Origin of the sequence: Thermovenabulum sp. (genome assembly GCF_049723235.1) — a bacterium.
Classification (GTDB): Bacteria; Bacillota; Thermosediminibacteria; order Thermosediminibacterales; family Thermosediminibacteraceae; genus Thermovenabulum.
The window spans coordinates 1-57,671 of the sequence record NZ_JBNARB010000014.1 but is presented as its reverse complement, the minus strand read 5'-3'; the positions used below and the strand labels follow the sequence as shown (position 1 = coordinate 57,671).

Sequence of the window (57,671 nt, the reverse complement as noted above, 5' to 3'; positions counted from 1 at the left end):
GGAGAAACGGTGGTAGAAGATAATCTTTCAAAGTTTGGGGATGCGGAAAAGGATAACAACCTGCCCAAAAAAGATCTGGTTATATTTTATCCCTCTTCAAATATAGATAAATTATTGAAAGACCAGGTAACTGAATCTTTTAAGACGGGAGAAAGCCTGGCGGATAAAATTACAAATATTTTAAAACAGGAGAAATACAGGGTATTGAGCAAAGATGTCAGGCTTTTAGATCTTGAAAGAAAAGATACGGTGCTAAGGCTGAATTTTTCCAGGGATTTAATCAGCGGGATGAATGCGGGATCTTCTTACGAAGCATTGATTTTAGATAGCATTGTAAACACTTACGGAAATAATTTTGGGGTAGTAGGAGTAATCATAAACATTGAAGGGAAAGGATATGAATCAGGGCACTTTGCTTTTGGAAAGGACGAGGTTTTGAAGGTAAAACAACATTAAAATCAAAAACTTAAGATAAACGGGCTATCCAAATCAGGTAGCTCGTTTTTTTATGCAATTTTCCCCCTTTTTTCAAATAAACATAGAAAAAGGGGGGAAATGCATGATTATACCGGATGATAGCGAGTTAAAAAGGATTCACAATATGGCCGAAAATAAGGCTTTAATATTAAAAAATTTGGCGGATTCGATTATAACGGAAATAGAAATGAATCTTATCGGCAGGATAGAAAGCAGGTATTTAAAAAGATATGACAAAAAAATTGATTACCTTATGAAAAACTGGAATATATTAGAAATACCATTTGAAAAAATAAAATGGTATATAGATAATTTTCTTGGCTTTCTGGAGGATGAAAATTTAAGAAAAAGAGCTTTTGAATTTCTGGGTATTGAAAATCTGCAGGGATTTCAACCCCTGGATGTAAATCCTGGCTATAACAGGGCTCTGGCCGCAAAATACGCAGAAGACCATGCGGAAAATCCAAATACTTTTAAATACCCCTTTTTTGCAGGAGCCGATTGCGCTAATTTTATATCCCAGGTTCTGCACGAAGGAGGAATGGCTTTTTTCGGAGGGTCATGGGAGAGCTTCAACTCCTGGTTTTGCTATACAAATAGCGTTAATAATCTTACAAAAATCTCATTGACCTGGAGGGTTGCCAGGTATTTCAGGCGGCACTGGGGAAATGAAAACGGAATAGGAAGAAACAGGGCATATAATTATTCGGAGATGAAGGTAAAGGAGGCTCTGGAAAATTTTGATGGTTTGTATTCTTTTTTAATTGAAGGGGATGTAATACAGTACGGCGACCCTAAAAATTACGATATACCGTATCATACTCAGGTGATTCATTATAAGGGTTATAATCCCGATATTAAAAGAAATGATTTATTTATGGCCCAGCATACGCGAAACAGAAAAAATGTGTCCTTATTCAAATACCTGAAGGCTTTTAAGGATCCGGATGAAAGGCGTATTTATGTATATAAAATGAAGAAAGACTGAATTTTTGATATAATATGCGGTAGTAATTAATTTTTAAAGGAGGAGAATCGGTACAGTGGAAACAATAGATTCTGCTAAAAAACAGCATTTTGAAAGGGAAAAAAGAAGGGTTTATTACGGATTAATGAGCGGATACATAGGAATAGGAGTCAATATACTTTTGTTTATAATAAAATTTTTGATAGGTCAATTTACAAAAAGCGTAGCAATATCGGCGGATGCCTTCAATAACCTGGGAGATATCGGTTCATCGGTAGTTACTATTATAGGTTTTAAATTGGCTTCAAGACCGCCGGACAGGGATCATCCTTACGGATACGGAAGGGTTGAATATATTACGAGCTTTTTAATATCTTTATCCGTAATATTAATTGGCATTGAGCTTTTCAGGGATTCCTTGGGGAGGATATTAAATCCCATAAGGGTAGAGTTTAATATTATCTCTTTTATTATTCTTGTACTATCTGCGGGGGTAAAATTCTGGCTGGGGCGCTTTAATGCGAATCTTGCAAAAAAGATAGACTCCGGGGCTTTGAATGCCAGTGCTTTTGACAGTTTTGGGGATGTAATTTCCACTTTTGCGGTATCTATCTCTTTTTTGATGTCAAATTATACTAATTTGTCCATAGATGGGTTTATAGGAATATTTGTTTCACTTTTTATTATGTATTCTGGGTATAACCTTATAAAAGAGTCGGTGGATGTTTTGATAGGAACAAAGCCGGAAAAAGGCTTGACTGAGGAAATTGAAAATATCGCCCTTTCGAAAGAAGGAATTACCGGTATTCACGATATGATGGTGCATAATTACGGCCCGGGAAGGTGCATAGTTACCTTTCATGCCGAAGTGCCGGAAAACATGCCCATTGATGAAGCCCATGAAATCATTGATGAGCTGGAAAGGGAGTTAATGGAAGAACTTGGAGTATTTGCGGTGGTTCACATGGACCCGGTAAATTTTGACGATGAGGAGCTCAACAAAACCAGGGTTGAATTGGAGGATATTTTAAAAGATTTCCCGGAAATTTTGTCCTTTCACGACTTAAGGGTGGTAGGGAAGGGAGGAAAGAAAAATATTATTTTTGATATCGTGGTATCCCATGATGTAAAAAATGAGGAGGAAAGGGAATTAAAAAAGGAAATCACCAATAAAATTAAAGAAAGATATCCAGGGTATAACCCGGTTATAGTGGTGGACAGGGAATATGTTTAAAAGTAGAAAAAAATATTAAAATGTAATATAATATTAAGAAAATATTCAAAAGGGGGATATTTATGAAAATCCCTGAATTTAAAATAGGAATGAGCGCCACTTTACAAAAAAAGATAACTGAAAAAGAGGCGGCTTTTGATTACGGTATGGGAGTTTTAAAAAGCCTATTGGATACGCCCTCGACCGTAAAGCTGGTGATTCAAGCAGCGTCGAAAATGATTGACCCTCTCCTTCCGGAAGGTTTGGTTTCCATAGGTAAAGGCATAAACGTTATTCATTTAGAGCCGGTACCTGTGGGTATAACGGTAACCGTAGAAGTTACATTAAAAGAAGTTGATAAAAACAGGCTCCTTTTTGAATTTGTTGTATACGATGAGCTAAGCGAGGTTGCAAGAGGACATCACGAAAGGTATATTGTAAGTGAAGATATTATTAAAAATAAAGCAAAAGACCGTTTGGAAAATTTGAGCGGGTTTAATATTTAATCTCATGCCGGTAAAAAGAGGCTTTAAAGGTTTCTTTTTACCGGCTTTCTTAATTAGAAAAAATATTTTAAAACAGTTTAATTTCTTTTTTATAAAGGTTATAATATTGTATTAGTTAGACGTCTAATAAATTTTAAAACAAGGGGAGATTTTATGGAATGTTTTGACGAAAATTCTCTTTACGGATTGTTTATCAGGGTTATAAAGCTTCACTATTTGAAAATCCACCACCTGCTGGAAAGTTTAGATATTTATCCCGGCCAGCCTCCTCTTTTAATTTCTCTTCATAAAAAAGACGGGCAAAGTCAAGCGGAACTGGCAAAAAAGATTAAAGTAAAGCCCGCTACCCTAACCATTATGCTTAAAAGGATTGAAAAGGCAGGGCTTATAGAAAAAAGACAGGATGAGCAGGATCAAAGGGTGCAGAGAGTATATTTAACGGAAAAGGGGAGAAAAACCTGCGAAAAATTAAAGGATATATTAAAGTGTATTGAAAGCGAATGCTTTAAGGATTTTACCCCGGAAGAAAGGGAAAATTTAAATGTTTTGCTGAGAAAAATAGCCGGCAACCTGGAAAGCTCTTTTAAAAAGTAGATGCGACTTACAAAATGGAGGTGAAAAAATGGGTAGACTATTTAAATTTTTAAAGCCTTATAGATGGCAGGTGTTTTTTTCATTAAGCCTGGTATTTCTTTCAGCCCTTTCGGAATTGTACCTGCCTAATTTAATGGCGGACATTGTAGATCAGGGGGTTGTCAAAGGGGATGTAAGCTATATCTTTCAAAGAGGTAAAATTATGATGGTTGTTGCCTTTGGAGGGGCAATTGCCTCCATATTGGCAAGTTTCTTATCTTCCCATGCCGCTATGGGGTTTGGAAAAATTTTGAGAAAAGAAATATTTTCCCGCGTAGAAAATTTTTCCCTTCATGAATTTGACAGGTTTGGAACGGCTTCTTTAATTACCCGTACCACCAATGATGTAAACCAATTACAAATAGCAGTGTTAATGGGTATGCGAATGATGGCAAGGGCTCCTTTAATAGGCATCGGCGGTATTTTCATGGCAGTATTAAAGGATGCAAAACTTTCTTTAATTGTGTTAATTTCCGTACCTTTTATCTTGTTGCTGGTTTATATATTCTTCCACAGAGCCACCCCGCTTTTTAAGGAGATTCAAAGGAAAATAGACCGGGTGAACCTGGTCCTTCGGGAAAACTTGACGGGGATCAGGGTTATAAGGGCTTTTAATAAAATTAATTATGAGAAAAAGAGGTTTAAAGAGGCAAACAGGGATTTAACGGAAGCTTCGATAGTTGTAAATAGAATGATTTCTGGGCTTATGCCGTTGATGATGCTTTTATCAAATTTTTCGCTTATTGCAATTATATGGTTTGGAGGATTACGGATTGATGCGGGGAGAATGCAGGTAGGAGATTTAATGGCCTTTATCCAGTACGTGATGCAGATAATGTTTTCGGTAATAATGCTTTCCATGATTTTTGTAATGCTTCCCAGGGCTTCCGCCTCTGCTTTAAGGATAAATGAAGTGCTGGAGGTTATGCCTGAAATAAAAGACCCGGAAAATCCGGTGAGATTGGAAAATGCAAAAGGAACGGTGGAATTTAAAAATGTCACTTTTTATTATCCCGGTGCTAAAGAACCGGCTCTGCAGGATATATCTTTTAAAGCCGAACCGGGCAAGGTTACGGCGATAATAGGAAGCACCGGTGCAGGGAAAACCACCCTTTTAAACCTTATAATGAGGTTTTACGATGTCAGCCGGGGAAGCATACTGGTGGATGGGGTGGATATAAGAAATCTATGTCAGGAGGAATTGAGAAGCCTTGTGGGGTATGTGCCCCAGAAAGCGCTTTTGTTTTCGGGGACAGTGAAAGAAAACATAAGCTTTGGGAATAAAAATGCTACCGATGAAATTATAAAAAAGGCGGCGGATATTTCCTGCGCTACGGAATTTATACAGAATATGGGTCGAGGTTTTGATTCGGAAATATCCCAGGGAGGAGTAAATCTTTCCGGAGGACAGAAACAAAGGCTCTCTATAGCCAGGGCACTGGCAAAAAAGGCAAGAATATACCTTTTCGATGATTGTTTTTCCGCTCTGGATTTTAAAACGGATTTAAAGGTTCGCACGGCAATTAAGAAAGAAATAAAAGATGCTACCATTATTATTGTGGCTCAAAGGGTAGCCACCATAATGGATGCGGATCAAATTATAGTGATTCACGAAGGCAAAATAGCCGGGATCGGTACGCATAAAGAACTTTTTAAAACCTGCGATGTGTACAAAGACATCGTTTTATCACAAGTTTCGGAGGAGGAGTTGGCATGAGCATAGGACACGGAGGACCCGGTTTTTCCCCGAGAAGGATGGGAGGAAGGGGATTTGCCGGTGGCCCGCCGATGGCAAGGCCTGCTGAAAAACCTAAGGATTTAAAGGGAACGCTTATAAGATTGACGGGATATTTGCAGCCCTTTGCTGTGCAGTTTTATATAGTTTTTTTAATGACGATATTAAGCACGCTTTTTAATATAATTGCTCCCAAAATCATGGGAAAGGCCACGACCAAGCTTTTTGAAGGTCTTATTGCAAAGATGATGCATATCCCCGGGGCTAAAATTGATTTTGCATATATCTTAAAAATATTGATATTATTGGCGGCTATTTACTCTTTTAGCTCACTTTTTTCCTACCTGCAGCAGTACATTATGGTCGGTGTTTCCCAAAGAACCGTGGAAAATATGAGGAGGGATGTTTTTAATAAGTTATCGAAACTGCCGCTGAAATATTTTGACTCCCGCAATCACGGGGAAATATTGAGCCGGGTGACTAACGATATTGATAATATCAGCGCTACTCTTCAGCAAAACATAATCCAGCTGTTATCTTCCTTTGTGACGATAATAGGGATTGTAATAATGATGCTCACCATTAGCCCTCTTATGACTCTTATAACTGCCGTTACCCTTCCTTTGAGCGTAGTAGCCACATTGTCGGTGGCTTCTCGCTCCCAGAAACTATTTTCCAAACAGCAAAGAGTTCTGGGGGAGTTAAACGGGCATATAGAAGAAACTTACGGTGGATTCAATGTGGTTAAAGCATTTAACCGGGAAAAGGATATGATAAAGGTTTTTGATGAAATAAATGAAAATCTATACGGTGCTTCCTGGAAGGCTCAATTTATGTCGGGAATCATTATGCCTATCATGAACTTTATCAGCAACTTGGGGTATATAGCCGTTTGTATCCTCGGCGGGATATTTGTTACAAGAAAAAGTATTACCATAGGCGATGTTCAGGCATTCCTGCAGTACTCCCGGCAGTTCAATCAACCCATAACCCAGACGGCTAACGTGGTAAATATTATTCAGTCCACCATTGCCTCTGCGGAAAGGGTATTTGAAATTTTGGACGAAGAGGAAGAGGTCCCTGATGAGGAAAAGATTGTGCTAAAAGAGGTAAATGGGGATGTAAAGTTTGAAAATGTATGGTTTAGCTACAGGCAAGATACTCCGCTCATAGAGGATTTGAATATAGATGTGAAATCCGGTCAAACCGTGGCGATCGTGGGTCCCACGGGTGCCGGAAAAACCACCCTGGTAAATCTTTTAATGCGTTTTTACGAGATACAGGGCGGAAGGATAACCGTTGATGGCGTGGATATAAGGGACATAAGCCGCGAAAACCTGCGAAAAATTTTCGGTATGGTTCTTCAGGATACCTGGTTATTTAATGGAACAATAAAGGAAAATATTGCTTATGGAAAAGAAGGAGCAACCGATGAAGAGATAATAGCAGCGGCAAAAGCGGCTCATGCCCACCATTTTATTAAAACTCTGCCTCAGGGATATGACACGGTGATTAATGAAGAAGCCTCAAACCTTTCTCAGGGACAAAAACAGCTAATTACAATTGCCCGGGCGGTAATCGCAAACCCCGATATACTGATACTCGATGAAGCTACGAGCAATGTGGATACTCTAACGGAAATATATATTCAAAAAGCCATGAAAAGTTTAATGAAAGGAAGAACAAGTTTCGTGATAGCCCACAGATTATCTACCATCAGGGATGCGGACATTATCCTGGTGGTGAATAAAGGGAAAATTGTGGAGAAAGGGACTCACAGGGAACTTTTGGAAAAGTGCGGTTTTTACGCAGATCTTTATAAGAGCCAGTTCATGGGGGCTGCGGTTTAATTAAAAATCCTCTTCAACCCTCTGTGAGCCCATGATATCATGAAAAACCAGGGATTCTCGCTTTGTTATAAAAAGATTATCTAACTTGCTGACCACAGGGACCACAATTAACGGTAAAAGCATGGCCAGGCTTCCGAACATAGGAATCTTTCCCGAATCGAATTTATATATTATCGATAACCCCAGGGATATAGAAAGGCCCGTAATAGAGCCTGCCCATGCGCCCAGCTTTGTGGTGTCTTTCCTGAAAAGCCCGAAAACATACGGAGCAAGAAAAGTTCCAGCAACGGTTCCCCAGGAAATAGCCATAAGGGTTATTATGATAGAAGGTTTTAAAATGGCTATTATCAGGGAAAGTCCGATAAAGATTAAACAGAATAATCTCATTAAGGTTACCTTAGATTTTCCTGAGATTTTTATACCCAGCCCTTCGATTAAATCCACGCTAACGGCAGAGCTCGAAATCAATACCAGCGAGGAAAGGGTGGACATGGAAGCGGATATGACAAGAGCCAGGATGATTGCGGCTATGGCTTCCGGCATCGCCATTTGTATAATTTTTGGGACCATTAAATCCGGGTTGGGTTTTCCTCCTTCTAAGGGGATGGAATTGAAAAATAACCTTGTCATGGAACCGATAAAGTAGGCCGTAAAGCTTATTACCAGCGAGAAAACCGTTGTAATTACCGTTGCAGGTTTAATGGCTTTTTCATCTTTTATGGAATAGAATTTATGGACCATTTGAGGTAATCCCCATGGACCTAAGCTGGTTAATACCACAAGGAAAAATAGCGGCCAAAAACCAGGAGGTCCTATAGGGGAAACCAATTTGGGATTTATTTGAGAAAGTTTTCTAATCCCTGTCAAGATCCCGCCAACGCTGGGGTGGGAGGTGATGGAATAAATCATTATTAAGCTTCCAGAAAACATGATTATCCCCTGAATAAAATCCGAAAGGCTTACGGCGAAATAACCGCCTAGAATTAAATAAAAAGCTGTCAATCCCGCCATTATTATAAGTGCTAATTGATAATTGATGTTAAATACGCTTTCGAAAAGATAGCTCAGCCCCATGTAAACCGAAGCGGAGTAAGGAACCAGAAATATAAAAATAACAAGAGCAGAAAATATTCTGTAAAAAGGCGAATTATATCTTGCTGCAAGAAGTTCCGGGAGCGTGCGGGCGTTTAACCGCCGGGTAATTTCTTTTGTGGGTTTTGCCAGAACCCTCCACGCTAAGTATCCGCCGATCAAACTATTTCCAATAGCAATCCAAAGCCCGGAAAGCCCAAACCCCCATCCGATTTTCCCCGCATAACCGATAAAAATCACTGCAGAAAAATATGCCGTACCGTAGGCGAAAGCTGACATCCAGGGCCCCATATTTCTCCCTGCAAGTAAAAAGTCGTTGAGATTTTTGGTTTTTTTCATACCTATTATCCCGACAGCAATCTGGGATAAAATGTAAAGAAAAAGAATAAAAAACTTCACTTTAAACTCCCTCCTTATTATTTTTTGATAAAAAAAAAACCCGCCCCGTAAAGGGGCGAGTTTTTTACTCGCGGTACCACCCTGATTGATTTATCACGGAAAAATCCCTGATAAACCCACTCTTCCCCCTAACGCGGGGCAAACGGCTCAGCCTACTCGAAGACCTTTCAGCCTGCGGCATCGGGAATGTACTTCACCGCAAAAACTTACCGGTTCGCACCGTCCACCGGCTCTCTTTGAAGCGTTTGCGGTTACTCTTTCCCTCATCGCCTGTTTATGGTATATTATTAAGAGGCTTGAAAAAATAAATTTTCAACACATTAAATTGTCATAATATTGAAATAGTAAATTGTAAAATATTATCCTATATTATATAGCCTATCTTTTGCTGTGTCAATATGCGCGGGAAAAATTTTTCGGGGGATTTATATGAGGATTTTACAATTATTGAAATTAAAAAAGAAAGAAGAGGCAATTAGTTTTCTTGAAAATGCAGATTATAATGTGGAATTTTTTGAGTACAGCGGACAGAAGATACCGAGAATTTACGGTGAGTTTTGGACTTCAAAGCAGCGACAGAGCTCTTCTATACACGAAATATCTTACAGGGCATGTTTTAAACCGGAACTTCCCCATTTTTTTATTAATCTTTTGACAAAAAGAGGAGATGTGGTATATGATCCCTTCTCAGGGAGAGGGACAACCGTTATCGAAGCAGGACTTAACGGAAGAAGGATTATTTCCAACGATGTAAATCCGTTGAGCGAAATCTTATGTAAACCCCGCTTTTTTATACCTGATTATGAAAATGTAAAGGAAAGGCTTGAGCACATTCCTGTAAAAAAACATATCTTTTGCGATATAGACCTTTCTATGTTTTATCATCCCGAAACATTAAAAGAAATATTGTCACTGAAAGAGTATTTAAACGGTCAAAGACAAAAGGGAGAAGAGGATCCTATAGATTTGTGGATCAGGATGGTGGCTACCAACAGGCTTTCGGGCCATTCTTCCGGATTTTTTTCGGTCTATACCCTGCCTCCCAACCAGGCGATTTCTCCCGAAAGGCAAAGAAAAATAAATGAGAGGCTGAATCAGACACCTCTTTATAAAAATACTAAAAGTATAATTCTAAAAAAGACCGGGAGCCTTTTGAGAAAGATTACCCCGGAACAAAAAAAGAACTTACTTTTAGCAGGGCAAACGGGACTTTTTCTATCAAAGGATGCAAGAGATACAAAAGAAATACCCGACAGCACTGTGAGCCTCACCGTCACCTCTCCGCCCTTTTTGGATGTGGTGCAGTATCATCAGGATAACTGGCTGCGCTGCTGGTTTAACGGGATAGATTCGGAGGAGATTGCAAAGAAAATTACTATGGTGAAAACCGTTAAAGAATGGTGCAATGTGATGCAGGAGGTATTTTTCGAACTTTACCGGGTTACCAAAAGCGGCGGATATGTAGCTTTTGAGGTTGGAGAAGTAAAAAAGGGTAAAGTCCCCCTTGATGAATACGTGATACACCTTGGAATCAGGGCAGGATTTACCTGCGAAGGAATCCTCGTGAATTACCAGAAATTTACCAAAACTTCAAAAATATGGGGAATTGAAAACAACCAATTGGGAACGAATACAAATAGGATTGTGGTTTTTAGTAAGTAAAGCCATTCTTTTGCCATTAGGTATCACTTCCTTCTAATAATAAGAATTTTTCCTTAAAACGGTGAAAAAAAAACTTTACCTTTAACCCGCTGTCAAGTTTTACCGTATCGGGAGAAATTATTTCGGAAACATTGTAGTATTTTTCTTTATCAAAATCTATGAGCTTTGGGTCAACTACTGGGGAAGCATCTTTGATTCTCGGGGTGAACCCATTACATTAGCGCCGCCGCTTGTGTTCATTGTGGTTTTAAAAATTTACGCCGTGGAATTTCTTGAAAGGTAGCACACCTCTTTTAGAGGCAGGATTTTTTCCGCAACAATAGTAGGGGTGCCGTCGTCGTTTATATCGTTAGTTCCCCATATCACCAGCGGGCGGGAGTATTCAAGGAAAAGCTCGCATTTTTTTATAACTTCGGGGAAGACAACCAGTTCCAGACTTCCCGTAAGGTCTTCTATGCTTGCAAAAAGCATCCTTTCTCCCTTTCTTGTTCGTGCCCGCCGCATATCCGTTATTATGCCGGTTACGCATACCTTTGTTTTCTTCTGCATTTCACCTACTTGAGACAGGGTATGGGTTCTTATATTCCCTGCGGCTTCTTCAAAAAATTCCATGGGATGTCTTGTGATGTAATGCCCTAAGGACAAAAGCTCGTGGGAGAGTCTTTCAAAGGGAGAAAAATCCGATAACATTACGTCGTCTATCAGGGGCTCAAAAGAGGGACTGCTTTCGCCAATAGAAAGCTGATTGCCGTCAATAGCTCTGGTTTCCTTTAGGACCTTTTTTAAAGCCAGAAGCAAAACGGGCTTTTTAATCCCGAAGGAATCAAAGCAGCCGGCGAGTATAAGGGATTCAAGGGATCTGGAATTTATTATTTTTTTATTTACCCTTTTTACAAAATTGAAAAATCCTGAAAAAGGTTCTTCTTCTCTTAAAGAATATATTTCCTTGATTCCTTGAGGTCCAAGGTTTTTGATTAAGCCAAGTCCGGTTCGAATAAAAATTTTACCTTCTTCAATTTCCGGAGTAAACCCTATACCGCTTTTGTTTATATCGGGCAATAGAATTTGTATCCCCGAGTTTCTGGCTTCGCAGAGATATCTTTGAAGCCTCGACGGCGTATCCATATAAAGGGTGAGGAGGGAAGAAAAGTACTCCACCGGGTGGTGAACTTTCAGGTAAACCGTGTAATAAGCCAAAAGCGCATAGGAAATGCTGTGAGATTTATTGAAACCGTAGTCTCCGAAAGCTTCTAAGGTACTGAATATTTCCAGGGCGGTTTTTTCTTCAATACCTTTTTTTTTCGCTCTTTCTAAAAATTTCGGTTTTTCCTTTTCAATCTTTTCCTTATCCTTTTTGGCAATAGCTCTCCTTAAAAGGTCTGCTTCGCCGAGACTGTAATCGGCAATGATGTTTGCCGCCTGCATGAGCTGTTCCTGGTATATGAAAACCCCGTAGGTGGAAGAAAGCACCTCCTCTAAAAGGGGGTGGGGGAAGGATACGGGGCTTTTCCCCTTTTTTCTTTTCACGTATTCTTCGGTCATTCCGCTGGTAATGGGACCGGGCCTGTAGAGGGCGAGAACATGGGAGATTTCCTCGATGCTTTCGGGGCCAACCTTTCTTAAAAGAGACCTCATGCCGCTGGATTCCAATTGAAAGGTACAGGTGGTATTTCCCGCTTTTATAGCCTCAAAGGTTTTTGAATCGTTTAGAGGTATATCCTTTAACGAAAGTCTTATCCCTTTTGTCTTTTCGATAAATTTTAAGGTGCTGTCTATCACGCTTAAAAATCTCAAACCCAGAAGGTCTATTTTCACCAGGCCCAGATCTTCTAATGCGTACATATCCGCCTGGGTTATGATTTCTTCCCCCGAGGCCCTTTCTAAGGGGACGTATTCGGTTAGCGGTTTATCCGCTATCACCACGCCTGCTGAATGCTGGGTCATGTGGCGGGGGAGCCCCTGCAGTTTTTTAGCGATATAAAAGGCTTTCTTTGTTTTTTCCGATGAAAGGACTTCATTTTTAAAACCAGGGCTTTGAACGATGAGTTTTCCCAGGTCTACGGCGGAATAAGGTATAAAAGAAGTCAAGCGATCAACGGTTTCGTAGGGAAGTCCTATTGCCCTTCCCGTATCCCTGAGCACCGCCCTGGCCTGCAGGGTGGAAAAGGCTCCCGCATGGGCTATATTTTCTTTCCCGAATCTTTCCCTTATAAAATCCAAAACCTTTCTCCTGCCCGTATGGCAAAGGTCTACGTCTATATCGGGAGGGCTTATCCTCTCGGGGTTTAAGAACCTTTCGAATATCAGGTGGTATTTTACCGGGTCTACGTCGGTAATAAAGAGACAGTAAGCTACGAGGCTTCCGGCCGCCGAACCTCTGCCGGGCCCCACCATTATTCCGCTTTGCCTTGCAAAATCTATAATTTCTTTTACTACAAGAAAATAGCCCGTAAAGCCCGTCTTTGATATCACTGAAAGCTCGTATAAAAGTCTCTCTTCTATTTTATCCGGGAGAGGATATCCATAACGTATAAACGCCCCTTCGTAGGCCATCTTTTTAAGGTATTCTTCTTCGGAAAAGCCTTCCGGCACCTTAGTTTTTGGCAGTTTTGGAGTATTGAGGGCAAGTTTTACATCACATCTTTTTGCAACACATTCGGTATTCAGCAAAGCCTGGGGCACCTCTAAAAAAAGCTTTTTCATCTCCTCTTCGGATTTAAGGTAGTGTTCCGGAGTGGTATAGCGGGGGGACTCTTCCACTGTAGACAAAGTCTGAACCGCCATAAGCACCCTGTGAAGGGTGTAGTCGGTTTTTTCAATAAAATGCACATCATTGGTAGCTACGATATCCAGTTTTAGCTCTTTGGACATATTCAAAAGCCAGAAATTGACTTTTTTCTCTAGGGGGAGACCGTGGTATTGAAGCTCCAAAAAAAAGTTATCTTTTCCGAAAATGTCTATGTAATTTTTCGCTTCGTTTTTTGCACCATCGATATCGCCTTTGAGGATCAATTCCGGTAGTTTTCCCTTTACGCAGCCGCTTAAGGCTATAAGCCCTTTTGAATACCTGCTTAATAAGGTTTTATCCGTCCGGGGCTTAAAGTAAAAACCTTCCAAATGCGAAAGGGATATTATCTTGTAGAGGTTTTTTAAACCTTCCTCGTTTTCTGCCAGCAGGACTAAATGATTTGGAGATTCCTTTCCCTCCTTCTTTTTCATATTGTCCACAACGTAAATTTCGCAGCCTATCAACGGTTTTATTCCGTTTTCCATGCAGGTTTTGTAAAAAGGGACCATTCCGTATAGCCCTCCGTGATCCGTAAGGGCAAGGGAGTCAAAGGACAGGTCCTTTGCTTTTTTTATTAAATCCCTCAGGCGGCAAAGGCCATCCAAGAGGCTGTACTCCGTATGAAGGTGAAGGTGGCAAAAGCCCATATAAAAATCTCCTCCATCCAAACAAATGTTCGATTATATTATACACAAAAAAGGAGAAATTTAAAAGAGAAAATAATTTTAGGAGGAGAAATAATCGGTGTGATAACCGGATTTATTGCAGGTATTTTCGCTGCAATATTTTGCCTTTTTTTTAATAGTTTTCTTTACAAACTGCATAAGGATAAAGCAGTGGTTTACGAAGCGCCGTTTTTGGAAGAGTTTATTAAAACATATACGGCGGTTTTGTTTCGTGGGAATATTTTGTTTTCCCATTTCGGATTCGGAGTAATAGAAGGAATCTTTGATTTCCTGAAGGATGAAAAGGGGAAGATGAACAGGACTGCAGCTTATTTTGCAGTTTTAAGTCATATGCTTTTTGGAATGATCGTATATTATGCGGTGAAATCAGGATATCCTGTTTTTGCAGGATTTTTAATATCAAGCTTTCTTCATCTTCTATGGAATATTTTTATTTACAGGATGAAAAAAGATAATAAAAATAAAAGCCCGGGATGATTTCCCGGGTTCGGGTTAAAGCGGTAATTTTAAAAAAGCGACAATTTGTCATCAATGGCAGCTGCAGAAATATCTTGGATTGGAATTATCTCCTTTATTTCCCCATCAAACATTAGGACAAGACTGGGCTCTCCTTTAATTCCCAGCCTTTGAGCCATGCTTTTTCCTTTATATACATCTATTTTGTTGAATTTTATTTCGGGGTGTTTTTTACAATATTCTTCTACCAGAGTCATTTTTTCTCTGGAAAGGGCATCGGTAGGGTCGTAGCATAAAACAATCTGGGAACCTTTTACTCCTTTGAATTCTTTTTCGAACATTTCCGTTTCAGCAATATACCGTTCGGCCATGAAGCCGGCGATGGCACCGTCCCCCACGGAAGTAGCCACCTGCCTTAAGGTTTTTTCTCTTACATCGCCGCAGGCGAAAACACCCGGGATATTTGTTTCCATGTTTTCGTTGGTTATAATATAGCCTCTTTCGGTCATGTTTAATATTCCTTTAAAAATGTCTGTATTTGGTAAATAACCGATGAAAAGGAAGCATCCGTCTACCTTCACCGGTATTTTTTCTCCCGTTTTCACATTTCTTAAAACAACGGTCTCAAGGGTTTCACCGCCGACAAATTCATCCACTATAGTATTCCAAATAAAATGAAGTTTTTCATTCTTTAATGCCTGTTCCTGAGCAACCTTATTTGCATCCATTATTCCAACGTCATGGATAACGGAAATATAAATTTTATTGGCGAATTTGCTTAAAAATATGGATTCTTCGATTGCTGCATCGCCGCTGCCTACTACCAATACGTCTTTTCCGGTATAGTAAGCGGCATCACAGGTGGAACAAAAGGATATACCCTTGCCGAAAAGAAATTTTTCTTCATTTTTTGCGCCTGTTAAACGTGGTTTGCCGCCGGTTGCTACAATTACAACTTTAGCGTGGTAGTCGGTTCTGAAGGTTTTAACCACCTTTGTTTCCCCTTCCAGCTCTACTCCGGTGACATCTGCGTATTTTATTTTTACACCGAATTTTTTAACCTGCTGTTCAAAAAGTTTCATGAGACCAGTACCGGAATTTCCTTCGGGGAAACCGGGATAATTTTCTATTTCATTCGTGTAAGTTGCAAGACCGCCCATTAAGGACTTTTCAAGAAGGATGGTATTTAATCTTGCCCTTCCGCAGTATATGGCAGCGGTCATACCGGCTGGACCACCACCAATGACCACAACATCGTAGTTTTCAATATTTTTTGGCATATATTTTCCTCCTCGTTAAAATTTTCATTTTTCTCTATTACGCATTTCGGCGGGGGTAATTCCCCGCCGAAATATTAAGTTAAAAAGTATTTTACTAAAAGCTTGGAACCAAAGTACGCACCGATAAACATAGAAAGGAAAAAGAGCCAGCCGTGAAGCGACATCGAAGCCGTGCCGCTAAAAAGTGCACCGATATTTCAGCCGTAGGAAAGCCTTGCCCCGTAACCCATCATCAAGCCGCCTAAAATAGCTGCTACAACCTGCTTTCCACTTTTGATTTTTTTAATTCTGAACTGGGATGCCAGCAGTACGGCAAGAAGAGCTCCGAAAATTATTCCCAGGTTTTGAATGGAACCCCCGTCATTTAAAAAGCCACCGGCTAATGCTTTTGCATTGGCCTCGTTTTGATAGAATGCCCAGGTTTCGGGATGAGCTCCGAAAATTTTTGCTACCCATGCGCCCCAGTGTACAAAGGGTGTAGTTACACCCCATCCATGGCCGGTAAGGATGAAAATTACAATATTGAGTAAACCGAGGAAAATAGCACCGAGCCAGTATGGAAAAGCGTCTTTCAAGAGGGCCTTTTTAAGCTTTTCAGCTTCTTCCTTATATTTACTCACATTAACCCCCCTTACTTATTTTTTTCAATGTAAATGTACCAGTGTCCTTCCTCAATTTCTTCTATTTCTACTGGATAGCCTTCTTTTCTTGCCCATTCAGGTACGTTTTTCATGGCACAGCTGTGGTCAATTTCAACAATTAATATATCTCCTATATTTAACTGGTTTAACTTATTTTGGGTTTTTATTAAAGGAACTGGACAAGCTTCACCGAGACAATCTAAGTGTACTTCAGCCATATAAGATAACTCCTTTCTTTAATGGTATTAGATTGATTATTCGGCTTTTCTATAGTCCCACCAGAGTGCCAGCCAGTACAGTGCAAATAAAAGTAACATTTGACCGAAGAAAGCCAGAGGCCATCCCAATACATTGGGCAGGAAAATGGATGGAGCGTTTTTTATCACATTGGCTTTCCACCATCCAAAATGATAAGCCCCTAAAGCAGACCCTGCGATAAAGAATACAAGTGCAATCATATTCATTATATAAGCTTCTCCAACCCTCATCAGTGTTCCTGATGCGCAGCCGCCCGCTATTACCGCACCAATACCGAATATTATACCGCCTATGATAGTGTGGATACCTACGGGGCTTATATTTCCGGGTACTGGTTTTCCAGCTGAAAATGCATTGTATTGAATAGCTGCAAATCCAACTGTAGCAATCATAATTGCGATTAATACGGCTCTCAAAAGGGATGTGCTTCCTGTTAGGAAAGGATCCCGGGTGGCAGCAGTAAAGCAAAACCTGGAACGCTGAAGGACAAAACCGAGAGCAATGCCCAGCATCCACCTTATTGCAAGGGGGGCTTTAATATTTGAAAGGAATACTCCGAAAAGGATTATTGCTGCAAGAAGAGCAATTCCATAGCCCAATTGGTTCTTCTTTTTAACAGAGGGTTTTGCAGTTACCGTATGAACCCTGGATTTTAATGAAACCTGAGGCTGTTCCAATACCAACACCTCCTATTTGATGTGAAGGCCTTCACTTTCTCATGATATTATTATAAAACGATTTAAAATTAATGTAAAATTATTAAAAATTATACCGCTATAAGAATTATTTATATTAAACAAATATGATATAATAATATCAAATAAAATTACCGCTTTAGCGGAAATATCAGGTGATAAAATGAATGTAAATTTACTTAATACCTTTGTGACTATAGCAGAATCCGGGACCCTTTCTAAAGCGGCTGAAAAGCTTTTTATCTCTCAGCCTGCATTAAGCCAGCAGATTAAACAGTTGGAGAATTATTTTTCCGTTCAGCTTTTTGAGAGAACAAATAAGGGAGTAAGTTTAACCGAAGCGGGAAGAATAGTTTATGAATATTCCTCTAAGATTTTATCTTTATGCAAGGAATTAGACGAAAAGATGAATGACCTCAGGTCATCCATAAGCGGGATTTTAACGGTGGGTGCTACTTCAGCAATTGGAGGATATGCGGTACCCTGCAGTATTTTTATTTTTAAAGAAAAATATCCAGAGGCAAATATAAAGCTCCGGGTAGGCAATAAAAAGCAGGTAGAAGAAGAATTAAGAGATGGACAGGTGGATGTGGCCGTAATTGAAGGAATAAGGCCCAGGGGAGAAATTACCGCTGAAGAAATTGCAACGGAAGAGCTTTTTGTTATTGCACCGAATAATAACCGCTGGAACGGGAAAAATACCATAACCCTGGAAGAGTTTTTAAAAGAACCTTTGATTGTAAGAGAACAGGGGTCAGGGACGAGGGAAATCGTTGAAGAAACCTTTGCAGCTCTTGGTATAAGATGGAACGAATTAAATATAATAATGGAACTAAGCAGTAACGATTCTATAAAGGCGGCGGTAGAAGCGGGGCACGGAATTTCTATAATGCCATCCATAGCATTGAAAAAAGAGTTATATAACAAAACCCTGGTTACATTAAATTTAGAAGGTATTAACCTTCAGCAAAAAATTTATGTGGCCTATAAGGAGGATAAAATTTTAAACAAACTTGCCAAGGCTTTTATACATTTTATGCGTCTCCCCAGTAGAGGATTTTGTTAACTCTTCTTTATATATACCTGCCATATTCCGCTGTCAATTTCCTTTATTTTAACTTTAATCCCTTTTTTGGCCATTTCATTTTTTATATTTATAGCTGCACAGCTATGATCGGTATCAAGCACAATGACATCACCCTTTTGTATATTCTTCAATTTTTCTTCAACCTTAAAAAGAGGCACGGGACATATGTCACCAACAGAGTTGATAAAATGTTTCATAAATTCTCCCTTTCTTAGGATTTTTTACTCTATGCCGTACATTTTAAACCAATCCAAATGAATTTTCAAAAGTCAATTTTTGTTGTATAATTAACTTTTGTTGAGTTATACTTTATATTAGGAATTTTTTTAAAGGAGAAGCTATGTTTGCGCTGAAATTTTGCGAAAAGATAGAAGATTTCAACAGGATTACAAAAGACGTCGAAAACGGAATAAAAGGTTTTTTTTCCTATGGGCTTTCCGACTCACAGAAATCTTTCATAATAGCGGGGCTCAAAGAAAGGTTCGGTAAAAGAAATTTTCTGGTAGTAGTGCCCGATGCTCTTGAGGCTAAAAGGATAGCGGAGGATCTGGAATTCTTCCTGGGGAAGGAACAGGTACTGTATTTTCCTTCCAATTACGTGATTCCCTATGAAACCGAAGCTAAAAGCCTTGAATTTACGGCACAGAGATTATCGGTGCTTGAGAAACTACTTTTTGATAACTCCAAGGTAGTAGTAGCCCCGTTGAATGCCCTTGTGAATAAGCTTGTGCCGCCAAATATAGTGAAAAATTTCACATTTGAGCTTGAATACGGCCGCGAAGAAAATTTGGAAGAAGTAATTTTAAGGCTTATAAAGATGGGCTATGAAAGGGTCGAAGTTATTGAAGGTAGAGGACAGTTTGCTCAAAGAGGCGGTATCCTGGATATTTTTCCCCTTACTGCCGAATATCCTTACCGCATCGAATTTTTCGGCGATGAAATAGATTCCATAAGGCGCTTTAATATTGAAGACCAGCGATCCTTTGACAGACTGGAAAAAATAAGGATATTCCCTGCCAGGGAGGTTATATTTGACGAGGAGACCGGTAAAAAAGCGGCTTTGAAGGTTTCGCGGGATTTGGAGGAAAAGAGAAGTGCTTTATATTCCGCAGGCAAAAAGGAAATTTTCGAGATATTAAAGGAAAAAGTAGGCCTCCATATTGATAAGCTGGAAAGGGGAATCTTTTTCGAATCTGCCGAACTTTATACGGGATATTTGTACGAAGAACTTTGCTCCCTTATGGATTATTTCTCTACTCCTCCTTTTGTGTTTTTTATTGAACCCGGGAGGCTTATGGAAAGTTCGAAGAACATCTCCTTTGAAATAGAAGAGACCTATAAAGGGCTTTTAGAGAAGGGGCATATTCTTCCTTCGGCTTCGGAGATTTATTTTTCTGTGGAACGGGTAATCGATGAGATGAAAAAATATCCCTCTTTTTATATTTCCATGTTTCCGAGGATACCGAAGGAATTCAATGTAGGAGGGGTATATTCCTTCCAGTTCAGGGCAGTTACTGCCTTTAACGGTAAATTTGAACTTTTAGTAGAAGAAATAATGAATTATAAAAAGAGAAGATATGGAGTAATTGTATTATCGGGAAATGAAGAGAGGGGAAAACACTTATCAAAGGCATTAAGGGAAAAGAACATTGAAGCGGTTTTTTATAAAAGCTTAAATGGAGAACTTATGTCCGGGCAGGTTGTGGTGATCCCCGGATCCCTGGGAAAGGGCTTTGAGATTCCTGAAATCAGGGTAGCCGTAATTTCGGATACGGATGTTTACGGAAGGCCAAAAGTGAAGCAGGCAAAGCCTGACATTACGAAGAAAGGCAAAAAAATAACCGCCGTGGACGAGCTGAGCCCGGGAGATTATGTGGTTCACGCCACGCACGGAATAGGCAGGTACCTGGGTGTGGAAACCTTAGAGGTGGAGGGTAATAAGCGCGATTACTTCGCCCTCCAGTATCTGGGAGGGGATAAACTCTACGTTCCAACGGACCAGGTGGAACTTATATATAAATACGTTTCTCCCGAAGATAAGCCGCCGAAGTTAAACAAGCTCGGCGGAAGTGAATGGAGCAAGACAAAAGCAAAGGTCAAGGAATCCATCAAAGAAATGGCAAAGGAGCTTATCGAACTTTACGCCGCCAGGCAAAGTATAAAAGGTTTTGCCTTTTCAAAGGATACGGTATGGCAACAGGAATTCGAAGAGATGTTCCCCTATGAGGAGACCCCGGACCAGTTGATGGCAATAGAAGAAGTAAAAAGGGATATGGAAAGCGATAAATGCATGGACAGGATAATTTGCGGTGATGTGGGATACGGGAAGACGGAGGTAGCTTTAAGAGCGGCTTTCAAAGCGGTCATGGATGGAAAACAGGTAGCGGTGCTTGTCCCCACTACAATACTGGCGGAACAGCATTACAGGACCTTTTCCGAAAGATTTTCCCCCTTTCCATTAAGGGTAGAAGTGATAAGTCGTTTTAAGTCTAAAGCTGAACAAAAAGCGATTTTAAAGGATTTAAAAAACGGAGCGGTGGATGTTATCATAGGAACCCACAGGCTCCTTCAAAAGGATGTAAAATTTAAGGACTTAGGGCTTCTTATAATAGACGAAGAGCAGCGGTTTGGAGTGGCTCATAAAGAAAAAATAAAACAGCTTAAAAAGAATGTGGACGTGCTCACCATGACCGCAACACCCATTCCGAGAACCCTGCATATGGCATTAAGCGGCATAAGGGACATGAGTCTTATAGAGACACCTCCGGAGAACAGATTTCCCGTTCAAACTTATGTAGTGGAGTACAATGACTCCCTCATAAGGGATGCCATATTAAGGGAGCTATCAAGAGACGGTCAGGTATATTATGTTTACAACAGGGTTCAGGACATAAGGGAGGAAGCTATGAGGCTTTCCTTACTGGTGCCCGAGGCGAGGATTGCGGTAGCTCACGGGCAGATGGATGAGGACGAGCTGGAAGAGGTGATGTTAAAATTCTACCACAGGGAATACGACGTGCTGGTATGTACCACAATTATCGAAACCGGGCTTGATATACCCAATGTAAACACCTTGATCGTAATAAATTCGGACAGGTTCGGATTATCCCAGCTGTATCAGCTTAGAGGCAGGGTTGGGCGGTCCAACCGACAGGCCTTTGCGTATTTTACTTACAAAAAAGATAAGGTCCTATCGGAGCAGGCGGAGAAAAGGCTGGCGGCCATAAGAGAATTTACCGAATTCGGTGCCGGGTTTAAATTGGCTATGAGAGACCTGGAAATAAGGGGTGCCGGAAACGTCCTCGGGACCGAGCAGCACGGACACATGATGGCGGTGGGTTATGATTTATACTGCAAGCTTTTAGAGGAGGCGGTAAGGGAATTAAAAGGGGAAATTATCCGGGGAGAAGAAGTACAGCCCGTTATTGACCTTAAGGTAAATGCTTTTATTTCCGAGGATTATATTCAAAATGAATCTTTAAGAATGGAGATTTACAGGCGGATTGCAGCACTGGAGACTCTTAAGGAAGCCGAGGAATTAGAGGAAGAGATTGAAGACCGCTTTGGGGACCTTCCGCAGCCTGTGAGAAATCTTTTAAGTATATCAAAATTAAAATTGCTTGCCAAAAAATTAAAAATTGCAAATATTATAAGAAATGAAGATTACGTGGTTTTTAAATTTAAGAGCAAAGATGCCTTGAATGTGGAGGATTATTTGAAATTAGTCGCTTTCTTTAAAAATAGAATAATTTTTTCCGGAACAACGGTTCCCTCCTTTTCGATAAGGGTTAAAAACATCGATGATCATAAGCTATTTATAAGGATTGAAGAGTTATTAAAAGAAATGGCGGATTTTCTCTTTATTCCCTATAATGAATAAAAAAGGTTTGTTACTCTAATACTAATGATGAAAGCATTTTCCACAGGAAAAGGAGGGGAAAAAGTGAAGGCAACGGGGATAGTTCGTCGCATCGACGACCTGGGGAGGGTTGTTATACCGAAGGAAATAAGAAGGACGTTAAGGATTCGCGAAGGCGATCCTCTTGAAATATTTACCGATAGAGAAGGAGAAGTAATCCTCAAAAAATATTCGCCAATAGGTGAACTCGGTGATTTTGCAAGAGAATACGCCGAAGCCCTCCACGATTCCTTGGGGCATATCGCGTGTATTTCGGACAGGGATACGGTTATTGCCGTTTCCGGTGCTCCAAAAAAGGAATTAATGGAAAAGCCCATTAGCTCCGACTTGGAAGCCATAATGGATGAAAGAAAAACGGTATTAATTAGCAAGACGTCGGAAAAAGAGTATATAAAAATAACGCAGGATGAGGATGGCAAGGTAAGGTACACGAGCCAGGTAGTGGTGCCTATAATTGCCGAAGGGGATCCCATAGGTGCTGTGATATTACTTTCAAAAGAACCCAATGTGGCTATGGGAGAATTAGAAGTAAAGGTTGCGGAAACCGCAGCCGGTTTCTTAGCAAGGCAAATGGAACAGTAAAGAAAATAGCAGCTTTACGCTGCTATTTTAAAATTTCTGCCGGCAGATTGTATTTTGATGCATTGGTAGTAAAGCTATTTTTTAGCTTATGGGCGTACTCATCGTAAGCTTTTTTATCCTTCCAGGAATTTCTTGGATTTAAGATTTCCGCAGGCACACCGGGGCAGTATTTGGGTATCATGAGGTTAAATACAGGGTCCTTTTCGTATTCTACGTCTTTTAGAAGGCCGCTTAAAGCGGCTTTTATTATTGCTCTCGTATAGTTTAAGTTTATTCTTTCTCCCGTTCCATAAGGCCCTTTTATCCAGCCGGTATTTACCAGGTATATGTCGGTATTGAATTTTTCTACCTTTTCCTTTAAAAGCTCGGCGTAAACATAAGGGGGTCTCGGTAAAAAGGGTGCACCGAAGCAAGCGGAGAAAGTAGCTTTTGGCTCGGTAATGCCCCTTTCGGTTCCCGCCAATTTGCTGGTGTAACCTGCTATGAAGTAAAACATAGCCTGTTCCTTTGTGAGCTTTGCAATAGGAGGAAGAACACCGAAGGCGTCAGCAGAAAGGAAAAATATTTGCTTTGGATGTCCTCCCACGCCCTGGATTACCGCATCGGGTATGTAATCTACGGGGTATGCAGCTCTGGTGTTTTCGGTGAAGAAATCGCTGTCGTAGTCGGGCATCCTATCCTCCCGGGAAAATACCACGTTTTCCAGAATGGTGCCGAATTTGATGGCATTGTAAATCTGGGGTTCTTTTTCCAAAGAAAGGTGAATGCATTTTGCGTAGCATCCGCCTTCGAAATTGAAGATACCGCTGTCGGACCAGCCGTGTTCATCATCGCCTATTAGCCTTCTTTCCGGGTCTGCCGATAGAGTTGTTTTACCCGTTCCCGAAAGCCCGAAAAACAGTGCCGTATTGTTTTTATCATCCACGTTTGCCGAACAGTGCATGGGGAATACTCCGGAGCCGGGCATAATATAATTTAAAAGGGAAAATACCGATTTTTTAATCTCACCCGAGTATTTTGTACCGCCGATTATTATTATTTTTTTCTCAAGATCCAATATTATAAAGGCTTCGGAATTGGTTTTATCTATTTTGGGGTCAGCTTTAAAACCGGGAACGCAGATGACGGTGATTTCAGGGGAAAAATCTTCGTCGATTTTGCCGCGTAAAAATAGCTGTCGTGCAAATAAGCTTTGATAGGCGTATTCGGTGATTACCCTCAACGGTTTTTTGAAATTGGGGTCGGCACAGACATAACCGTCAAATACAAATACATCCTTGTTTTGAAGGTAAGCTTGGATTCTGAAAAGTAAATTGTGGAAATTTCTATATGAAAAAGGTTTATTGTTTTCCCACCATATTTCGTCGTGAATGGTTTCGCTGTCTACAATAAATTTATCTTCCGGAGAGCGGCCGGTGTATTTTCCGGTGTTGACGAGGAGTGCGCCGTTTTCCAAAAGGACTCCTTCTCCCCTTTTTACTGCTTCTTCTACAAGCTTTGATACGGGTAGGTTGCGGTAGACATTTTTCACATTTAGCATAAAATCGCTCAATTGGGACATGATTCTAAAATCCTCCCTTTTAAAATATATATACTTTTTAGAAAATAGCGAAAGAAATGTGCTATAATAAATTGGCTAAGACATGAAATATTATATCATAAAAAATGAATAATGCATATATAATTAGCGCGAAAAAAATTATTTTTGATATATTCCTTTTTTGAATACCATCTATAACAAACTTGAGGGAATAAGAAATAAATGGTATTATATATTCGTCTTTAAAATTGATTTTAAAAAAAGGGGCAAAGCTTTAATGGAAAAAAAGACATCATTTTTAAAGGGAGCCTTTATTCTGACCGTGGCGGGATTTATAGTAAAAATACTGGGTGCGGTTTACCGTATACCCTTAGCAATGATGATAAAGGATGAAGGCATGGGGCTTTATCAAATGGCCTACCCTATTTATGTAACCCTTCTTTCCCTGTCTACAGCGGGTTTACCCACCGCTATTTCCAAACTGGTGTCCTCCAATATAGCGTTAAAAAAGTACAAAAATGCCTTCAGAATTTTCAGGGTTTCCCTTGCTTTTCTGGGTATAATAGGTTTTTTATCTACCGCAACGTTAATAATCTATGCGCCCTATTTATCCGCAAGAGTGCTGGGGAATCCAAAAGCCTATTATTCGCTGGTAAGTATTGCCCCCGCCATATTCTTTGTTTCAATTATGTCCAGTTTCAGGGGATTCTTTCAGGGTCTTCAGGATATGACCCCTTCAGCTATTTCTCAGGTGGTAGAGCAAATTGGAAGGGTAGCAACGGTATTTTTTCTTGCATCCCTGCTTTTGCCAAAAGGTGTGGAATACGCGGCAGCTGGTGCGGCTTTTGGTCCGGTAGTAGGTGCGGTTTTGGGTTTACTGGTTCTTGTGGTGGTGTATTATAGAAAACAAAATGAAATAAAAATAAAAATGATGGAGGATCTGGGAAAAAGGCTGGATAGCCCTATCAAAATTTTTAAAGACCTGATGATTTTCGCTGTCCCCATTACCCTGGGGGGATTAATAATTCCCGTAATGAATTTAGCCGATGCTGCTATTGTTCCGATGAGACTGCAGGTAGCTGGTTTTTCCGTGACAAGAGCTACCGAACTTTACGGGCAGCTAACAGGAATGGCGGCACCGCTTATTAATCTTCCGGCAATCGTTACTATATCTTTATCGGCAAGCCTTGTGCCTGCTATATCCGAAGCAGTCGCTACAAACAATTATAAATTGGCTTCGGAAAGAGCTCAGTTAGGAATTCGGATAGCATTGATCTTTGCTATTCCTGCTGCCGTTGGACTTTTTGCTCTGGCCACCCCCGTGTCGGTGCTTCTTTATAAAAACGCCGAAGCGGGGATTCCCCTTTCTATTCTTGCCTGGGGGATAATATTTCTTTCCCTTCAGCAGACCACTACCGGCATACTGCAGGGCGTAGGCAGGGCCGCAGTCCCGGTATATAATCTTCTTCTCGGTGCCGTAAGCAAGATAATAACAAACTATGTTTTAACCGCAATTCCTTCAATAAACATAAGAGGCGCAGCCCTGGGCACTGTTCTCGGTTATGCGGTAGCATCTTTATTAAATTTAACTGCAGCTTCAAGGTATTCGGGAATGCGCGTGGATTTTGTGAAGATGATTCTAAAACCCGGAATTTCCGCCTTATTTATGGGAGCATTTGTGGTCTATGGCTTTAATTTTCTCGTTTTGAAAGGGCTGGGGCATAATTTGAGCACTCTTTTTTGCATAATGATAGGTGTTCTTGTTTACCTTTTTTGTCTGTTAATATTGGGCGGCGTAGAAGAATCCGAACTTGCTATGATGCCTTTCGGGAAAAGATTAAGTAAAATAATAAAAAAGATAAGCCTTTTGAGGAGATGATTAATCTTGGCAAAGGAAGGTTTTGAAAAATTGGTGGATATTATGGCAAAGCTGAGGGGAGAGGGAGGCTGTCCCTGGGATAAAGCTCAAACCCATGAGTCTTTGAAACCCTTTTTAATAGAAGAAGCCTATGAAGTAATAGATGCGGTTGATGCTGAAAACCCGGAAATTTTAAAAGAAGAGCTGGGGGATTTGCTGTTGCAGATAGTATTTCACAGCAGAATTGCGGAGGAAGAGGGCAGATTTAGCATCAATGATGTGATAGAAAAAATTTGCGATAAAATGATAAGGCGCCATCCCCATATTTTTGGAGAGGTAAAAGCCGATACTCCCGAAGAAGTGCTGAAAAATTGGGAGGATATAAAGAAGGAAGAGAAGGATTTTTCTTCCTATGCCGAATCCATGGACAGGCTTCCGGAACAATTGCCGGCTCTTATGAAGGCTTTTAAGGTGCAGGAAAAAGCTGCCCGGGTAGGTTTTGATTGGGATAGTGTTGATGGTGCCTTGAATAAGGTGTATGAAGAACTGCAGGAAATCCAGGAAGTATATAAAAGTGAAAAAAGTGAGAAAATAAAGGAAGAAATAGGAGATTTGCTCTTTGCGGTGGTAAATGTAGCTCGTTTTCTAAAGGTAGATCCCGAACTGGCATTGAGAGACGCTACGAAAAAATTCGTAAAAAGGTTCAAATACGTGGAAGAAGAGGCAAAAAGACAAAACAAAGACCTTTCAAAAATGACCCTGGAAGAAATGGATATATTATGGGAACAGGGGAAAAATAAAGAAAAAAAGTTTTAAATTACCTCTGAAATTGAAGGAATTTGGCTTTTTGTGGAGAATAAGAAATTAGAACAAAATAGAAATTTTCAGGGAGGGAATGAGAGTGAATAAAGCAGATCTCGTATCGGCAATGGCAGAAAAAAGCGGACTTACTAAAAAGGATGCTGAAAAAGCTTTGAACGCCTTCATTGATTCGGTGATGGAAGCTCTTTCGAAAAAGGACAAGGTTCAACTCGTAGGTTTTGGCACTTTTGAAGTGAGGGAAAGAAGCGCAAGGAAAGGTCGCAACCCGCAGACCGGAGAGGAAATTGACATTCCGGCTGCCAATATTCCCGTCTTCAAAGCAGGAAAAGCTTTAAGAGATGGAATCAACAAGTAATAATTAATTAAAATATTGAACTGAAAATAAAAAGGCAGGCTTATAAAGCCTGCCTTTTTATGTATGCGTAAAATAAGGATAAAATTAATTTCTCGGGAATATATTTTTAAAAAGGATGGCAGAAAGGGGGTCTAAAAGAATGGTAAAAAATAAACTTGGTATAGCCTTAAGTGGAGGAGGAATAAGAGGAGCGGTACATTTAGGCATTTTAAAAGGATTATTCGAAAACGAAATTTATCCCGATATGATAGCTGGGACGAGTGCGGGAAGTATTGCCGGAGCATTGGCGGCTTTAGAAATAAATTTTGATGATTTTGTGAACAGGCTTATGAGCGTAAAACCCTGGAGAATGCTCGATCCGGCTTTTTGGATGGCCTATATCGGGGTATTCATTTACTTTTTATGCACCAAAAGACCTACGGTTCTTTCTAAAGGGGCTGAAGGACTCTTTAAAGGAGAAAGAATTGAAAAGTATTTTGATGAGCTTTTTCAAGGAAAAGGATTTAAGGAATTAAAGATCCCCCTTTTTATCATAAGCACCGATGTGGAAACCGGGGAAGAGGTGGTATTTTGCTCAAAAGAAAGTGTAAAAAACAAAGATAAAAAGGGGAGGCAATATCTTTTTGATAAAAAAATATCTGAAGCGATAAGGGCGAGCATCTCGCTGCCGGCAATTTTTGTTCCGAAGAGGATTGATGGAAGAAAACTTGTGGATGGAGGAATTATAAATAACGTTCCTGTAGACATTCTTTTTGATATGGGAGCAAAAAAGGTTATTGCGGTAGACCTTTCGGTAAAAAAAGGCAAAAACAGGGCGGAAACTTTGACGGAAATTATATTTTCATGCATAGATATTATGTCCGATGAACTAATAAAAATGAAAGAGCAAAATTACCCTGCTTTCTATATTTCTCCGGATATTTCCGGAATAGGGTATACCGATTATTACCGTATTCCCGAGTTAGTAAAAATAGGAGAGAAAATTGCAAAAGAAAATATAAGTAAAATAAAAAGTTATTTGATCAAATGATTAATGCTCCATGTAGGCTGCACCGTAAGTAAAATCATTAAAAAATTCCTGAAGCAGAAGAAAGAGTTCTTCGCTGAAAAGGGTAATATCCATAAAAATTCCCCCTTAACAATTGTATACAAGTATTCTGTAATTATTATATACATATATGTGATAATGTGTCAAGAGAAAAATAATTGACATCTTAATAAATGAATAATACACTAAATATTAGACAGGGATTCAGGGAGGTAATTATTATGGCACTATTCAAATGCTCCATGTGCGGGTTTGAAAAAGAAACCCGGTGCAAACCGAAGGAATGCCCGGAATGCAAAGCAAAGGATAGCTTTACAAAGGTGGAAGTAAAGGCTACAGAGGATGCCGCTGAGGGGAAAAAGACTACAAAAAGATGCTGCAAAATCAAGGAATAAATATTGAGGTATAAAATATTAAACCTTATTTTTATTATATTATCGGAAGCGGTAAAAAAACCGCTTTTTTGCTTTATTTTGACCGGTAAAAGAGGTGTCATTGATGAAAAAAAAGATAAATTTAACGGAAAATGCAAAGAAGGTGCTTGAAAAAAGGTATCTTGCTAAGGATTCACAAGGGAAGGTAATAGAAACCCCGGAGGAAATGCTGGAGAGGGTTTCGAAAGCAGTGGCAAAGGCCGAAGAATTTTATGGAGAGGATCCATCCTACTGGGAGCAAAAATTTTATGATCTGATGGCCGACTTAAAGTTTTTGCCCAATTCACCTACTCTTATGAATGCTGGAAGAGAGCTGGGGCAGCTGTCAGCCTGTTTTGTACTGCCCGTGGAAGATTCTATGGAAGGGATTTTTGAAACCATTAAGAATGCCGCACTAATACATAAATCCGGCGGAGGAACGGGTTTCAGTTTTTCAAGGCTGAGACCTAAAGGCTCTACGGTAAAGTCTACCGGTGGTGTTGCTTCGGGTCCCGTATCTTTTATGAGGGTATTTAATGCCGCTACAGAAGCTGTAAAGCAGGGCGGCACCCGAAGAGGAGCCAATATGGGTATTTTGAGGGTAGATCACCCGGATATTTTAGAATTTATTCAATGCAAAAGGGATAATAAAGAATTTACAAATTTTAATATAAGTGTAGCGATAACGGACAAGTTTATGGAAGCTTTAAAAAATGACGACTATTACGAGCTTGTGGAACCTCATACAGGCAGGATAGCCGGCAAATTAAAGGCAAGGGAAGTATTTGACCTGATAGTGGAGATGGCCTGGCTAAACGGGGAACCGGGAATAGTTTTTATAGATCGCATTAATGAAAAAAATCCCACTCCTCACGTGGGCAGTATAGAAAGCACTAACCCCTGTGGGGAACAACCTCTGCTGAATTTTGAATCATGTACACTGGCGTCAATTAACTTATCAAAATTTGTATATAAAGAGAATGATAAATTATTTGTAAACTATGAAGATATTAAAGACACCGTTCATACGGCGGTGCGCTTTTTGGACGATGTAATTGATGTGAATAAATACCCGCTGCCCGAGATTGAGCAAATGACAAAGGCTAACCGCAAAATAGGACTTGGAGTAATGGGATTTGCCGATATGCTCATAAAGCTTGGAATCCCCTATGATTCCGAAGAAGCTGTAAAACTTGCAGAGGAAGTGATGGGCTTTATACAAAGCGAGGCTCGTAAGGCATCGGAAGAACTGGCAAAAGCTCGAGGAGCTTTTCCAAACTTTGCCGGCTGTGTTTACGATAAGATGGGAAGCCCTCCTGTAAGAAATGCCACGGTTACAACAATTGCTCCTACGGGCACCATAAGTATAATAGCCGGATGCTCCAGCGGCATCGAGCCCGTTTTTGCACTGGCTTTTGAGAGAAATGTTCTTGATAAACAGCGCCTTATTGAAATATACCCGCTTTTTGAAGAAAAGATGAGGGAATTGGGACTTTACAGCGACGAATTAATGGAAGAAGTATTGAAAAAAGGTTCTTTAAAAGATATTGAAGGAATTCCCGAAGACGTTAAAAAAGTGTTCGTAACCGCGCATGATGTATCCCCCGAGTGGCATGTTAGATTACAGGCAGCTTTTCAGAAATATACGGATAATGCGGTATCTAAGACCGTAAATTTTCCTCAGGAGGCCACAAAGGAGGATGTAAGGAAGGTTTATCTTCTTGCCTATGAATTGGGCTGCAAAGGTGTGACGGTTTATAGGGATAAAAGCCGTGAGGAACAGGTCTTAAATAAAGGCACTAAAGGGGAAGAGGAAGGTAAAGAGGCTGTAAGAGCATTTTCGGAAGAAAAACACATCATCCCTCGCCCGAGACCTTCCATAACCTACGGAAGCACCGAAAAGGTAAAAATAGGATGCGGGAATCTATATATTACCGTTAATTCCGATGATAAGGGCATATGCGAAGTATTTACAAATCTGGGACGAGCCGGAGGATGTCCGTCCCAGTCAGAAGCCACCAGCAGGCTCATTTCGCTGGCACTTCGCTCGGGGATTGATGTTAATGCTATTATAGAGCAATTAAAAGGTATAAGATGCCTTTCTACCATAAGGCAGATGGCGAGCAATAAGGACATAAAGGTGCTGTCATGTCCTGATGCCATAGCCCGAGCCTTAGAAAGGAATATTTTAAAAGCAGAAGGCGTAAAAGAGGAAAAGAAAAACAACGGTAATGGGGTAGAATACTATAAAAAGCTATATGAAATTGAAGAAGAAGGAACCGCTTCTAAAACAAATAAATGCCCCGAATGCGGAAGTGTGCTGGAAACCGAAGGAGGGTGTGTAGTCTGCAGAGCCTGCGGTTTCTCAAAATGCGGATGATTAAAAAGCCACGGCGAAAGCCGGGCTTTTTTATTGCTTTCCTAATTGTTTTAAAACTTCAGGAGCGGATTCTATAAGTACAAATATTCCAATTCCCACAAAGAGGATACCGGCAATTAATTTCAGGTAATGGGTTGGTATGTATTTAGTCACCACATTGCCAAATAAAGCTCCTATAAGGGTAACCAGAACAAGGGCCAAAGATGCTCCCAAAAAAATAGGCAGGGGTTTGTTATACTGGGTAACTAAGGTAAATACCGTAAGCTGGGTTTTGTCGCCCAGCTCTGCTAAAAAGAGCATGCCAAAAGCCATCAAAAAAAGTTTCAAATCCATTTTTAAAACCTCCCGATTATATTATTTCTAAAATTGAAAAATAGATTTGGTAAGCTTATTGGAAAAATTTACATATAAAAAAGACCTTTATTTCGGCATAAACCGAAATAAAGGTCTCGTTCCCTGAAATTCAGGCGAAGGCCCAGGCAAAAGCCAGTATGTTGAGCCTTCGAAGGCAAGTAGCCCGAACTACTCCCCTTTATTTTATAACCGCTAAATATCTTAATTAGATTCTAACAAAATATTATCATATATAGAATAAATTGACAATATTATTGTCCCCAAAAGGGGGGTGTGCTATAATCACAGAAGAATGGATTTTCCATTTTTTGAACGGAGTGATGATATTGTACAGGGATTTACAGGATTTTATCAATCTACTGGAACAGAAGGGTGAGCTAAAAAGAATACCGGTGGAAGTGGATCCGGAACTGGAAATCACCGAGATAACGGACAGGGTCGTAAAATCGGGAGGCCCTGCCCTGCTTTTTGAAAAGGTTAAAGGATCGGAATTTCCGCTGCTTATTAACGCCTTCGGTTCCTATGAACGCATGAATTTAGCATTAAATGTGGAAAGTTTGGATGATATAGCCCGGGAAATTGAGGAATTAATGGATATTTCCAACTATATCGGGCTTTTTAACAAGATTAAGTCGGCAACAAGGCTCGCAAGACTGGCAAAAGTATTTCCCCAAAAAGTAAAACACGCTCCCTGCCAGGAAGTAATAGAGGAACCGAATTTAGAAAGGCTTCCAATTTTAAAATGCTGGCCCGGAGATGGAGGCAAATTTATCACCCTCCCCTTAGTGATTACCAGAGATCCCGAAACGGGCTCACACAACATGGGTATGTACAGGATGCAGGTTTACGATGAAAAAACTACCGGAATGCACTGGCATATACATAAGGACGGAAGTGAAATATATCAAAAATACAAGAAAATGGGGGTAAAAATGCCCGTTGCCGTTGCTATAGGATGTGATCCCGCTACCATTTATGCTTCTACTGCTCCCCTTCCGAAGGAAATAGATGAAATGGTCTTTGCAGGGTTTTTGCGTAAAGCCCCTGTAGAGGTTGTGAAATGTAAAACCTGCGATATATATGTCCCTGCCAATGCGGAATTTGTCCTGGAAGGATATGTGGACGTAGACGAACTCAGGGAAGAAGGGCCTTTTGGGGATCATACGGGCTATTATTCGGTGAAGGATTTTTATCCGGTATTTCACCTTACCCTGATAACCCGAAAGAAAAATCCGGTTTATCCCGCAACGGTGGTGGGTAAACCTCCTATGGAAGATTGTTATCTGGGGAAGGCTACCGAACGCATTTTTTTACCTTTTTTAAAAAAGTTATTTCCGGAAATTGTTGATATCAATTTTCCCCTGGAAGGAGTATTTCATAACTGCGTGATAGTCTCCATAAAAAAGAAATATCCTGGCCATGCCAAGAAGATAATGCACGCCCTCTGGGGGATCGGACAGATGATGTATACCAAAATTATTGTAGTTGTGGATGAAAGCGTTGACCCGAAGGATGTATCTACCGTAGCCTGGAAGGTATTTAACAACGTGGACCCCAAAAGGGATGTGGTGATAGTGGATGGCCCGCTGGATGTACTGGATCATGCGTCACCTTTTAAGCACTACGGCAGCAAAATGGGCATTGACGCAACTAAAAAGTGGAAGGAAGAGGGCTACGAGAGGGAATGGCCTGACGAGATAGAAATGAGCCCCGAAATTAAGGAACTGGTTGACAGAAGGTGGAAGGAATATGGATTTTAAAAAAGGCAAAAGTATATCTGATTTAGCCGGCGGGGTAATTAAGAAATTAAGGACCTACGGGGAACTGGTGATGTTTTCCCATACCCTGTTTTCCCTTCCCTTTTCTCTTGTGGCGATGTTCTGGGCAGCAGGAGGAGCTTTGCCTTTCAGGGTGTTTTTCTGGATTGTTGTAGCTCTTTTTGGAGCAAGGAACGGGGCAAATGCCCTGAACCGTTTGGTGGACAAAGAAATCGATGCAAAAAACCCCAGAACTGCCAAAAGGCATATTCCGATGGGGATTGTAAAGGAAAAAGAAGCACTGTTGATAGTTGTGTTTTGTTTTGCCCTTTTAATACTTGCGGCTTATGAGTTGAACCCACTTTGTTTAAAACTGCTGCCGGTAGCCATGTTCTTTTTTATAATTTATTCTTATACCAAGAGATTCACCTGGTTATGCCACGTTATACTGGGTATGGCCTGCGGCGGTGCGCCGGTTGGTGCATGGATTGCTGTAACCGGAAAGATCGAGTGGCCTGCTCTGGTCCTGGGGGCGGCAGTGATGTTCTGGGTGGCAGGTTTTGACATAATATACGGGTCCCAGGACGTGGATTTTGATAAACGTTTTGGACTTCATTCGATTCCGGTCAGATTTGGCGTTAAAAACGCTTTAAGGATCTCCAGCGCCTTTCACGTAATTTCTATCCTTTTGCTCTTTTATTTATACTTCTTAATGAAAAGGGGCTTTTTTTACCTCCTGGGCCTTATAATTATCTCCTACTTTCTGTACTTAGAACATAAATTGGTTTCCCCCAACGATTTAAAACACGTTACCATTGCTTCGTATGATATAAATCAGATAGTGAGCGTACTTTTTTTCGCGTTTTCCTTCCTGGATATATTCGTAGCGGGGTGATTTTATGGCAAGATTCGTAATAGGGATAACGGGTGCCAGTGGTTCTATTTACGGTATCCGATTGGTAGAAGAGTTGTTAAAAAGAGGAAACGAGGTAAATCTTTTGGTAACGGAAAACGGTGAGAAAGTAATAAAATATGAAAGAGGACTGGACAGGGAAGAACTTCTCGGATATTTAAAAAAGTTTTCAATAAGGGAAGAAGATTTTAAATATTACGATATTCATGAAATGTTTGCGCCTATAGCCAGCGGCTCTTTTAAAGCGGATGGGATGGTCATTATCCCCTGTTCTATGTCCACGGTGGCTTTTATAGCGGGCGGAATGTCTCATAACTTAATGCAAAGAGCCGCCGATGTATTTTTAAAGGAAAAAAGAAAGCTTATAATAGTTCCCAGGGAGACACCCCTTAGCTCCCTGCATTTGGAAAACCTGCTAAAACTCAGCAAGATGGGGGCATTGATTTTACCCGCCATGCCTGCCTTTTATCATGCTCCTGAAAGCATAGATGATATGGTAAATTTTATCGTGGGGAGGGTTTTAGATTCCTTAGATATCCCCAATGAACTTTATAAAAGATGGAAGGGAGTGTAATTTTTATGCGTCAGAATATCAAAAAATTCATAGCATTAATTGCGATTCTTTCAATGATTTTTCTTTTGAGCGCCTGTTCGGGGAAACAGGCCGAAAATGCGAGTCAAAATCAAGCTCCGGCGGAAATTAAGGAAAAAAGCCCTCTGGTAATCGGGGTGCTTCCCGATGTGGATTCCATACCTCTTATAATTGCAGAAGCCAAAGGATATTTTGAAGAGGAAGGGGTAAAGGTTAAGTTAGAGCATTTTAAGAGCGCTATGGAAAGGGATAGCGCCCTTCAAAGCGGCAATATCGATGGAGCCGTATCGGATATCCTGGCGGCAGCTTTTGCCAATGACGGGGGTTTCAATGTTAAGATAACGTCGGAAACCAACGGAAGTTATAAGCTCCTCACGGCAAAGGATAAAAACATAGACAGTATAGAAAAATTAAAGGGTAAAGATATAGCATTATCAAAAAATACCATTATTGAATACGCTACCGACAGGATTTTAGAAAAATACGGACTTAACCCCGAGGATGTAAACAAGGTGGTAGTACCGCAAATACCCGCCAGACTCGAAATGCTGCAGAACGGGAAGGTGGATGCAGCAACGCTGCCGGATCCTTTAGCTTCGGTGGCCGTAAAAAATGGGGCAAAAATAATTGAAACTACGAATAAGCTGGGAATAAATCCCGGTGTATTGCTGTTTACCCAGAAGGCGTTAGAAAGCAAAGAGAATGAAATAAAGGCCTTTTACCGGGCTTATAACAAAGCTGTGGATTTTCTGAAGCAAAACGATAAATCGGCCTACATTGATACTGTAGTAGAAAAAGCGGGATTTCCCCAGGAGGTTAAAGAAATAATCACCCTTCCCGAATACACAAAGGCAGGGCTTCCCTCAAAGGAAGATTTTGATGGGGCTATGTATTGGCTCTCAAAAAAAGGCCTTGTTAAGAAATCCTTTACTTATGACGAGCTGGTAGATAAAAGATTTGTGAATTAAAGCAGGGCGAGCGGTGGATGATTGAAGTTAGAAATCTTTCCGTGACGTACAGTTCTTTTAGCGGAAAGTTTGTTGCCCTCGACAGAGTAAACTTAAAGGTAAAAAAAGGCGGGATAGTGGCCGTAATTGGTCCTTCGGGTTGCGGAAAAACTACCCTTCTTTATGCAATGGCAGGAATATTAAAAAATTACACGGGTGACGTATTAATAGACAATGCCCCCATCAATCCTTCAAAGCATAAAATTGGACTTGTCCTTCAGGATTACGGCCTGTTACCCTGGAAAACGGTAATGGAAAATTCCCTGCTGGGGTTGAGAGTAAAAAAAAGGGTAACTTTGAAGGAAAAAAAATATGCAGAATATATCTTATCCCGAATGGGCCTTTCCCACCTGACAAAAAGGTTCCCTTCGGAGTTAAGCGGTGGCCAAAAACAGAGGGTAGCAATAGCCCGGGCATTTATAATGAAGCCGGATATTTTATTGATGGATGAGCCCTTCTCGGCCCTTGATGCCATAACTCGTGAGGAAATGCAGGACCTTTTTTTGGATGTGTGGAAAAGCGAATCTGTTTCTACGCTGTTTGTGACTCACAGCACCGATGAGGCAATTTATTTAGGAGAAAATATCGCGGTTATGAACGGTGTTCCCGGTAAAATAGTGGATGTATTGGAAAATCCTCTGTTTGGGCTGCGGGATGTTGAGGACAGGGAGGTTTACTGGAAACTAAAATCGGAATTAAAAAAATTGATAAAGGGAAAATAAGGAAATGATAAAAAAATCAGGACGTTATTTATTAACCTTATTTTTATTTTTTACAATCTGGCAATTGGCTTCCGTTACGGTGAAGGGCCCTTTGCTCCCTTCGCCGGTAGCGGTTTTTTTAAATATCGGGGAGGTATTTTTTACAAAAATAGCTCCTCATGCTTTCATAAGCCTTTACAGGGTCATCATGGGCCTTGTAATTTCCATGCTTTTCGGCATGGTAGTGGGGATTTTAATGGGGTATTATGAAGCGGTGGACCGTTTATTATCGCCCGTTTTGTATTTTACTTATCCTGTACCGAAAATAGCCCTTTTACCCGTTGTAATGATATTATTTGGCCTTGGCGAGTTTTCAAAAATAACGATGATAGTAATTATAACCGTCTTTCAAATAATTATTAGCGCAAGGGATGCGGTAAGGAACGTGCCAGAAGAGATGTATTATTCCCTGCGCTCCCTCGGGGCGAACACCTTTGCTGTTTTTTACCATATTGTGTTTCCTGCAGTAATGCCGGAATTGCTTACCGCTGTCAGGCTGAGCCTGGGGACTTCCATTTCGGTGTTGTTTTTTACGGAAAATTTTGGAACAACTCACGGGATGGGTTATTTTATTATGGATTCGTGGATGAGGGTAAATTATATTGATATGTATTCCGGCATTGTTGTTCTCGGGATTATGGGAACATTTTTATTTTTTGCCGTGGACCTTCTTGAAAAAATATTTTGCCGCTGGAAAAGGTAAAAAGCCCTTGATTCTGCTTGTGATATAAGATTGACAGGCTTGTCAAAGTTTGATAAACTTTGTAATAATAATTTTTAGTAAAAAACTGGGGGCGAAGGTTTTGGATAAATTCGAGAAAGAAGGGCTGAGCTTTGACGATGTGCTTGTGATACCTGCCAAGTCGGAAGTTATACCAAAGGATGTGGATGTAACCACAAGGCTTACAAATAAAATAAGGATTAATATACCTATTGTAAGTGCTGCCATGGATACCGTAACCGAGGCAAGGCTTGCCATAGCTCTTGCAAGAGAAGGCGGCATAGGGATTATACACAAGAATATGTCCATAGAGAAACAGGCCCAGGAAGTGGATAAGGTAAAAAGATCGGAACACGGAGTAATTGTGGATCCCTTTTATCTCTCACCCGAACACACCATTAAAGATGCTATGGACTTAATGGCTCATTACAGGATCTCGGGGGTACCGGTCACCGAAAAGGGTAAGCTCGTGGGTATAATTACTAACAGGGACATAAGATTTGAAGATGACCTTACAAAGAAGATAAGTGAAGTGATGACAAAAGAAAATTTGGTAACCGCGCCCGTTGGCACCACCCTGGAAGAAGCGAAGGAGATACTGAAAAAACATAAAATTGAAAAACTGCCGCTGGTGGATGAAAATTACAACCTCAAGGGTCTAATCACCATAAAAGACATTGAAAAAGCCATAAAATATCCCAATGCGGCAAAGGACCAAAAGGGAAGGCTTCTGGTGGGGGCAGCTGTGGGTGTGGGAAAGGACATGATGGACAGGGTTAAAGCTTTATTTGAGGCAAAGGTGGATGTGGTAGTAGTGGATACGGCTCACGGACATTCGGTAAATGTATTAAATGCCGTTTTTAAGATAAAGGAAACTTTCCCCGAGCTTCAAGTAATTGCGGGAAACGTAGCTACCGCAGAGGCTACCCGGGAGCTGATAAAGGCAGGTGCCGATGCGGTTAAAGTGGGAATGGGCCCCGGCTCCATTTGCACCACCCGCGTTGTAGCGGGTATCGGCGTGCCGCAAATTACCGCAATTTACGATTGTGCGGAGGAAGCGGCAAAATTTGGGGTGCCAATTATTGCTGATGGAGGTATAAAATATTCCGGGGATATAGTCAAGGCAATCGCAGCGGGAGCCGATTCTGTGATGATAGGTGGTCTTTTTGCAGGGACGGAGGAAAGCCCGGGAGAAATAGAAATTTACAAGGGCAGAAGTTTTAAGGTTTACCGGGGAATGGGATCCATAGGGGCTATGGAAGAAGGAAGCAAGGACAGGTACTTCCAGGAGGACAGCAAAAAGTTCGTGCCCGAGGGGGTAGAAGGAAGGGTACCTTACAGGGGACCGCTATCGGAAATCGTATATCAACTGGTTGGAGGATTAAGAGCAGGAATGGGGTACTGCGGAGCCAGAAATATAGAAGAGCTCAAAAAGGCAAAATTCATTAGAATTACCTCCGCAGGATTAAAAGAAAGCCATCCGCACGATGTGTATATAACAAAAGAGGCACCCAACTATACGCAGTTTTAGGGGAGAAACCGGAAATTTTCCCAAAGGGGGAAATTTCCGGTTTTTATATTACTTTATAGTTAAAAAAATTGTCTAAGTTTTTAATTTGGAAATAATTTTTGCAGGAAAAATTTAAACGGGAGTAGAATAAATAAAGTATTATCTCAAAATAAAATAAAAAACTATTTTTTTAACAAGTCAAAATAAGGGAGGAGATTCGACTTGAAAACTTATCCCACTGACAAGATAAGGAATATTAGCCTCATAGCTCACAGCGGAGCAGGGAAAACCACGTTAACCGAGGCAATGCTTTTTCTTTCCGGAGCGATTGACAGAATGGGTAAGGTCGAAGAAGGCAACACGGTGAGCGATTACGACCCCGAGGAGATAAAAAGGAAAATTTCTATTTCCCTTTCCATTGCACCGGTGGAATGGAAGGATATTAAAATAAACGTACTGGACACTCCCGGGTACTTTGATTTTGTGGGTGAAGTAAAAAGCGCACTGAGGGTGTCCGACGGTGCTGTTATAGTAGTATGCGCAGCCGCAGGAGTAGAAGTTGGCACGGAAATAGTTTTTAAATACGCCGATGAGGAAAAACTGCCGAGGATTTTCTTTGTTAATAAAATAGACAGGGAAAATGCCAATTTCCAGAAGGTTCTGGAGAGGATGAGAGAATTATTTGGAAGCAAGGTAATTCCACTTTTTATCCCCATTGGACAGGAAGCAAATTTCAAGGGGATTATCGATATCGTGAAAAATAAAGCTTATTCCTTTGACGGTAAAGCCTTAAAGGAGATTCCCGTTCCTTCCGAATACCAGGATGAGATTGAGAACTACCGTTTAATGATAATGGAATCGGTGGCGGAAACCGATGACGAGCTTCTGGAAAAATATTTGGATGGTCAGGAATTGAGCCAGGAAGAGATAGCAAAAGGTTTAAAAATTGGGGTGAAGCAGGGATTAATTTATCCCGTACTGTGCGGTTCTTCGACTACGGGGAAGGGCGTTACCCTTTTAATGGATGCAATTTGCGAGTTTATTCCATCCCCTGCGGAAAGACCTGCAGAGGTCGGGTATAACCCCAATACAAAAACTGAAGAAAAGAGAACCTTTAAAAAGGATGAACCGTTATCCTGCATTGTATTCAAGACAATGGCCGACCCCTTTGTAGGAAGGTTGAATCTTTTTAAGGTTTGCTCCGGGGTTTTAAAGCCCGATTCCGTTGTATTCAATTCGGTAAAAGGAGATATAGAAAAAATAGGGCATATCTATACCATGAGGGGCAAAAAGCAGGAACCGGTTCAGGCTGCCGAAGCAGGAGATATTGTGGCGGTGGCAAAACTTCAGTTCACCTCCACCAATGATACCCTGTGCGAAAAAGAGCATCCGATAGTTTTAAGACAGATTGCTTTCCCTCAGCCGGTAATTTCCTTTGCGGCTGTTCCGAAATCAAAGGGTGATGAAGAAAAGATTTCGGCAGGTCTGCAGAGGTTAACGGAAGAAGACATGACCTTTAAGGTAAGCAAGAATACGGAAACCAATCAGCTTCTGGTTTCGGGCATGGGAGAAATTCATTTGGAGGTTCTCGCTGGCAAGCTCCACCATAAATTTGGAACCGATATGCTCCTCAGCTTGCCGAAGGTTCCCTACAGGGAGACCATTCGCGGTACGGTCAAGGTGGAAGGCAAGTACAAGAAGCAATCGGGTGGTCGCGGTCAATACGGCCATGTATGGATTGAATTTTCACCTATTGATTCGGAAGATGGATTTGAATTTGAAGAAAAGATTTTCGGTGGAGCCGTTCCCAAACAGTACATTCCTGCAGTAGAAAAAGGCATACGCGAATCAATGAAGGAAGGAGTTCTTGCAGGATATCCCGTGGTGGGCTTTAAGGCGGTGCTTTACGATGGATCTTTCCATCCTGTAGATTCTTCGGAATTGGCGTTTAAAATTGCAACTTCAATGGCCTTCAAAAAGGGAATGACTCAGGCAAAACCCGTATTATTAGAGCCAATCCTGGATGTGGAAGTTGTGGTACCTGAATACTACATGGGCGATATCATAGGAGATCTAAATAAGAGAAGAGGAAGAATCCTGGGGATGGAACTTTCCGATGGTATGCAGCACATAAAAGCTCAGGTGCCCATGGCGGAAATGTTCAGGTATGCTACGGATTTAAGGTCCATGACCCAGGGCAGAGGATCTTTTAAAGCGGTATTCAGCCATTACGAAGAAGTTCCCGCACCCATAGCGGAAAAGATAATTGCCGAATCTCCAAAAGCGCACAAAGAGGAAGAAGAAGAGTAATATTTATTACTATTGCGCCCCTCACTGAATTATATGTTAAGATTCAGGGAAAATTAAAATAGAATTTTTTTCAGGGAGGGGCAAAAATGACGGATAAAGATAAAAAAAGAAGGCTCGGGCATATAGAAAAAACCGAGGATGCCAAATTTAAAAAGAAAATTGACGACGAATTAGAGGATGAACTGGCAGATGACACAATGTACGGAGAAATAATATCGAGTTTGATGGGCTGGATTTCTCCTGAACAGCAGTTGAGAAGAGCCAATAATCTTGTGGAAATTTCAAAAGAATTGGATGAACAAAAGGAAAAAGAAAAGAATAAAAAGGACAAAAAGTAAGGGAGGGATTACCCTCCCTAAAATTTTTTAAAAAAATTTTTCCAAATATATCTTGAAAAACTAAAACCTGTATTTTATAATATAATTGAAAGTCAAAGAAAGTCAAAGTCAAAAATGAGGTGATTGCGGGAATGCCTAATCTTGCGGACGTAATTGAAAATTTTTTAAAAAACCTGATAGAAGAAGCGGGAAACATTTTGGAAATTCAAAGAAACGACCTTGCCAGCAGATTTCAATGCGCACCCTCGCAGATTAATTACGTGCTTGCTACCCGTTTTACCTTAGAGAGGGGCTATATTGTAGAAAGCCGCAGGGGCGGTGGAGGATATATAAGGATAAAAAAGGTAAGAATAAGTGATGATGAGTTTATAAAAGAAGTTATAGATTGTATAGGAGATAGCATTTCCAGTACTAAAGCCTTTGACTTGATTAATATTTTGGACCGGGAGGGAATAATTAATAAAAGGGAAGCAGAAATAATGAAGGCAGCTTTAAACAAAAGAACCCTTGAAATACCTCTCCCGGAAAGAGATAGGATTCGAGCGAGAATTTTCAAGGCTATGCTGACTGCCCTTTTGAATGAGCAAATAGAAAAAGGGGGTAATTAAAATGATGTGTCAGGAGTGCAAGGTAAACCCTGCTACGGTGCACATAGCAAAAATAGTAAATGGTGAGAAAACGGAAATGCACCTCTGTGAGGAATGCGCAAAAAAGAAGAACTTTAACCTCATGGGAGATTTTGGTTCTTTGAATTTCGATTTTGAAGTGGAACCCTTTTCCGTGCAAAAGTTTCTATCCAGCTTCTTTGAGCCTGTTTCAAAAGAGATTAAAAGGACCAATGAACCTCCAAAGTGCGATAGATGCGGTTTGACTTTTCCGAGATTTACCCAGATCGGAAGATTCGGTTGCAGCAATTGTTACACCGCTTTCAGAGGACAGTTAGATCCGATGCTGAGGAGGCTCCACGGGAAAACCTATCATGCGGGGAAGGTGCCCAAAAGGAGCGGAGGTAAAATAAGAATAAAAAGCGAGATAGAGAAATTAAAGAGGGAACTGCAGGAAGCGGTAAATGCGGAAGAATATGAAAGAGCTGCGGTCTTAAGAGATAGAATTAGAGAATTAGAGCAAAAACTTGCAAACAATTGATAGGGGGCGGGGCAATTGTCTTTGGAAGAAATTCTGGATACTTCGAAGATCTCCTGGCTGAACAACTTGGGGCCGGAATCAGATATTGTAATTTCCAGCAGGGTGAGGCTTGCCCGCAATTTAAAGGACGTTCCTTTCCCTCATCTGCTTTCTGACAAAAAGGATACCGAGATAATCGAGCTTGTGTACAATGCTTTTAAAGCCAATGAAATTTTATCCAAGGAGTCAAAAATATATCTCATGAAGGAACTTACTCCCAATGATAGACAGCTCTTTGTGGAAATGCACCTTATAAGCCCTGATTTGGCATCTTCTGAAAAGGGAGCCGTGATTGTAAGCGGTGATAAAACCTTCAGCATTATGATAAACGAAGAGGATCACATAAGAATTCAGGTGATTTTTCCCGGCTTATCTACGGAAGATGCCTATGAACTGGCGGGGAAAATAGACGACGTATTGGAAGAAAGTTTGGAATTTGCTTTCGATGAAAAACTCGGATATCTTACAGCTTGCCCCACAAATGTGGGTACCGGGATAAGGGCTTCGGTAATGCTGCACCTTCCGGTGCTTACCCTTTTAAAACAGACCGACAGGATGTTTTCCACTATGGCCCAGTTAGGGCTGGTAGTAAGAGGAATATACGGCGAGGGCACCGAGGCCAAAGGTAATCTGTATCAAATATCCAACCAGATTACCCTCGGCAAAACCGAAGAGGATATTATAGAAGGCTTAAATAGCGTGGTAAAACAGATTATTTCCAGTGAAAGGCAGGCCAGGAGAAATTTAAAAGGTGAGGATAGAATAAGGTTAGAAGATAGAATATTAAGGTCCTACGGAATACTTACCAATGCCAGGCTTTTATCCTCGGAGGAAGCTATGGCACACCTTTCCAATGTGAGGCTGGGGATAGACTTAGGCATAATTAAAAACTTAAAACCCGAAGAGGTGAATAAACTCTTCATGACCTCAGGACCTGCGTACATTCAGAAATTAAACGGCAAAAGTTTACAACCTGTCGAGAGAGATATAATAAGAGCCAATTTTATTAGAGGAAAATTAATAAAGGAGGGATAATTCGATGAACGGGAAATTTACCGAAAGGGCTCAAAAAGTGATCACTTACGCTCAGGAGGAAGCAAGGAGATTAAACCACAATGTGGTAGGAACCGAGCACCTGCTCTTAGGGCTTATCCGGGAAGGGGAAGGAGTAGCTGCAAGGGCTCTTACCAATCTGGGAGTGGACTTACAGAAAGTAAGGGAACAGGTGGAGAATTTAATAGGTGTAGGGCCTTTTGTGATACAGGGCCCCATAGGATATACGCCAAGGGCTAAAAGGGTTTTGGAACTTGCCATGGATGAATCCAGAAGGTTAAAACATAATTACGTAGGCACCGAGCACATACTACTTGGGCTTATCCGGGAAGGGGAAGGAGTTGCTGCTCAGGTTTTAAACAATTTAGGGGTTAGCTTAGACAGAGCTCGAAATGAAGTCCTTTCCCTGCTGGGAACGGATGTTAAGGGCCAGGCGGCCTTCAGAAGGTACAATAACACACCTACGCTGAACCAGTTCGGCAGGGACCTAACGGAACTTGCCGCTGAAGGAAAACTGGATCCGGTTATCGGAAGGCAGAAGGAAATCGAAAGGGTAATTCAGGTATTGACCAGAAGAACCAAGAATAATCCCTGCCTCATAGGAGAACCCGGTGTAGGTAAAACCGCCATCGTGGAAGGTCTTGCCCAGAGAATTGTGGATGGAGATGTTCCCGAAATATTAAAGGACAAGAGAATAGTTAGTTTAGACTTAGCTTTACTGGTGGCGGGCACAAAATTCAGGGGAGAATTTGAAGAGAGGTTAAAAAAGGTCCTGACAGAAGTTAAACAGGCCGGGAATGTAATACTTTTTATCGATGAAATGCATACCCTTATTGGTGCGGGAGCAGCGGAAGGTGCTATAGATGCCTCCAATATCCTTAAACCTTCCTTGGCCAGAGGAGAACTGCAGACAATAGGGGCCACCACCTTAGACGAGTACAGAAAACACGTGGAAAAAGACCCGGCACTGGAAAGGCGCTTCCAGCCCATAATGGTGGATGAGCCTACGGTGGAAGACACCATTAAAATATTAGAGGGATTAAGGGATAAATACGAAGCTCACCACAGGGTGAAGATTTCCGATGAAGCTATCGCTGCAGCAGCGAAGCTCTCTTCCAGATACATTACCGACAGATTCCTTCCGGATAAGGCAATAGACCTTATAGATGAAGCTGCTTCCAGGGTAAGGCTCCAGTGCCTGACGGCACCTCCCGAACTGAAAGAGCTGGAGGACGAACTGGAGGCTTTGAGGAAGGAGAAAGATGCGGCAATAAGGGCTCAGGAATTTGAAAAAGCTGCGAAACTAAGGGATAAAGAGCAGGATTTAAAAGCAAAACTCGACAGTTTAAAATCTAAATGGCAGAGCGAAAATAAGCTGGACAATTCTACCGTAACCGAGGCGGATATAGCAAAAATTGTTTCCAGCTGGACCGGTATTCCGGTGGAAAGACTAACGGAAGAAGAATCCGAGAGGCTTTTAAAGATGGAAGACATCCTTCATAAGAGGGTAATCGGACAGGATGAAGCGGTAAAAGCCGTGGCAAGGGCTATTAGAAGGGCAAGAGCCGGATTAAAAGACCCCAAACGGCCGATAGGATCCTTTATATTCCTCGGACCAACGGGTGTGGGTAAAACGGAACTGGCCAGGGCATTGGCGGAAGCAATGTTTGGTGACGAAAATGCCATGATAAGGCTTGATATGTCGGAGTACATGGAAAAATTTGCCGTATCCAGGATGATAGGCGCTCCTCCTGGATATGTAGGTTACGAAGAGGGCGGAGAGCTTACCGAAAAGGTCCGCAGAAGACCCTACTCGGTAGTACTATTCGATGAAATCGAGAAAGCTCATCCGGATGTGTTCAATATTCTGCTTCAGATTCTGGAAGATGGGAGGCTGACGGATGCCCAGGGCAGAACGGTGGATTTCAGGAACACCATAATAATCATGACTTCCAACGTGGGAGCTAACCTGATACAAAAATCCAGGACCTTCGGTTTCATGCCCCGGGAAGAGGAAGAAAAGAATTACAATGATATGAAGGATAAAGTCCTGGAAGAGTTGAGAAGGACCTTCCGGCCCGAATTTTTGAACAGGGTTGATGAAATAATAGTTTTCCATGCCCTGAATGAAAGCCATATTAAGGAAATAGTCACCCTTATGCTCCAGCAGGTAAATGAAAGGTTGAAGGAATTTGATATAGCAATTGAAGTTACCGATAAAGCCAAGGAATGGCTTGCCAAAAAAGGATATGACCCGATGTACGGTGCAAGGCCTTTAAGAAGAGTTATTCAGAGGGAAATTGAAGACAATTTATCTGAAGAGTTGTTAAAAGGCACCATTTCCAAAGGCAATACCGTATTGATAGATGAAAAAGAGGGCAAACTCACCTTTGAAAAAAAAGAATTGAGTATTGCAAGTAAATAGAAAATGAATTACCATTAAGGCAAGGCAAAAGCCTTGCCTTTTTTACATAGTCAGGAGGGAATTATGGCTAATAAGAAAAAATTCGTATGCCGGGAATGCGGTTTTGAATCCGCAAAGTGGTTGGGACGCTGTCCTGACTGCGGCAGCTGGAATACCTTTGAAGAAGTCAATATAAAAAAAGATAATTACCCCGAAGCCTCTAAAAAAAGCGTTTTATCGCAGCCGGTTCTTTTAAATGAAATAGAAACCATAGAAAAAGAAAGGGTATCTTCGGGAATAGGAGAACTGGACAGGGTGCTGGGAGGCGGGATAGTTCCCGGGAGCCTGATATTAATTGGAGGGGATCCGGGTATAGGTAAATCCACCCTCATGCTTCAGCTGGGCGGTAATCTGGGTGAAAATTACCGGGTGCTGTATATAAGCGGGGAAGAATCGGCAAGGCAAATAAAAATGAGGGCGGACAGGCTGGATATAAGATCCCGGAATTTTTACCTGGTATGCGAAAACGATATGGATGCGATCGAAAACTGCATAAATGAGATTAACCCGAACTTTGTCATACTGGACTCTGTACAGACTGTTTATATACCTGATTTGGAATCGGCACCCGGCAGCATAAATCAGGTGAGAGAAGTTACTTTAAGATCCTTAAGGATAAGCAAAGAAAAAGGAATAGCCGTATTTCTTGTGGGGCATGTGACAAAGGAAGGGAATTTGGCGGGCCCCAAAACCCTGGAACATATGGTGGATACGGTGCTCTACTTTGAAGGAGAAAGGTATCAATCTTACAGAATTCTCAGGTCCGTAAAAAACCGGTTTGGCTCAACAAATGAGATAGGAATTTTCGAAATGAGAGAAAAAGGACTGGTGGAGGTGGAAAGCCCATCGAATTTTTTGCTTTCCGGGAGGACGAAGAATTCTCCGGGGTCTGTGGTCACATGCACCATGGAAGGTACCAGACCCCTTCTTATTGAAGTACAGGCTCTTACCTGCTCTTGTGGATTTAACATTCCCAAAAGACAAACTTACGGAATAGACTATAATAGAGCCTCCCTTTTAATAGCGGTTCTGGAAAAGAACATGGGATTATTTTTAAATAGAGAGGATGTTTTTATAAACATAGCCGGAGGTATTAAGGTTACCGAACCTGCTGCGGACCTGGCGGTGATACTGGCGGTTTTTTCGAGCTTTAAAAATAAACCTCTGTTAGAGGGACTTGTGGTAATGGGTGAAGTTGGGCTTTCGGGGGAAGTAAGAAGTGTGAGCTATCCAGAAAAGAGGGTTTACGAAGCCTTGAAATTAGGTTTTTCCAAGGTAATACTCCCCAGAGCTAACTTAAGGGACTTAGACGCAAAGCTTTTAAATAAGGTTACCGGGGTATCGAATCTTATCGAAGCGGAACAGGAGGCCTTTTAAAAACAAAATCCGGGTTTTTTCCCGGAAAAAGATTAAGATAAATTGTAAATCCCAAGGGTTGAAAGTTTTTCGTTCTCCTTAGAAATAATGTCATTTAAACTTAAACCCAGGATATTACAAAGAGCAGCTAAGTAAAAAAGATGATTCCCTATTTCCTGCTCAAGGACTTCCTGGCAATTTTCGCATAAATCGCCCTTTAAATGAGTTTCCATAAACTGTGTTAGTTCTTGAAGAGAAATATTGGCGGGGAACTGTTGTTTTTTAGCGTTTACTTCCAAACATCCGCAACTGGTGACCGATTTTGCGACGGCTCTGTTAACACGTCCGGCGGTTTCCTGTATTTTGGTGATTATGTCGATGATGCTTTTGTGTCTAACCAGACACTGGGAGACTGTAGCTTGAAATTCGTTGCACGTATTGTCTTTCATCGGACTCCCCCCTGAGAAAATCTCTGACAAGTTTAATTATAGCCCTCGCCAACTTTGTTTGTCAAATAAAAGTATAAGAAAATTATTAAAAAATAAGCCTTTATTAGCAGCACTAAACAGCAAAAAATAGATTGACAGCTATAGGCATATATAGTATAATAAAATTTTTGCTTGACATAGAATGTTTTTTATGTTATTAATTAGAAAAGAGTATTCCAGCTGTCCCGGGAGGGCAATAAAATGTTCAATATAGGAGACAAGGTAGTATATCCGATGCATGGAGCGGGAGTAATCGAAGCCATAGAGGAAAAGGAGATACTGGGGGAAAAACACAAGTATTATATAATGAGGATCCCCACTAATAATATGAAGATAATGGTCCCTATCAATAATGTGGAAGAAATCGGTATAAGACAGGTGGTAAGTGATGAGGAAATAGATGAAGTTTTTAAGGTATTGAAGGGCTCAAAAAGCAAAATGCCGGCAAACTGGAATCACCGGTACAGGGTTAACCTTGAAAAGATAAAAAGCGGAAATATTTTTCAGGTAGCCGAGGTAGTGAGGAATCTTTCCCTCAGGGAAAGGGAAAAGGGGCTTTCCACCGGAGAAAGAAGGATGCTGGAAAATGCTAAACAGATATTAATAAGCGAAATAGTCCTGTGTAAAAATATCGGGGCCGATGAGGCCAGTAAATTAATAGAACAGGCATTTAATTAAAGGGCTTTTATGCCCTAATTTTTTACCAAAAAATTCTATGACCGTGGAATAATAAAAAAATATATTATATAATGAGAATATAAGAAAAAATAGAGAAAAATTCGGCAATACTTTATAATAGGAGGTGATAGAGCAGTGGTCTACAGGTTAATCAGAGCATTTCTATTTATTTTAGGACTGGGAATAGGTTATGAAATAAGTTTCCTGCTTTTTAAATTAAATGATATATTTAATGTCGTAAGTATCAACTTAAATGCAAAAATAGCGGTTTATATTATAATTTCTGCTTCCGTGGGAGTATTATTTCTCCTTATAAGTCCTAAAATGATAGAAGCCGGAGAAAAGGCCAGAGTTTTTCTTGAGAACAAACTTAAGAAAACCCCGATGAGAGACCTTATTTACGGTTTTTTTGGGTTACTGATGGGACTTATTATTGCTAATTTATTTTTAAGGGCTTTCTTGAGCATACCCTGGATTGGTTCTTATTTACCCATAATTGCAAACGTTTTACTGGGTTATCTCGGAGCCAGCATTGCCATAAATAAAAAAGAGGAGCTCTCAAACCTTGTCCCCTTTTCTTATATTTCACCGAAGAAAAATCAGGCTCCTACGATTGTGAACTGGATAAAACCCAAGATACTGGACACCAGTGTGATTATAGATGGCAGGATTGCGGATATCTGTCAGACGGGATTTATAGAAGGTCCTGTTATTATTCCGAGATTTGTACTGGAAGAGCTAAGGCATATTGCGGATTCTTCGGATGTACTTAAAAGAAACCGTGGAAGAAGAGGCCTGGATATATTAAACAAAATGCAGAAGGAATTAAACATCGATATAGAGATTTATGAAGGTGATTTTGAAGACTTAGCTGAAGTTGACAGCAAACTGGTGAGATTAGCCCAGCTTCTTGATGGCAAGATTATTACCAATGACTTTAATTTGAACAAGGTGGCCGAGCTTCATAAAGTTCCTGTTTTGAATATTAACGAGCTTGCCAATGCGGTCAAGCCCGTGGTATTACCCGGCGAAGAAATGGTGGTGCAGGTCATTAAAGATGGCAAAGAATCCGGACAGGGTGTAGCTTACCTTGATGATGGAACCATGATTGTGGTGGATGGAGGGAAAAAGCACATAGGAGAAACCATTGGAGTCATCGTCACCAGCGTGCTTCAAACGGCTGCTGGCAGGATGATATTTGCAAAACCTAAATCTATGTAGTAATTCCGGGGTGAATACGATGTACGTTTCCGCCGTAATTGCTGCCGGCGGCAAGGGCAAAAGAATGAATTCTGTAAAAAGCAAGCAATACCTGCCGGTCAAGGGATTTCCGATACTTTATTATACCCTGAGGGTTTTTGAAACACTGAGGGAAATAGACGAAATAATCCTTGTCGTAGGAGAGCAAGACCTGGATTTTGTCAGGAAAGATATTATTCTAAAATATAAATTTAAAAAGACCAGATTAATCGAGGGCGGTTTGGAACGCCAGGATTCGGTTTACAACGGTTTGAGGAGTTGTTCTCCTCAAACCGATATTGTTGTAATACACGATGGAGTAAGACCATTTATTACCCACAGTATAATTTTAGAAAGCATAGAGGCGGCAAAGCTCTATAAGGCCGCAGGAGTGGCGGTGCCGGTAAAGGATACCATAAAGATAGTCGAAGATGGTTTTATCAAAGCGACTCCCGATAGAAGGAAACTGTATGCCATTCAGACCCCTCAGACTTTTATGTACGAGGTAATACTGAAAGCCCATGAAATAGCCAGAAAGGAAGGGTTCTACGGCACTGATGATGCGGTTCTTGTGGAGAGATTGGGGTATAAGGTTAAAATAATTGATGGCTCTTACGAAAACATAAAAATCACCACCCCCGAGGATATAATAATAGCCGAAGCCTTTTTAAACCTGGGCTTTGGTGAATTTAAAAAGAGGTGACTTTTGTGAGGATTGGTATAGGTTACGATGCTCACAGACTGGTGGAAGGGAGAAAATTGATCGTAGGGGGGGTTAACATACCCTTTGAGAAGGGTTTGCTGGGGCATTCCGATGCGGATGTGCTGGTACATGCAATCAACGATGCCCTCCTGGGGGCCGCTGCTTTAGGAGACATAGGCAGGCATTTCCCCGATACGGATCCGAAGTACAAGGATATCAGCAGCCTTGTTTTGATGAAAAGGGTAGCGGAGCTTTTGAAGGTAGAAGGCTTTGGAATAGTTAACATTGATTCGGTAATAATAGCCGAAAAGCCGAAATTTGCACCCTATATCGAAAAGATGAGAGAGAATATAGCCTTTGCACTGAATATTCAAAAGGAAAAGGTCAGTATAAAAGCCACCACTACGGAAGGTATGGGATTTGAGGGAAGAGGAGAGGGAATTTCTGCAAAGGCGGTTTGCCTTATTAAAAAGCTTTAATTTTTATTGATTTTGTGATTATAATTGTTGACATTTCCTGTAGAATTTAATATTATAATTATTAAAACTGAATACAAATGCCATGATGGAGAAGAAAGGTCCTTATATGCCTCATACAGAGAGGGATTGTCACCGGCTGAGAGCAGTCCCATGAGGTAGGGCCCTGTGCGCTCCGGAGCATTGCATCGCAATGAGCGATAAAGCAGAGTGGGACCGCGAAACCCTTCGCCTCTGGGACGAAGGGTTTTTTATTTTCTCAAAAAATGAAAAAAGTGTGCAAGGAGGCGAAAAAATGAGTATAATAGAAGAAGCCAGGTTAATAATGAAAAAAGATAAGGCGGCAAAGAGCCTTTTGGAGGTTATACTCTGTTACCCCGGGCTTCATGCCTTAATATTTTATAAAATAGCCAGAAAATTTTATTTAAGAAGGATGTTTTTCATAGCCCGATTGATTTCCCAGCTGGGAAGGTTTTTTACGGGTATTGAAATTCACCCGGGGGCTAAAATTGGCAAGGGACTTTTTATTGACCACGGGATGGGTGTTGTTATAGGAGAAACCGCGGAAATAGGGGATAATGTTACCATTTACCACGGAGTAACCCTTGGTGCTACCGGAAACGAAACCACCGTAAAAAGGCATCCCACCGTTGAGGATGATGTGGTAATAGGAGCCGGGGCAAAGATTTTGGGCCCTGTAAGGATCGGTAAGGGTGCGAAAATAGGGGCAAATGCGGTGGTCTTAAAAGATGTTCCGCCTTACACTACGGTAGTGGGTATTCCCGCAGTTGAGGTCAAGAGAAGAAGGGAAAAAATGCTCAGGGAGGTTTTCCAATGAAGATTTACAACACGCTGACAAAGCAAAAAGAGGAATTTAAACCTTTAAAGGACAACAGGGTCACCATATATACCTGCGGTCCCACCGTTTATGATTTTTTTCATGTGGGTAATGCCAGGGTTTTTATCACCTTCGATGTGGTGAGAAGTTATTTGAAGTACAGGGGATATGATGTGATTTTCGTTCAAAATTTTACCGATATTGACGATAAAATGATTAAAAGGGCAAAAGAAGAAGGTATCACCGTAAAGGAACTGGCGGAAAGGTTTATAAAGGAATATTTTACGGATGCGGATGCCTTGAGGGTGAAAAGGGCGGATGTCCACCCAAGGGCTACGGAGCACATTAAAGAGATAATTGAACTTATAGAAAAACTTATAGAAAAGGGCTATGCCTATGTGGTGGATAAAGATGTGTATTTTGCTGCCAGGAATTTTAAGGATTACGGCAAGCTTTCGGGTCAGAATTTAGAAGAATTAGAAGCCGGGGCGAGGGTCGAACCGGGAGAGAAAAAGAAAGACCCGATTGATTTTGCCTTATGGAAGGCGAAAAAAGAGGGGGAACCCTGCTGGGAAAGCCCCTGGGGTGAGGGAAGGCCCGGATGGCATATTGAATGCTCCTGCATGTCCATGAAATATTTAGGTGAAACCATAGATATTCACGGAGGGGGTTCTGACCTTATTTTCCCCCATCACGAGAACGAAATTGCGCAAAGTGAAGCTGCAACCGGTAAACCCTTTGCAAGGTATTTTATGCATGTGGGTTATTTAAATGTAAACAACGAAAAGATGTCCAAGTCTCTGGGCAATTTCTTTACGGTAAGAGAAATTTTAAAGGAATACAACCCGGAGGTATTAAGGCTCTTTATGCTCTCTACCCACTACAGGAGCCCGATTAATTTTAGCAGGGAGTTAATGGATCAAGCCAGGAGCGCTTTAGAAAGGCTTTACAATGCTTTGTACGCCCTAAAACATTTACAGAAGGTAACCGAGGAGAGGGAATTAAACGAAGAGGAAAGGGAATTCCTGGACAGGCTAAGGTCTTTAAAACAAAAATTCATTGATTCTATGGATGATGATTTTAATACGGCAGAAGCGCTGGGGGCAATTTACGAGATCGTAAGGGAAGCAAATACTAACTTGAAGGAGACTTCTTCTAAAAGTCTGGTTACTTATACAAAAGAACTTATACTTGAGCTGGGAGGAATTCTTGGACTTTTTGGAGATTTTGGCAAGGAGGAATTGGTAGACGAAGAAATTTTAAAACTGATAGAAGAAAGGCAAAAAGCGAGAAAGGAAAAAAATTATGCATTAGCGGATAAAATAAGAGATGAGCTCAAAGAAAAAGGCGTAATTTTAGAAGATACTCCATCGGGGGTAAGATGGAGGAAAATAAAGTAGGAGTGATATAGAAAAATATGGAAGATATATCATCTCTTGCCCTCGCCTTTGTAGGCGATGCGGTTTTCAATCTTTTTATCAGGACAATGGTAATAAGGACGAAAAAAAAGGTCAGGGACTTACACGTGGAGGCTATCAAGTATGTAAAAGCCTCTGCTCAAGCCGAAATATTAAAAAAAATTGAGGCTTTCCTTACTCCCGAAGAAAAGGAAGTGGTAAGGAAAGCCAGAAATGCAAAGGTAAATACCGTTCCCAAAAACGCTACCCTTGCAGACTACCACATGAGCACGGGATTTGAAGCCCTCCTGGGATATTTATACCTGTCGGGTCAAAACGAAAGGTTAAATAAGATACTTTTAGCATCCTATGAGATCATTAAGAGTTCATCCCGGGAAAACGACCACAGCTGAAATCCCCTTCAGGGCAATAACCCAAAGATTCACAGGGAGCTCCTGCCTTCCCAAAGAGGGTGGGAGCGATTTTTTTTACCTCTTTTAGCATTAAATTTGCCAGTTCTCTTATTTCCGATTGAGCCCTGTTACAGCATCTTAATGCAAAGAAATTATAAAGGCTCCTGGCGTTCATCGTCATAACTATATTGGTCATCGTTCCCATGGGCAAGATATACCTGGCGTCTTCTTTATCCACTCCTGAGTTTACAAGCTTCAAATAGGCTTCTTTTGCTCCTTTCAAACCGTCCAAATAAATAAAAATTGCCTTTATATCTTTTTTAATATCCTCGGGGAGGGTAGAATAATATTTTCTTTTGATGTATTCTTCCAGAATGAATACGAGTTTCTCATAAAAACCCTTTATACTGCTAATAATTTTAAATAATTTCTCCTTGGAAAATAAATTATAAGAAAAATCCATCCCTTCATAAATAAAGCGGCAAAATTCTATGGCATTATCTTTGCGGAATAAAAGCCTTTCGTTTTCTATCTCGAATTTTAAACCCGCCTCTATAAAGTATTCTTTGAATTCTTCGGGAAATATTAGAGAATTTTCACCGGTTTTTAAAAAGGCGTCGGAAATCCCTCTAATAAAATGAGGAAGGTTTTCCTTAGATAATTCTTCATAATTTTTTTCAGTAATTATATTTTTTTCTATATGTATACCAAACATTTCATTAATTTTTACCGGGTCGTTAAACTCGGGAAAAAGGGCTAAACCTTTAATGTATGCTGAATTTTGTCTCTGCAATTTTTTTTCTTCAGCTTCCTGATTTGTTATTTCATCTTTAAAGGGATTGTTGTAGCGTAAGCTTTGAACTGAATAAGAGGCTATTCGGTGGCGGGTGAGCTGGGCAAGCAGTGTCCTGCTTACTCCCTCAATGCCAAACGTAAAGCTTACATGCTCGATCGGCGACAGATGCCCCATGCTGATAAGTTTATTGAGGAATTTTTCTATTTTTTCCCGGCTCATATTTTCCATTATTTCAAGAGGCCCTGAATTGGAATAACAAAGTCTTGCTGCTGCAGCAACGGTTTTTTCCGGTTCGGGGGTGTGATTTAAGATTTTAACCTTCATTGCCCGTCCTCCTTGACTTTTTATGAAATTTAAAATATCATTTATAAAAATCCAAATTACCTTAAAAAAATTATATCATGAAATTATAACATGAGGTGGGTAGATTGGAAGATAAATCTTTTTTAATAGAAGGGAAAAATTCCGTCATAGAAGCGCTTAAGGCTGGACGGCCGATGAATAAGATATATGTAAAAAAAGGGGACAAAGCTTTTTTAAAAAGGCTATACGAACTTGCGAGGCAAAATAATGTTCCCGTAGTGGAAGTGGATGAAAATTATTTAAATAAGTTATCAAAAACAAAAAAACACCAGGGAGTGATAGCCCAGGCTTCTTTAAAGCCCTATTTGAATCTTGAGGAATTACTGGCAAAGGCAAGCTCAAAGACCCGGGAACCCTTTATCGCGGTGTTAAACGAGATAGAGGACCCGGTTAACTTGGGCAGTATTCTTCGCACCTGTGATTGCCTTGGGGTAGACGGAGTAATAATCCCCAAAAGAAGGGCTTGCGGCGTAACACCGACGGTAATGAAGGTATCGGAAGGCGCGGGGGAATACGTAGATATCGCCAGGGTTACCAATATAGCCTCTACGCTGGAAAAATTGAAGGAAAAGGGGATCTGGGTAATAGGGGCTGACATGGATGGAGAAATATATTATGAAAAGGATTTAACCGGACCGGTGGCGCTGGTGGTTGGAGGAGAGGATAAAGGGCTGGGGAAGCTTGTAAAAGAAAGATGCGATTTTCTGGTGAAAATACCCATGATGGGCCATGTTTCTTCCATGAATGCCGCGGTGGCTTTTGCGGTAATAGGATATGAGATAATAAGGCAGAGGGCGTTAAAAGATGCTGGAAAGGCCTGAAGAAGTACTTTTTGTAGATGGGTACAACATAATAAACGCATGGCCCAATCTACAGAGTGCAAAGGAAATTGACCTGGAAACTGCCAGGCAGAAGTTGGTGGATATTATGAGCGAATATTCGGCCTTGACCGGGGTAAAAGTGAAGGTAGTTTTTGATGCGCACATGGTGGAAGGAGGAAGGAGGATAATAGAAAATATAAACGGAGTAGAAGTGGTATATACAAAAGAGAGGGAGACGGCGGACAATTATATTGAAAAAATGGTGGAAAGTTACGGTAAAGAGGCCGGAAAAGATTATCGGGTGAGGGTTGCCACTTCGGATTTTCTTGAACAGAGGATCGTACTGGGCAAAGGGGCTATAAGGGTATCTGCCCGGGAGCTTTTTTATGAGGTAAACCGGATCTTTGAAGAACGAAGAAAAAAGGAGAAGATCATGAAATTCCAGAAGGAAACATTGGCCGATAGGCTGGATGAGACAACTTTAAAAAGTTTGATTAACAGAATTAAGGGTTGTCAAGCTTGACTATAATCCGTGTTTTGAGATATAATTTATTCGTGGCTTATTTAATTTTGGGGGCGATAATGTGAATGTGGGGCTTCAAAGGGAATCCTTTGTTTGTTTTGAAGAAATGCAGGATGAAGAGGTGGTGTATGAAGCCCGGAGTGGCAGTAGGGAGGCACTGGAGTACCTTATAAATAAGTACAAAAACTTTGTAAAATCAAAAGCCAGGTCCTATTTTTTGATTGGTGCCGATAAAGAGGATATTATTCAGGAAGGCATGATAGGTCTTTATAAGGCCATCAGGGATTTTAACCCGGATAAGCTAACTTCGTTTAGAGCCTTTGCGGAACTGTGCATAACAAGACAAATAATAACCGCAATAAAAACTGCCACCCGCCAAAAGCATATCCCCTTGAATTCTTACGTCTCCCTGAATAAGCCAATATATGATGAAGATTCCGAAAGGACATTGATGGATGTAATTACCGAAGTTAAGATTACAGATCCGGAAGAACTCATAATAAGTAGAGAAGAAGTTGCAGATATCGAAGATAAAATGGGGGAGATTTTGAGCAAACTGGAATGGGAGGTTTTAATCTCCTACCTGAACGGCAAATCGTATCAGGAGATTGCCAGAGATTTAAAACGGCACGTAAAATCCATCGATAATGCCCTTCAAAGGGTGAAAAGGAAGCTCGAAAAATACCTGGAAATTAGAGGTATATAATATTTTAATTGGTGTGGAATAACAAAAAAATAGTTTTAAATTCCTGTTGACCAAAATGTCTTTTCTTTTTATAATAGAAAACATGGAGAGATTCCCGAGCTGGCCAAAGGGGGCAGACTGTAAATCTGCTGGCGATGCCTTCGGTGGTTCGAATCCACCTCTCTCCACCATTTTGTGCGGGAATAGCTCAGTTGGCAGAGCACCAGCCTTCCAAGCTGGGTGTCGCGGGTTCGATTCCCGTTTCCCGCTCCATTATACATCGCGGGGTGGAGCAGTCCGGTAGCTCGTCGGGCTCATAACCCGAAGGTCGCTGGTTCAAATCCGGCCCCCGCAACCAGATGCCCACGTAGCTCAGTCGGCAGAGCGTCGCCTTGGTAAGGCGGAGGTCACCGGTTCGATCCCGGTCGTGGGCTCCATTTAATTTTAAGTAAATATTTGAAAATTATTTTTTGTTTGAGTATAATTGTAGTGTACAGGCTTTTTTATTTTTATCAAAAACTACTTACATACCAAGGAGGGCAAAGAAATGGCAAAACAGAAATTTGAGAGGAAGAAGCCGCACGTAAA

Annotated in this window: 52 protein-coding genes, 4 tRNA genes, 2 pseudogenes and 1 other annotated feature (1 of these 59 running past the window's edge); of the genes and pseudogenes, 46 read left to right on the top strand and 12 right to left on the bottom strand. The window is 40.9% G+C overall.

The window, feature by feature from the left end; translation table 11 throughout:
- The 7 genes from ACPLOV_RS08105 to ACPLOV_RS08075 all read left to right on the top strand — a co-directional run.
- Positions 1-456, top strand: the final stretch of a protein-coding gene (locus ACPLOV_RS08105) for a GerMN domain-containing protein (protein ID WP_424910989.1). 564 nt of this gene lie to the left of the window's left edge; only the last 456 of its 1,020 coding nucleotides appear in the window; its start codon lies beyond the left edge, outside the window; the stop codon is at positions 454-456.
- Positions 457-559: 103 nt separating this feature from the next.
- The gene (locus ACPLOV_RS08100) at positions 560-1,465 is read left to right on the top strand and encodes an amidase domain-containing protein (RefSeq protein WP_424909357.1); all 906 of its coding nucleotides are present in this window, start codon (positions 560-562) and stop codon (positions 1,463-1,465) included.
- Between the two features lie 55 nt (positions 1,466-1,520).
- Positions 1,521-2,678 carry a cation diffusion facilitator family transporter gene (locus tag ACPLOV_RS08095; RefSeq protein ID WP_424909356.1) on the top strand — a complete coding sequence of 386 codons (1,158 nt, stop codon included), beginning with the start codon at positions 1,521-1,523 and terminating at the stop codon, positions 2,676-2,678.
- A gap of 62 nt (positions 2,679-2,740) precedes the next feature.
- Complete coding sequence (locus ACPLOV_RS08090) at positions 2,741-3,163, top strand: thioesterase family protein (protein ID WP_424909355.1); 423 nt, start codon at positions 2,741-2,743, stop codon at positions 3,161-3,163.
- Positions 3,164-3,316: 153 nt separating this feature from the next.
- Positions 3,317-3,757 carry a MarR family winged helix-turn-helix transcriptional regulator gene (locus tag ACPLOV_RS08085; RefSeq protein ID WP_424909354.1) on the top strand — a complete coding sequence of 147 codons (441 nt, stop codon included), beginning with the start codon at positions 3,317-3,319 and terminating at the stop codon, positions 3,755-3,757.
- Between the two features lie 28 nt (positions 3,758-3,785).
- Complete coding sequence (locus tag ACPLOV_RS08080) at positions 3,786-5,513, top strand: ABC transporter ATP-binding protein (RefSeq protein ID WP_424909353.1); 1,728 nt, start codon at positions 3,786-3,788, stop codon at positions 5,511-5,513.
- On the top strand, positions 5,510-7,381 hold the full coding sequence (locus ACPLOV_RS08075; RefSeq protein ID WP_424909352.1) for an ABC transporter ATP-binding protein: 1,872 nt from the start codon (positions 5,510-5,512) through the stop codon (positions 7,379-7,381). The genes ACPLOV_RS08080 and ACPLOV_RS08075 overlap by 4 nt, the downstream gene beginning before the upstream one ends.
- On the opposite strand, the gene ACPLOV_RS08070 is transcribed toward ACPLOV_RS08075, so the two are convergent.
- On the bottom strand, positions 7,382-8,872 hold the full coding sequence (locus tag ACPLOV_RS08070) for a sodium:solute symporter family transporter (RefSeq protein WP_424910988.1): 1,491 nt from the start codon (positions 8,870-8,872) through the stop codon (positions 7,382-7,384).
- A gap of 48 nt (positions 8,873-8,920) precedes the next feature.
- Positions 8,921-9,148, bottom strand: a binding site (T-box leader).
- A 153-nt stretch (positions 9,149-9,301) separates the two neighbouring features.
- Between ACPLOV_RS08070 and ACPLOV_RS08065 the strand changes: the two genes are divergently transcribed.
- A complete protein-coding gene (locus tag ACPLOV_RS08065) occupies positions 9,302-10,534 on the top strand; it encodes a DNA methyltransferase (RefSeq protein WP_424910987.1) in 1,233 nt (410 codons plus the stop codon).
- Between the two features lie 255 nt (positions 10,535-10,789).
- Here the strand turns inward: ACPLOV_RS08065 and dnaE are convergent, their stop codons facing one another.
- Positions 10,790-13,969: a DNA polymerase III subunit alpha gene (dnaE, locus tag ACPLOV_RS08060; protein WP_424909238.1), complete on the bottom strand. Its 3,180-nt coding sequence runs from the start codon at positions 13,967-13,969 to the stop codon at positions 10,790-10,792.
- On the opposite strand from dnaE, the gene ACPLOV_RS08055 reads away from it, so the two are divergent.
- Positions 13,943-14,485 (top strand): hypothetical protein, encoded by a 543-nt coding sequence (locus ACPLOV_RS08055; protein WP_424909237.1) that lies wholly within the window; start codon positions 13,943-13,945, stop codon positions 14,483-14,485. The two genes, dnaE and ACPLOV_RS08055, sit on opposite strands and share 27 nt — an antisense overlap.
- Before the next feature lie 29 nt (positions 14,486-14,514).
- On the opposite strand, the gene ACPLOV_RS08050 is transcribed toward ACPLOV_RS08055, so the two are convergent.
- The 4 genes and pseudogenes from ACPLOV_RS08050 to ACPLOV_RS08035 all read right to left on the bottom strand — a co-directional run bounded on the left by ACPLOV_RS08050 (position 14,515) and on the right by ACPLOV_RS08035 (position 17,320).
- Entirely contained in the window at positions 14,515-15,744 is a 1,230-nt protein-coding gene (locus tag ACPLOV_RS08050) for an FAD-dependent oxidoreductase (protein WP_424909236.1), read from the bottom strand.
- 74 nt (positions 15,745-15,818) lie between these two features.
- A pseudogene (locus tag ACPLOV_RS08045) lies at positions 15,819-16,364 on the bottom strand (YeeE/YedE thiosulfate transporter family protein).
- 11 nt (positions 16,365-16,375) lie between these two features.
- Entirely contained in the window at positions 16,376-16,603 is a 228-nt protein-coding gene (locus ACPLOV_RS08040; RefSeq protein ID WP_424909235.1) for a sulfurtransferase TusA family protein, read from the bottom strand.
- 36 nt (positions 16,604-16,639) lie between these two features.
- Positions 16,640-17,320 carry a YeeE/YedE thiosulfate transporter family protein gene (locus ACPLOV_RS08035; RefSeq protein ID WP_424910986.1) on the bottom strand — a complete coding sequence of 227 codons (681 nt, stop codon included), beginning with the start codon at positions 17,318-17,320 and terminating at the stop codon, positions 16,640-16,642.
- A 181-nt stretch (positions 17,321-17,501) separates the two neighbouring features.
- Here ACPLOV_RS08035 and ACPLOV_RS08030 point away from each other — a divergent pair, with 181 nt between their 5' ends.
- The gene (locus tag ACPLOV_RS08030; protein WP_424910985.1) at positions 17,502-18,404 is read left to right on the top strand and encodes a selenium metabolism-associated LysR family transcriptional regulator; all 903 of its coding nucleotides are present in this window, start codon (positions 17,502-17,504) and stop codon (positions 18,402-18,404) included.
- Here the strand turns inward: ACPLOV_RS08030 and ACPLOV_RS08025 are convergent.
- A complete protein-coding gene (locus ACPLOV_RS08025; protein WP_424909232.1) occupies positions 18,401-18,622 on the bottom strand; it encodes a sulfurtransferase TusA family protein in 222 nt (73 codons plus the stop codon). The genes ACPLOV_RS08030 and ACPLOV_RS08025 overlap by 4 nt on opposite strands.
- A gap of 143 nt (positions 18,623-18,765) precedes the next feature.
- On the opposite strand from ACPLOV_RS08025, the gene mfd reads away from it, so the two are divergent.
- Together mfd and spoVT are read left to right on the top strand one after the other, a co-directional pair.
- Positions 18,766-22,305, top strand: a complete 3,540-nt coding sequence (gene mfd, locus ACPLOV_RS08020; RefSeq protein ID WP_424910984.1) for a transcription-repair coupling factor — start codon at positions 18,766-18,768, stop codon at positions 22,303-22,305.
- Between the two features lie 63 nt (positions 22,306-22,368).
- Entirely contained in the window at positions 22,369-22,926 is a 558-nt protein-coding gene (spoVT, locus tag ACPLOV_RS08015; RefSeq protein ID WP_424910983.1) for a stage V sporulation protein T, read from the top strand.
- A 22-nt stretch (positions 22,927-22,948) separates the two neighbouring features.
- Here spoVT and pckA read toward each other — a convergent pair whose 3' ends face one another.
- On the bottom strand, positions 22,949-24,487 hold the full coding sequence (gene pckA, locus ACPLOV_RS08010; protein ID WP_424910982.1) for a phosphoenolpyruvate carboxykinase (ATP): 1,539 nt from the start codon (positions 24,485-24,487) through the stop codon (positions 22,949-22,951).
- Positions 24,488-24,743: 256 nt separating this feature from the next.
- Between pckA and spoVB the strand changes: the two genes are divergently transcribed.
- The 6 genes from spoVB to ACPLOV_RS07980 all read left to right on the top strand — a co-directional run bounded on the left by spoVB (position 24,744) and on the right by ACPLOV_RS07980 (position 31,342).
- Positions 24,744-26,345: a stage V sporulation protein B gene (gene spoVB, locus ACPLOV_RS08005; RefSeq protein ID WP_424909228.1), complete on the top strand. Its 1,602-nt coding sequence runs from the start codon at positions 24,744-24,746 to the stop codon at positions 26,343-26,345.
- A gap of 6 nt (positions 26,346-26,351) precedes the next feature.
- On the top strand, positions 26,352-27,140 hold the full coding sequence (gene mazG / locus ACPLOV_RS08000; RefSeq protein ID WP_424909227.1) for a nucleoside triphosphate pyrophosphohydrolase: 789 nt from the start codon (positions 26,352-26,354) through the stop codon (positions 27,138-27,140).
- A gap of 85 nt (positions 27,141-27,225) precedes the next feature.
- A complete protein-coding gene (locus tag ACPLOV_RS07995; RefSeq protein WP_068747815.1) occupies positions 27,226-27,501 on the top strand; it encodes an HU family DNA-binding protein in 276 nt (91 codons plus the stop codon).
- A 139-nt stretch (positions 27,502-27,640) separates the two neighbouring features.
- Complete coding sequence (locus tag ACPLOV_RS07990) at positions 27,641-28,531, top strand: patatin-like phospholipase family protein (RefSeq protein WP_424910047.1); 891 nt, start codon at positions 27,641-27,643, stop codon at positions 28,529-28,531.
- Between the two features lie 239 nt (positions 28,532-28,770).
- Complete coding sequence (locus ACPLOV_RS07985) at positions 28,771-28,944, top strand: RCKP-type rubredoxin-like domain-containing protein (protein WP_424910981.1); 174 nt, start codon at positions 28,771-28,773, stop codon at positions 28,942-28,944.
- Positions 28,945-29,059: 115 nt separating this feature from the next.
- Positions 29,060-31,342 (top strand): vitamin B12-dependent ribonucleotide reductase, encoded by a 2,283-nt coding sequence (locus tag ACPLOV_RS07980; protein ID WP_424910991.1) that lies wholly within the window; start codon positions 29,060-29,062, stop codon positions 31,340-31,342.
- A 30-nt stretch (positions 31,343-31,372) separates the two neighbouring features.
- Here the strand turns inward: ACPLOV_RS07980 and ACPLOV_RS07975 are convergent, their stop codons facing one another.
- Complete coding sequence (locus ACPLOV_RS07975; protein ID WP_424910980.1) at positions 31,373-31,675, bottom strand: TMEM165/GDT1 family protein; 303 nt, start codon at positions 31,673-31,675, stop codon at positions 31,373-31,375.
- Positions 31,676-32,019: 344 nt separating this feature from the next.
- Between ACPLOV_RS07975 and ACPLOV_RS07970 the strand changes: the two genes are divergently transcribed.
- The 14 genes from ACPLOV_RS07970 to radA all read left to right on the top strand — a co-directional run bounded on the left by ACPLOV_RS07970 (position 32,020) and on the right by radA (position 47,684).
- Positions 32,020-33,456 carry a menaquinone biosynthesis decarboxylase gene (locus ACPLOV_RS07970; protein WP_424909176.1) on the top strand — a complete coding sequence of 479 codons (1,437 nt, stop codon included), beginning with the start codon at positions 32,020-32,022 and terminating at the stop codon, positions 33,454-33,456.
- Entirely contained in the window at positions 33,446-34,348 is a 903-nt protein-coding gene (locus tag ACPLOV_RS07965) for a UbiA-like polyprenyltransferase (RefSeq protein ID WP_424909173.1), read from the top strand. Before ACPLOV_RS07970 ends, ACPLOV_RS07965 begins: the two co-directional genes overlap by 11 nt.
- 4 nt (positions 34,349-34,352) lie before the next feature.
- Positions 34,353-34,940: a UbiX family flavin prenyltransferase gene (locus ACPLOV_RS07960; RefSeq protein WP_424909172.1), complete on the top strand. Its 588-nt coding sequence runs from the start codon at positions 34,353-34,355 to the stop codon at positions 34,938-34,940.
- Positions 34,941-34,945: 5 nt separating this feature from the next.
- Positions 34,946-35,926: an ABC transporter substrate-binding protein gene (locus tag ACPLOV_RS07955; protein WP_424909171.1), complete on the top strand. Its 981-nt coding sequence runs from the start codon at positions 34,946-34,948 to the stop codon at positions 35,924-35,926.
- A gap of 17 nt (positions 35,927-35,943) precedes the next feature.
- Positions 35,944-36,687: an ABC transporter ATP-binding protein gene (locus ACPLOV_RS07950; RefSeq protein WP_424909170.1), complete on the top strand. Its 744-nt coding sequence runs from the start codon at positions 35,944-35,946 to the stop codon at positions 36,685-36,687.
- A 4-nt stretch (positions 36,688-36,691) separates the two neighbouring features.
- Positions 36,692-37,429: an ABC transporter permease gene (locus tag ACPLOV_RS07945; RefSeq protein WP_424910979.1), complete on the top strand. Its 738-nt coding sequence runs from the start codon at positions 36,692-36,694 to the stop codon at positions 37,427-37,429.
- A gap of 100 nt (positions 37,430-37,529) precedes the next feature.
- Positions 37,530-38,978, top strand: coding sequence for an IMP dehydrogenase (guaB, locus tag ACPLOV_RS07940; RefSeq protein WP_424909168.1), 1,449 nt, complete (start codon positions 37,530-37,532; stop codon positions 38,976-38,978).
- A 201-nt stretch (positions 38,979-39,179) separates the two neighbouring features.
- Positions 39,180-41,267 carry an elongation factor G gene (gene fusA, locus ACPLOV_RS07935; RefSeq protein WP_424909167.1) on the top strand — a complete coding sequence of 696 codons (2,088 nt, stop codon included), beginning with the start codon at positions 39,180-39,182 and terminating at the stop codon, positions 41,265-41,267.
- 86 nt (positions 41,268-41,353) lie between these two features.
- Positions 41,354-41,605, top strand: a complete 252-nt coding sequence (locus tag ACPLOV_RS07930; protein ID WP_424910978.1) for a hypothetical protein — start codon at positions 41,354-41,356, stop codon at positions 41,603-41,605.
- A gap of 131 nt (positions 41,606-41,736) precedes the next feature.
- Positions 41,737-42,213, top strand: a complete 477-nt coding sequence (locus ACPLOV_RS07925; protein WP_424909165.1) for a CtsR family transcriptional regulator — start codon at positions 41,737-41,739, stop codon at positions 42,211-42,213.
- Position 42,214: 1 nt separating this feature from the next.
- A complete protein-coding gene (locus ACPLOV_RS07920) occupies positions 42,215-42,751 on the top strand; it encodes a UvrB/UvrC motif-containing protein (RefSeq protein ID WP_424909164.1) in 537 nt (178 codons plus the stop codon).
- Between the two features lie 15 nt (positions 42,752-42,766).
- Positions 42,767-43,825, top strand: a complete 1,059-nt coding sequence (locus ACPLOV_RS07915) for a protein arginine kinase (RefSeq protein WP_424909163.1) — start codon at positions 42,767-42,769, stop codon at positions 43,823-43,825.
- Positions 43,826-43,829: 4 nt separating this feature from the next.
- A complete protein-coding gene (locus tag ACPLOV_RS07910) occupies positions 43,830-46,268 on the top strand; it encodes an ATP-dependent Clp protease ATP-binding subunit (RefSeq protein ID WP_424909162.1) in 2,439 nt (812 codons plus the stop codon).
- 63 nt (positions 46,269-46,331) lie between these two features.
- On the top strand, positions 46,332-47,684 hold the full coding sequence (gene radA / locus ACPLOV_RS07905; RefSeq protein ID WP_424910977.1) for a DNA repair protein RadA: 1,353 nt from the start codon (positions 46,332-46,334) through the stop codon (positions 47,682-47,684).
- Positions 47,685-47,716: 32 nt separating this feature from the next.
- On the opposite strand, the gene ACPLOV_RS07900 is transcribed toward radA, so the two are convergent.
- A complete protein-coding gene (locus ACPLOV_RS07900; RefSeq protein ID WP_424910976.1) occupies positions 47,717-48,112 on the bottom strand; it encodes a DUF1573 domain-containing protein in 396 nt (131 codons plus the stop codon).
- Between the two features lie 240 nt (positions 48,113-48,352).
- On the opposite strand from ACPLOV_RS07900, the gene ACPLOV_RS07895 reads away from it, so the two are divergent.
- From ACPLOV_RS07895 to ACPLOV_RS07865, 7 genes are all read left to right on the top strand, one after another.
- Positions 48,353-48,829 (top strand): CarD family transcriptional regulator, encoded by a 477-nt coding sequence (locus ACPLOV_RS07895; protein WP_424909667.1) that lies wholly within the window; start codon positions 48,353-48,355, stop codon positions 48,827-48,829.
- A gap of 135 nt (positions 48,830-48,964) precedes the next feature.
- On the top strand, positions 48,965-50,050 hold the full coding sequence (locus ACPLOV_RS07890; protein ID WP_424909666.1) for a PIN/TRAM domain-containing protein: 1,086 nt from the start codon (positions 48,965-48,967) through the stop codon (positions 50,048-50,050).
- A 19-nt stretch (positions 50,051-50,069) separates the two neighbouring features.
- Positions 50,070-50,771, top strand: coding sequence for a 2-C-methyl-D-erythritol 4-phosphate cytidylyltransferase (gene ispD, locus ACPLOV_RS07885; RefSeq protein ID WP_424909665.1), 702 nt, complete (start codon positions 50,070-50,072; stop codon positions 50,769-50,771).
- A gap of 5 nt (positions 50,772-50,776) precedes the next feature.
- Entirely contained in the window at positions 50,777-51,250 is a 474-nt protein-coding gene (gene ispF / locus ACPLOV_RS07880; RefSeq protein ID WP_424909664.1) for a 2-C-methyl-D-erythritol 2,4-cyclodiphosphate synthase, read from the top strand.
- A 292-nt stretch (positions 51,251-51,542) separates the two neighbouring features.
- Positions 51,543-52,085 (top strand): serine O-acetyltransferase EpsC, encoded by a 543-nt coding sequence (gene epsC, locus ACPLOV_RS07875; protein WP_424910975.1) that lies wholly within the window; start codon positions 51,543-51,545, stop codon positions 52,083-52,085.
- Positions 52,082-53,485 (top strand): cysteine--tRNA ligase, encoded by a 1,404-nt coding sequence (gene cysS, locus ACPLOV_RS07870; RefSeq protein WP_424910974.1) that lies wholly within the window; start codon positions 52,082-52,084, stop codon positions 53,483-53,485. The genes epsC and cysS overlap by 4 nt, the downstream gene beginning before the upstream one ends.
- Before the next feature lie 17 nt (positions 53,486-53,502).
- Positions 53,503-53,895, top strand: a complete 393-nt coding sequence (locus tag ACPLOV_RS07865) for a Mini-ribonuclease 3 (protein WP_424909661.1) — start codon at positions 53,503-53,505, stop codon at positions 53,893-53,895.
- Here ACPLOV_RS07865 and thyX (ACPLOV_RS07860) read toward each other — a convergent pair.
- Positions 53,861-54,688, bottom strand: a complete 828-nt coding sequence (thyX, locus tag ACPLOV_RS07860) for an FAD-dependent thymidylate synthase (protein ID WP_424910990.1) — start codon at positions 54,686-54,688, stop codon at positions 53,861-53,863. The genes ACPLOV_RS07865 and thyX (ACPLOV_RS07860) overlap by 35 nt on opposite strands.
- A gap of 51 nt (positions 54,689-54,739) precedes the next feature.
- Positions 54,740-55,015, bottom strand: a pseudogene (gene thyX, locus ACPLOV_RS07855) (FAD-dependent thymidylate synthase); the annotation flags it as partial.
- Positions 55,016-55,119: 104 nt separating this feature from the next.
- Between thyX (ACPLOV_RS07855) and rlmB the strand changes: the two are divergent.
- From rlmB to ACPLOV_RS07820, 7 genes are all read left to right on the top strand, one after another.
- On the top strand, positions 55,120-55,875 hold the full coding sequence (gene rlmB / locus ACPLOV_RS07850; RefSeq protein WP_424909660.1) for a 23S rRNA (guanosine(2251)-2'-O)-methyltransferase RlmB: 756 nt from the start codon (positions 55,120-55,122) through the stop codon (positions 55,873-55,875).
- The gene (locus ACPLOV_RS07845) at positions 55,859-56,398 is read left to right on the top strand and encodes an NYN domain-containing protein (protein WP_424909659.1); all 540 of its coding nucleotides are present in this window, start codon (positions 55,859-55,861) and stop codon (positions 56,396-56,398) included. The genes rlmB and ACPLOV_RS07845 overlap by 17 nt, the downstream gene beginning before the upstream one ends.
- A 61-nt stretch (positions 56,399-56,459) precedes the next feature.
- Positions 56,460-57,104, top strand: coding sequence for an RNA polymerase sporulation sigma factor SigH (sigH, locus tag ACPLOV_RS07840; RefSeq protein WP_424909658.1), 645 nt, complete (start codon positions 56,460-56,462; stop codon positions 57,102-57,104).
- Between the two features lie 84 nt (positions 57,105-57,188).
- Positions 57,189-57,274 (top strand) — tRNA-Tyr (locus ACPLOV_RS07835).
- Between the two features lie 6 nt (positions 57,275-57,280).
- A tRNA-Gly gene (locus tag ACPLOV_RS07830) sits at positions 57,281-57,356 on the top strand.
- A gap of 8 nt (positions 57,357-57,364) precedes the next feature.
- A tRNA-Met gene (locus ACPLOV_RS07825) sits at positions 57,365-57,441 on the top strand.
- Positions 57,442-57,444: 3 nt separating this feature from the next.
- Positions 57,445-57,520 (top strand) — tRNA-Thr (locus ACPLOV_RS07820).
- The last annotated feature ends 151 nt before the right edge of the window (positions 57,521-57,671 follow it).

Bases quoted from the DNA above. Each gene is read 5' to 3' on its own strand.
- ACPLOV_RS08100 (WP_424909357.1), top strand. From the start codon at position 560: ATGATTATACCGGATGATAGCGAGTTAAAAAGGATTCACAATATGGCC.
- ACPLOV_RS08090 (WP_424909355.1), top strand. From the start codon at position 2,741: ATGAAAATCCCTGAATTTAAAATAGGAATGAGCGCCACTTTACAAAAA.
- ACPLOV_RS08085 (WP_424909354.1), top strand. From the start codon at position 3,317: ATGGAATGTTTTGACGAAAATTCTCTTTACGGATTGTTTATCAGGGTT.
- ACPLOV_RS08080 (WP_424909353.1), top strand. From the start codon at position 3,786: ATGGGTAGACTATTTAAATTTTTAAAGCCTTATAGATGGCAGGTGTTT.
- ACPLOV_RS08075 (WP_424909352.1), top strand. From the start codon at position 5,510: ATGAGCATAGGACACGGAGGACCCGGTTTTTCCCCGAGAAGGATGGGA.
- ACPLOV_RS08065 (WP_424910987.1), top strand. From the start codon at position 9,302: ATGAGGATTTTACAATTATTGAAATTAAAAAAGAAAGAAGAGGCAATT.
- ACPLOV_RS08055 (WP_424909237.1), top strand. From the start codon at position 13,943: ATGAAGGTGAAGGTGGCAAAAGCCCATATAAAAATCTCCTCCATCCAA.
- dnaE (WP_424909238.1), bottom strand. From the start codon at position 13,969: ATGGGCTTTTGCCACCTTCACCTTCATACGGAGTACAGCCTCTTGGAT.
- ACPLOV_RS08050 (WP_424909236.1), bottom strand. From the start codon at position 15,744: ATGCCAAAAAATATTGAAAACTACGATGTTGTGGTCATTGGTGGTGGT.
- ACPLOV_RS08040 (WP_424909235.1), bottom strand. From the start codon at position 16,603: ATGGCTGAAGTACACTTAGATTGTCTCGGTGAAGCTTGTCCAGTTCCT.
- ACPLOV_RS08030 (WP_424910985.1), top strand. From the start codon at position 17,502: ATGAATGTAAATTTACTTAATACCTTTGTGACTATAGCAGAATCCGGG.
- ACPLOV_RS08025 (WP_424909232.1), bottom strand. From the start codon at position 18,622: ATGAAACATTTTATCAACTCTGTTGGTGACATATGTCCCGTGCCTCTT.
- mfd (WP_424910984.1), top strand. From the start codon at position 18,766: ATGTTTGCGCTGAAATTTTGCGAAAAGATAGAAGATTTCAACAGGATT.
- pckA (WP_424910982.1), bottom strand. From the start codon at position 24,487: ATGTCCCAATTGAGCGATTTTATGCTAAATGTGAAAAATGTCTACCGC.
- spoVB (WP_424909228.1), top strand. From the start codon at position 24,744: ATGGAAAAAAAGACATCATTTTTAAAGGGAGCCTTTATTCTGACCGTG.
- ACPLOV_RS07990 (WP_424910047.1), top strand. From the start codon at position 27,641: ATGGTAAAAAATAAACTTGGTATAGCCTTAAGTGGAGGAGGAATAAGA.
- ACPLOV_RS07985 (WP_424910981.1), top strand. From the start codon at position 28,771: ATGGCACTATTCAAATGCTCCATGTGCGGGTTTGAAAAAGAAACCCGG.
- ACPLOV_RS07975 (WP_424910980.1), bottom strand. From the start codon at position 31,675: ATGGATTTGAAACTTTTTTTGATGGCTTTTGGCATGCTCTTTTTAGCA.
- ACPLOV_RS07965 (WP_424909173.1), top strand. From the start codon at position 33,446: ATGGATTTTAAAAAAGGCAAAAGTATATCTGATTTAGCCGGCGGGGTA.
- ACPLOV_RS07960 (WP_424909172.1), top strand. From the start codon at position 34,353: ATGGCAAGATTCGTAATAGGGATAACGGGTGCCAGTGGTTCTATTTAC.
- ACPLOV_RS07955 (WP_424909171.1), top strand. From the start codon at position 34,946: ATGCGTCAGAATATCAAAAAATTCATAGCATTAATTGCGATTCTTTCA.
- ACPLOV_RS07950 (WP_424909170.1), top strand. From the start codon at position 35,944: ATGATTGAAGTTAGAAATCTTTCCGTGACGTACAGTTCTTTTAGCGGA.
- ACPLOV_RS07945 (WP_424910979.1), top strand. From the start codon at position 36,692: ATGATAAAAAAATCAGGACGTTATTTATTAACCTTATTTTTATTTTTT.
- ACPLOV_RS07930 (WP_424910978.1), top strand. From the start codon at position 41,354: ATGACGGATAAAGATAAAAAAAGAAGGCTCGGGCATATAGAAAAAACC.
- ACPLOV_RS07925 (WP_424909165.1), top strand. From the start codon at position 41,737: ATGCCTAATCTTGCGGACGTAATTGAAAATTTTTTAAAAAACCTGATA.
- ACPLOV_RS07920 (WP_424909164.1), top strand. From the start codon at position 42,215: ATGATGTGTCAGGAGTGCAAGGTAAACCCTGCTACGGTGCACATAGCA.
- ACPLOV_RS07910 (WP_424909162.1), top strand. From the start codon at position 43,830: ATGAACGGGAAATTTACCGAAAGGGCTCAAAAAGTGATCACTTACGCT.
- radA (WP_424910977.1), top strand. From the start codon at position 46,332: ATGGCTAATAAGAAAAAATTCGTATGCCGGGAATGCGGTTTTGAATCC.
- ACPLOV_RS07900 (WP_424910976.1), bottom strand. From the start codon at position 48,112: ATGAAAGACAATACGTGCAACGAATTTCAAGCTACAGTCTCCCAGTGT.
- ACPLOV_RS07895 (WP_424909667.1), top strand. From the start codon at position 48,353: ATGTTCAATATAGGAGACAAGGTAGTATATCCGATGCATGGAGCGGGA.
- ispD (WP_424909665.1), top strand. From the start codon at position 50,070: ATGTACGTTTCCGCCGTAATTGCTGCCGGCGGCAAGGGCAAAAGAATG.
- epsC (WP_424910975.1), top strand. From the start codon at position 51,543: ATGAGTATAATAGAAGAAGCCAGGTTAATAATGAAAAAAGATAAGGCG.
- cysS (WP_424910974.1), top strand. From the start codon at position 52,082: ATGAAGATTTACAACACGCTGACAAAGCAAAAAGAGGAATTTAAACCT.
- ACPLOV_RS07865 (WP_424909661.1), top strand. From the start codon at position 53,503: ATGGAAGATATATCATCTCTTGCCCTCGCCTTTGTAGGCGATGCGGTT.
- ACPLOV_RS07845 (WP_424909659.1), top strand. From the start codon at position 55,859: ATGCTGGAAAGGCCTGAAGAAGTACTTTTTGTAGATGGGTACAACATA.